General features: G+C 44.3%; 52 protein-coding genes (1 of these 52 running past the window's edge). 11 read left to right on the forward strand and 41 right to left on the reverse strand.

Annotated features, from left to right (window positions below; all coding sequences use genetic code 11):
• Window positions 1-440 precede the first annotated feature (440 nt).
• The 5 genes from ACTNEW_RS10520 (at window position 441) to ACTNEW_RS10540 (ending at window position 5,461) form a co-directional block, all read left to right on the forward strand.
• Window positions 441-1,262 (forward strand): hypothetical protein, encoded by an 822-nt coding sequence (locus ACTNEW_RS10520; protein ID WP_441060590.1) that lies wholly within the window; start codon window positions 441-443, stop codon window positions 1,260-1,262.
• A 279-nt stretch (window positions 1,263-1,541) separates the two neighbouring features.
• A complete protein-coding gene (locus ACTNEW_RS10525) occupies window positions 1,542-1,712 on the forward strand; it encodes a chorismate--pyruvate lyase (protein WP_441060592.1) in 171 nt (56 codons plus the stop codon).
• Window positions 1,713-1,745: 33 nt separating this feature from the next.
• On the forward strand, window positions 1,746-2,630 hold the full coding sequence (locus tag ACTNEW_RS10530) for a damage-control phosphatase ARMT1 family protein (RefSeq protein ID WP_441060594.1): 885 nt from the start codon (window positions 1,746-1,748) through the stop codon (window positions 2,628-2,630).
• 304 nt (window positions 2,631-2,934) lie between these two features.
• Entirely contained in the window at window positions 2,935-4,020 is a 1,086-nt protein-coding gene (locus tag ACTNEW_RS10535; protein ID WP_441060596.1) for an ABC transporter ATP-binding protein, read from the forward strand.
• Window positions 4,021-4,369: 349 nt separating this feature from the next.
• Entirely contained in the window at window positions 4,370-5,461 is a 1,092-nt protein-coding gene (locus ACTNEW_RS10540) for a PucR family transcriptional regulator (protein WP_441060598.1), read from the forward strand.
• A gap of 24 nt (window positions 5,462-5,485) precedes the next feature.
• Here ACTNEW_RS10540 and ACTNEW_RS10545 read toward each other — a convergent pair whose 3' ends face one another.
• The 3 genes from ACTNEW_RS10545 to ACTNEW_RS10555 form a co-directional block, all read right to left on the reverse strand.
• Window positions 5,486-6,535 (reverse strand): sulfate/molybdate ABC transporter ATP-binding protein, encoded by a 1,050-nt coding sequence (locus ACTNEW_RS10545; RefSeq protein ID WP_441060600.1) that lies wholly within the window; start codon window positions 6,533-6,535, stop codon window positions 5,486-5,488.
• A complete protein-coding gene (gene modB / locus ACTNEW_RS10550) occupies window positions 6,535-7,230 on the reverse strand; it encodes a molybdate ABC transporter permease subunit (RefSeq protein ID WP_441060602.1) in 696 nt (231 codons plus the stop codon). The genes ACTNEW_RS10545 and modB overlap by 1 nt, the downstream gene beginning before the upstream one ends.
• 417 nt (window positions 7,231-7,647) lie before the next feature.
• Window positions 7,648-8,406, reverse strand: a complete 759-nt coding sequence (locus ACTNEW_RS10555; RefSeq protein ID WP_441060743.1) for a GTP pyrophosphokinase — start codon at window positions 8,404-8,406, stop codon at window positions 7,648-7,650.
• A 595-nt stretch (window positions 8,407-9,001) separates the two neighbouring features.
• Here ACTNEW_RS10555 and adhE point away from each other — a divergent pair.
• Together adhE and ACTNEW_RS10565 are read left to right on the forward strand one after the other, a co-directional pair.
• On the forward strand, window positions 9,002-11,611 hold the full coding sequence (gene adhE, locus ACTNEW_RS10560; RefSeq protein WP_441060604.1) for a bifunctional acetaldehyde-CoA/alcohol dehydrogenase: 2,610 nt from the start codon (window positions 9,002-9,004) through the stop codon (window positions 11,609-11,611).
• A 53-nt stretch (window positions 11,612-11,664) separates the two neighbouring features.
• Window positions 11,665-12,423, forward strand: coding sequence for a phosphotransferase family protein (locus tag ACTNEW_RS10565; protein ID WP_441060606.1), 759 nt, complete (start codon window positions 11,665-11,667; stop codon window positions 12,421-12,423).
• Between the two features lie 261 nt (window positions 12,424-12,684).
• On the opposite strand, the gene ACTNEW_RS10570 is transcribed toward ACTNEW_RS10565, so the two are convergent.
• From ACTNEW_RS10570 to iorA, 3 genes are all read right to left on the reverse strand, one after another.
• On the reverse strand, window positions 12,685-13,875 hold the full coding sequence (locus tag ACTNEW_RS10570; RefSeq protein WP_441060608.1) for a pyridoxal phosphate-dependent aminotransferase: 1,191 nt from the start codon (window positions 13,873-13,875) through the stop codon (window positions 12,685-12,687).
• Between the two features lie 70 nt (window positions 13,876-13,945).
• The gene (locus tag ACTNEW_RS10575) at window positions 13,946-14,518 is read right to left on the reverse strand and encodes an indolepyruvate oxidoreductase subunit beta (RefSeq protein WP_441060610.1); all 573 of its coding nucleotides are present in this window, start codon (window positions 14,516-14,518) and stop codon (window positions 13,946-13,948) included.
• 4 nt (window positions 14,519-14,522) lie between these two features.
• Window positions 14,523-16,298 (reverse strand): indolepyruvate ferredoxin oxidoreductase subunit alpha, encoded by a 1,776-nt coding sequence (iorA, locus tag ACTNEW_RS10580; RefSeq protein ID WP_441060612.1) that lies wholly within the window; start codon window positions 16,296-16,298, stop codon window positions 14,523-14,525.
• 360 nt (window positions 16,299-16,658) lie between these two features.
• On the opposite strand from iorA, the gene ACTNEW_RS10585 reads away from it, so the two are divergent.
• Window positions 16,659-17,225, forward strand: a complete 567-nt coding sequence (locus tag ACTNEW_RS10585; RefSeq protein WP_441060745.1) for a Uma2 family endonuclease — start codon at window positions 16,659-16,661, stop codon at window positions 17,223-17,225.
• A 254-nt stretch (window positions 17,226-17,479) separates the two neighbouring features.
• On the opposite strand, the gene atpC is transcribed toward ACTNEW_RS10585, so the two are convergent.
• From atpC to ACTNEW_RS10655, 14 genes are all read right to left on the reverse strand, one after another.
• Window positions 17,480-17,881, reverse strand: coding sequence for an ATP synthase F1 subunit epsilon (gene atpC, locus ACTNEW_RS10590; RefSeq protein WP_441060614.1), 402 nt, complete (start codon window positions 17,879-17,881; stop codon window positions 17,480-17,482).
• A 12-nt stretch (window positions 17,882-17,893) separates the two neighbouring features.
• Window positions 17,894-19,288 carry a F0F1 ATP synthase subunit beta gene (atpD, locus tag ACTNEW_RS10595; RefSeq protein ID WP_441060616.1) on the reverse strand — a complete coding sequence of 465 codons (1,395 nt, stop codon included), beginning with the start codon at window positions 19,286-19,288 and terminating at the stop codon, window positions 17,894-17,896.
• A gap of 71 nt (window positions 19,289-19,359) precedes the next feature.
• Window positions 19,360-20,223, reverse strand: a complete 864-nt coding sequence (gene atpG / locus ACTNEW_RS10600; protein ID WP_441060618.1) for an ATP synthase F1 subunit gamma — start codon at window positions 20,221-20,223, stop codon at window positions 19,360-19,362.
• Between the two features lie 20 nt (window positions 20,224-20,243).
• A complete protein-coding gene (gene atpA, locus ACTNEW_RS10605; RefSeq protein ID WP_441060620.1) occupies window positions 20,244-21,773 on the reverse strand; it encodes a F0F1 ATP synthase subunit alpha in 1,530 nt (509 codons plus the stop codon).
• A 66-nt stretch (window positions 21,774-21,839) separates the two neighbouring features.
• Window positions 21,840-22,379 (reverse strand): ATP synthase F1 subunit delta, encoded by a 540-nt coding sequence (gene atpH, locus ACTNEW_RS10610; protein WP_441060622.1) that lies wholly within the window; start codon window positions 22,377-22,379, stop codon window positions 21,840-21,842.
• Window positions 22,376-22,879: a F0F1 ATP synthase subunit B gene (atpF, locus tag ACTNEW_RS10615; RefSeq protein WP_441060625.1), complete on the reverse strand. Its 504-nt coding sequence runs from the start codon at window positions 22,877-22,879 to the stop codon at window positions 22,376-22,378. Before atpF ends, atpH begins: the two co-directional genes overlap by 4 nt.
• Before the next feature lie 83 nt (window positions 22,880-22,962).
• Window positions 22,963-23,241: an ATP synthase F0 subunit C gene (atpE, locus tag ACTNEW_RS10620; protein ID WP_441060627.1), complete on the reverse strand. Its 279-nt coding sequence runs from the start codon at window positions 23,239-23,241 to the stop codon at window positions 22,963-22,965.
• A gap of 199 nt (window positions 23,242-23,440) precedes the next feature.
• The gene (locus tag ACTNEW_RS10625) at window positions 23,441-24,202 is read right to left on the reverse strand and encodes a F0F1 ATP synthase subunit A (protein ID WP_441060629.1); all 762 of its coding nucleotides are present in this window, start codon (window positions 24,200-24,202) and stop codon (window positions 23,441-23,443) included.
• Between the two features lie 41 nt (window positions 24,203-24,243).
• Window positions 24,244-24,657: an ATP synthase subunit I gene (locus ACTNEW_RS10630; RefSeq protein ID WP_441060631.1), complete on the reverse strand. Its 414-nt coding sequence runs from the start codon at window positions 24,655-24,657 to the stop codon at window positions 24,244-24,246.
• 25 nt (window positions 24,658-24,682) lie between these two features.
• Window positions 24,683-24,946: an AtpZ/AtpI family protein gene (locus tag ACTNEW_RS10635; RefSeq protein WP_441060633.1), complete on the reverse strand. Its 264-nt coding sequence runs from the start codon at window positions 24,944-24,946 to the stop codon at window positions 24,683-24,685.
• 572 nt (window positions 24,947-25,518) lie between these two features.
• Window positions 25,519-26,637 (reverse strand): substrate-binding domain-containing protein, encoded by a 1,119-nt coding sequence (locus ACTNEW_RS10640; RefSeq protein ID WP_441060635.1) that lies wholly within the window; start codon window positions 26,635-26,637, stop codon window positions 25,519-25,521.
• Between the two features lie 144 nt (window positions 26,638-26,781).
• Window positions 26,782-27,786 carry an AI-2E family transporter gene (locus tag ACTNEW_RS10645; protein WP_441060637.1) on the reverse strand — a complete coding sequence of 335 codons (1,005 nt, stop codon included), beginning with the start codon at window positions 27,784-27,786 and terminating at the stop codon, window positions 26,782-26,784.
• 150 nt (window positions 27,787-27,936) lie between these two features.
• Window positions 27,937-28,728 carry an RluA family pseudouridine synthase gene (locus ACTNEW_RS10650; protein WP_441060639.1) on the reverse strand — a complete coding sequence of 264 codons (792 nt, stop codon included), beginning with the start codon at window positions 28,726-28,728 and terminating at the stop codon, window positions 27,937-27,939.
• Between the two features lie 1,325 nt (window positions 28,729-30,053).
• Window positions 30,054-32,321: a hydratase gene (locus ACTNEW_RS10655; RefSeq protein WP_441060641.1), complete on the reverse strand. Its 2,268-nt coding sequence runs from the start codon at window positions 32,319-32,321 to the stop codon at window positions 30,054-30,056.
• Window positions 32,322-32,538: 217 nt separating this feature from the next.
• Here ACTNEW_RS10655 and ACTNEW_RS10660 point away from each other — a divergent pair, with 217 nt between their 5' ends.
• Window positions 32,539-32,805 (forward strand): hypothetical protein, encoded by a 267-nt coding sequence (locus ACTNEW_RS10660; RefSeq protein ID WP_441060643.1) that lies wholly within the window; start codon window positions 32,539-32,541, stop codon window positions 32,803-32,805.
• Window positions 32,806-32,854: 49 nt separating this feature from the next.
• Here the strand turns inward: ACTNEW_RS10660 and upp are convergent, their stop codons facing one another.
• From upp to ACTNEW_RS10695, 7 genes are all read right to left on the reverse strand, one after another.
• Window positions 32,855-33,484 (reverse strand): uracil phosphoribosyltransferase, encoded by a 630-nt coding sequence (gene upp / locus ACTNEW_RS10665; RefSeq protein WP_441060645.1) that lies wholly within the window; start codon window positions 33,482-33,484, stop codon window positions 32,855-32,857.
• A 241-nt stretch (window positions 33,485-33,725) separates the two neighbouring features.
• Complete coding sequence (locus ACTNEW_RS10670; protein ID WP_441060647.1) at window positions 33,726-34,691, reverse strand: D-2-hydroxyacid dehydrogenase; 966 nt, start codon at window positions 34,689-34,691, stop codon at window positions 33,726-33,728.
• A gap of 187 nt (window positions 34,692-34,878) precedes the next feature.
• A complete protein-coding gene (locus ACTNEW_RS10675; protein ID WP_441060649.1) occupies window positions 34,879-35,472 on the reverse strand; it encodes a hypothetical protein in 594 nt (197 codons plus the stop codon).
• A 194-nt stretch (window positions 35,473-35,666) separates the two neighbouring features.
• The gene (locus ACTNEW_RS10680) at window positions 35,667-37,037 is read right to left on the reverse strand and encodes a UDP-N-acetylmuramoyl-tripeptide--D-alanyl-D-alanine ligase (RefSeq protein ID WP_441060651.1); all 1,371 of its coding nucleotides are present in this window, start codon (window positions 37,035-37,037) and stop codon (window positions 35,667-35,669) included.
• 160 nt (window positions 37,038-37,197) lie between these two features.
• A complete protein-coding gene (locus ACTNEW_RS10685) occupies window positions 37,198-38,232 on the reverse strand; it encodes a D-alanine--D-alanine ligase family protein (protein WP_441060653.1) in 1,035 nt (344 codons plus the stop codon).
• A gap of 34 nt (window positions 38,233-38,266) precedes the next feature.
• On the reverse strand, window positions 38,267-39,658 hold the full coding sequence (locus tag ACTNEW_RS10690) for a L,D-transpeptidase family protein (protein ID WP_441060655.1): 1,392 nt from the start codon (window positions 39,656-39,658) through the stop codon (window positions 38,267-38,269).
• A gap of 54 nt (window positions 39,659-39,712) precedes the next feature.
• Window positions 39,713-40,996 (reverse strand): aminotransferase, encoded by a 1,284-nt coding sequence (locus ACTNEW_RS10695; RefSeq protein WP_441060657.1) that lies wholly within the window; start codon window positions 40,994-40,996, stop codon window positions 39,713-39,715.
• Window positions 40,997-41,415: 419 nt separating this feature from the next.
• On the opposite strand from ACTNEW_RS10695, the gene ACTNEW_RS10700 reads away from it, so the two are divergent.
• Window positions 41,416-42,276 carry a class I SAM-dependent methyltransferase gene (locus ACTNEW_RS10700; protein ID WP_441060659.1) on the forward strand — a complete coding sequence of 287 codons (861 nt, stop codon included), beginning with the start codon at window positions 41,416-41,418 and terminating at the stop codon, window positions 42,274-42,276.
• Between the two features lie 156 nt (window positions 42,277-42,432).
• On the forward strand, window positions 42,433-42,618 hold the full coding sequence (locus ACTNEW_RS10705) for a hypothetical protein (protein WP_441060661.1): 186 nt from the start codon (window positions 42,433-42,435) through the stop codon (window positions 42,616-42,618).
• A gap of 237 nt (window positions 42,619-42,855) precedes the next feature.
• On the opposite strand, the gene phoU is transcribed toward ACTNEW_RS10705, so the two are convergent.
• From phoU to ACTNEW_RS10775, 14 genes are all read right to left on the reverse strand, one after another.
• Window positions 42,856-43,515 (reverse strand): phosphate signaling complex protein PhoU, encoded by a 660-nt coding sequence (gene phoU, locus ACTNEW_RS10710; protein WP_441060663.1) that lies wholly within the window; start codon window positions 43,513-43,515, stop codon window positions 42,856-42,858.
• Window position 43,516: 1 nt separating this feature from the next.
• Complete coding sequence (gene pstB, locus ACTNEW_RS10715) at window positions 43,517-44,275, reverse strand: phosphate ABC transporter ATP-binding protein PstB (RefSeq protein WP_441060665.1); 759 nt, start codon at window positions 44,273-44,275, stop codon at window positions 43,517-43,519.
• 67 nt (window positions 44,276-44,342) lie between these two features.
• Entirely contained in the window at window positions 44,343-45,191 is an 849-nt protein-coding gene (gene pstA / locus ACTNEW_RS10720) for a phosphate ABC transporter permease PstA (RefSeq protein ID WP_441060747.1), read from the reverse strand.
• A 46-nt stretch (window positions 45,192-45,237) separates the two neighbouring features.
• Entirely contained in the window at window positions 45,238-46,095 is an 858-nt protein-coding gene (gene pstC, locus ACTNEW_RS10725; protein ID WP_441060667.1) for a phosphate ABC transporter permease subunit PstC, read from the reverse strand.
• A gap of 222 nt (window positions 46,096-46,317) precedes the next feature.
• Window positions 46,318-47,178 (reverse strand): substrate-binding domain-containing protein, encoded by an 861-nt coding sequence (locus tag ACTNEW_RS10730; RefSeq protein WP_441060669.1) that lies wholly within the window; start codon window positions 47,176-47,178, stop codon window positions 46,318-46,320.
• A gap of 223 nt (window positions 47,179-47,401) precedes the next feature.
• Window positions 47,402-49,867, reverse strand: a complete 2,466-nt coding sequence (locus ACTNEW_RS10735) for a transglutaminase domain-containing protein (protein ID WP_441060672.1) — start codon at window positions 49,865-49,867, stop codon at window positions 47,402-47,404.
• 30 nt (window positions 49,868-49,897) lie between these two features.
• The gene (locus tag ACTNEW_RS10740; RefSeq protein ID WP_441060674.1) at window positions 49,898-50,659 is read right to left on the reverse strand and encodes a DeoR/GlpR family DNA-binding transcription regulator; all 762 of its coding nucleotides are present in this window, start codon (window positions 50,657-50,659) and stop codon (window positions 49,898-49,900) included.
• 288 nt (window positions 50,660-50,947) lie between these two features.
• Window positions 50,948-51,142 carry a hypothetical protein gene (locus ACTNEW_RS10745; RefSeq protein ID WP_441060676.1) on the reverse strand — a complete coding sequence of 65 codons (195 nt, stop codon included), beginning with the start codon at window positions 51,140-51,142 and terminating at the stop codon, window positions 50,948-50,950.
• Window positions 51,143-51,381: 239 nt separating this feature from the next.
• Window positions 51,382-52,782, reverse strand: coding sequence for a hypothetical protein (locus tag ACTNEW_RS10750; RefSeq protein WP_441060678.1), 1,401 nt, complete (start codon window positions 52,780-52,782; stop codon window positions 51,382-51,384).
• Entirely contained in the window at window positions 52,779-53,348 is a 570-nt protein-coding gene (locus tag ACTNEW_RS10755; protein ID WP_441060680.1) for a hypothetical protein, read from the reverse strand. Before ACTNEW_RS10755 ends, ACTNEW_RS10750 begins: the two co-directional genes overlap by 4 nt.
• A gap of 424 nt (window positions 53,349-53,772) precedes the next feature.
• On the reverse strand, window positions 53,773-54,981 hold the full coding sequence (locus ACTNEW_RS10760) for a hypothetical protein (protein WP_441060682.1): 1,209 nt from the start codon (window positions 54,979-54,981) through the stop codon (window positions 53,773-53,775).
• 53 nt (window positions 54,982-55,034) lie between these two features.
• The gene (locus ACTNEW_RS10765; RefSeq protein WP_441060684.1) at window positions 55,035-56,678 is read right to left on the reverse strand and encodes a type IV secretory system conjugative DNA transfer family protein; all 1,644 of its coding nucleotides are present in this window, start codon (window positions 56,676-56,678) and stop codon (window positions 55,035-55,037) included.
• A gap of 197 nt (window positions 56,679-56,875) precedes the next feature.
• Window positions 56,876-57,424, reverse strand: a complete 549-nt coding sequence (locus ACTNEW_RS10770) for a hypothetical protein (protein ID WP_441060686.1) — start codon at window positions 57,422-57,424, stop codon at window positions 56,876-56,878.
• Window positions 57,424-57,671, reverse strand: the end of a protein-coding gene (locus ACTNEW_RS10775; protein ID WP_441060688.1) for a 4Fe-4S single cluster domain-containing protein. Its footprint extends 475 nt past the window's final position; the window shows 248 of its 723 coding nt (coding positions 476-723); its start codon lies off the right edge, out of view; it ends in the stop codon at window positions 57,424-57,426. The genes ACTNEW_RS10770 and ACTNEW_RS10775 overlap by 1 nt, the downstream gene beginning before the upstream one ends.

Below are 57,671 nucleotides of genomic sequence, written 5' to 3' on the forward strand. Positions count from 1 at the left end.
CGGTTTTTCACATCACACTTCACAGTGTTTCGCACTGAACCAAAGTTCCGGAGAAAACCATACGCATAGTAAAACTCGAAGAATTCTCACATACAGTTGCTGAACTAAAGCCTCCTTTAATTCACAAAGCCAAACTCAAATTCACTGATGTTGAAAACAAACAATAATTCTTTTATTTTTCGTAACAAACAACGCAATAATCTTGCATTGACATCCTTTTTCAAATAAAGTACACTATTTCCACAGACAACGGATGATACTATAAAAGAAACCATCCAATGTTTTTCTTAATCTATTTATTTTTATATTCTTACCTGTATTCCAGGAATTTTTCCCTTTATTTTATTTATGATCGTGGAAATCCATTGTCTGTTTTGATACTTTTTGCTATATTGATATTGGAGAGTTTCCTTTTATAGTATCCACAGAAAGGACACTATATGAAAGAAACCACCTCTGCAAAAGATAAAAAATCACATAGTGGTTCCAATGTTTCACAGCACGAAGCTGCAGCTCTGAAAGTCATGATGCAGTTTTTTGCCGATGAGATACTTCCATTTCTTGGAATCAGCGGAAAAGTCGTTTCCATTGCTCCCACAGAAAGTATCTATCTGGAACTAAAAAAACAATATGAAGACTTTAATCTCATCACGGAAGACGGCACATGGAAGCACTTCGAATTCCAAAGCACCAATGGAGGAGTCGAAGATCTGAAACGGTTCCGCTCCTATGAGTCCGTGGCCAGTTATACTTATGGTGTGGAGATTACGACGTATGTATTGTTTTCCGGAAAGATCCGGCATCCGGTAACCGAATTTTCAGAAGGGATCAATACATACCGCATCATTCCTGTTATCATGACCAATATCGATGCTGACCAGCTGCTCCAGACACTAAAAGATAAAGCAGATCAGGGAAACCCAATTACAAAAGAAGCATCGGAGATTACTCCGCAGGAAAAACAAAAGATTGAGGCGGTGATTTATACAATGGCAGATAAATTTTTAGATTCGGTTACTCTTGAAGAAGTGGAGGCGGCTGTTAAAATGACAAGACTTGGACAAATGTTGGTAAATGATGGATTTCATGATGGATTCAATAATGGATTCAATGATGGATTCTCAAAAGGTGAAAATAAAACAAAACTGGATATTGCCAGAAAACTTCTGAATATCATGGGTGTTCAGGAAGTTGCAGAAAACACCGGATTATCCATCGAAGCAGTTCAAAAAATTAAAGATGAAGGAAATGAAGCCTGTTAGACCATGTCATCAGTCCCGGAAAGTCAAAACTCTCCGGGACTGATTCTTGCACATGCCTTTTATATCCTTTATAATGATAAACGACTAATACATCGAAAAATCAAGCAAGTGATATAACTGGTTATTTATTATTTGATGTACTGCGATTTTCAAACACACTCTAATCCACAGTCTGCGTTTCTCAATATGCTTCCCCTCCAGAGAACCGCAGCAGCAAATACAGAAAGCCTGTAAAATCAATGATTTATAGCATGTTTGAATTATAGAAAGGAGCTTACCATGCTTACATGTGATTACAAAGTCATTTCCATAGACGGAGATTATGCCCACCTTCAGCGCATCGACCAGACGGATGAAGAAGACAAACTGGTCGCCCGTGCACTGCTTCCGGAAGAAATTTATGAAGGATGCCTGCTGCACTATGAATGGATGCAGTACTCTATGATGTGATGCAGAAAAAATTCAAAAGAAAAGAGGCCACTTATGCGAATGAATCCCTTCTGCATGTGCTGTGCAGTAAATAAACAGGAAAAACTGATTCGGAAATTTAACGATACAGACCGCAAAACCGAATATATGAAACAGGTCATGTCTCTGATTGCCAATGCCGGTCCCCAGGACTGTGCCCCCAGCATTTCTATAGATTTGAAGAAATTATATGCCGAATACTGGGGCGAAAAACCAGAGGACTACACTGCTGTCAAACATGACTTCAATCAACTGATGCTGAATATGGAAAAACGTCTGGAAGACAATATCCGAAATTCCAGCGACCCTCTGGAAACTGCTCTTCTTTATGCCAGAATCGGCAACTACATTGATTTTGCCGCCCTGTCCCATGTCGACAAGGACACGATGCTTTCCATGATTGAATCTGAAAATAAAGAACCGCTTGATTCCATAGAATATAAACATTTTCTCGAAGATTTGTCCAACGCCTCCAGCTTTGTCTATCTCACCGATAACTGTGGAGAAATCGTCATGGACAAACTGGTCATCCGCATTCTCAGAAAATTATACCCTTCTCTTGATATTACGGTCATTGTAAGAGGTATTCCGGTCATCAACGATGCTACTCTGGACGATGCAGAAGAAATTGGACTGACTTCTTTTGTAAAAGTCATCGGCAACGGCAGCGGAGTCGGCGGAACCTGGCTTCCCGATATCAGCGAAGAAGCACTGCATCTCCTTCATACAGCTGATGTCATTCTTGCCAAAGGACAGGGGAATTTTGAAACCCTGAATGACTGCGGACTGAATATCTATTACCTGTTTCTCTGTAAATGCGAATGGTTCCGGAAAATTTTCCACGCCCGTCCGCTCCAGGGTATGTTTGTCAATGAACGACGTATGATACCGGATCGTTGAAATTCAAACACCCTCCAATGCACCTTATAAACAGCAGTTTCATTTGTCATAAACTCTGATTTCCGTATGAGCAATTCCGCCAGTTTCTCATAATTTCCGTTTCACCATGAGCAGTTTCACCAACTGCCTTTCGCCCTCTTGACAATTTGACGAAATGATTTCAGCTTTTCGTCAAACTGTCAAGAAAGTACGAAAAACTTTGTATGATTCTGCCCTAGCCCCCGGCCTTGATTTTCGTTATACTGAGTACAGTTAAAAAAACGCACACAAATATAACTAAGTATCATTTATTGGAGGAAAAATCATGGCAAGCTTATCATTACAGCACATTTGCAAAAAATACCCAAATGGTTTTGAAGCAGTTAAAGACTTCAACCTTGAAATCGCTGACAAAGAATTTATCATCTTCGTAGGACCATCCGGATGTGGAAAATCCACTACTCTTCGTATGGTAGCCGGTCTGGAAGAAATCTCCAGCGGTACTCTTAAAATCGGTGACAAAGTTATGAACGATGTAGAGCCGAAAGACCGTGATATCGCAATGGTATTCCAGAACTACGCTCTGTATCCTCATATGACAGTTTATGATAACATGGCATTTGGTCTGAAACTTCGTAAAGTTCCGAAGGACGAGATCGACAAAGCAGTTCGTGAAGCTGCAAGAATCCTTGACCTTGAGAAACTTCTTGATCGTAAACCGAAGGCTCTTTCCGGTGGTCAGAGACAGCGTGTTGCTATGGGACGTGCTATCGTACGTAATCCTAAGGTATTCCTTATGGATGAGCCTCTTTCCAACCTGGATGCTAAACTTCGTGTACAGATGCGTATTGAGATTTCCAAGATCCATCAGAGACTGGGCGCTACTATCATCTACGTAACACATGACCAGACAGAGGCTATGACCCTTGGTACCAGAATCGTAGTTATGAAAGACGGCGTTGTTCAGCAGGTAGATACACCTCAGAACCTGTACCAGAAACCAGGCAACCTGTTCGTAGCTGGATTCATGGGATCCCCGCAGATGAACTTCCTGGATGCACAGATCGCAGAAAAAGGCGGCAACGTAGTTGCTAAAGTTGGCGAATATGAAATCGCTGTTCCTGCTGCAAAAGCTAAAGCTCTTAAAGATGGCGGCTATGTAGGCAAGACTGTTGTTATGGGTATCCGTCCGGAAGATATCAACGAAGAAGGCAGCATGACATCTGTTGTTAAAGTATACGAGCTTCTTGGTGCTGAAGTATTCCTGTACTTCGATGTAAATGGAACTCAGGTTACTGCACGAGTTGATCCACGTACCACAACCAAGACAGGCGATCCTGTTAAATTTGGTTTCGATATGGAAAAATCTCACTTCTTTGATAAAGAAACTGAACTCGTTATCTGCAACTAATTCTAAAATACATAACGGATTTTACCCCGGGGAGATGATCCCCGGGGATTTTTTATGTCCTTCTTAACTAGCACATCGAAAAATACGGTAACTGTTCTCTCCGTTCACAGTAATAGAGTCATATGAACAGTAACAAAATACGCTCCCAAGAGCTTGTTTGAAAAGTTTACAGATTGTCTTTATCGACTTTTTTTGCTATGATAAAAGAAAAATGATGAGTGACAATTTCTGCATGAGAAGGAATTTTATTTTAAAAGAATATCCCCTGAAAACACACAATCCACCTATGCTCTAAACGGAAATGTCTGCTATCCGGAACTTTTCTTGTAAATTTCGAAAGGAGTACTTCATGGCAATACAGCAAATATTAAAAAAATGTCTCAACGACTGGAAAGAGATCAGTCAACTGGATTTCTGCATGGTCAATTCCAACGATGAAATATATGTAACTACATGTGACAGGAAACTTCCATCCTCTGATACACTTCAGGAATTTCGCGACAGCGCCGCTCTCTGCAGAGCCAATTCCAGTCTCTGTCTGTACAAAATTCAGGATGGCAGCGAATTTCCTTATCTTCTCATTGTCTGGGGAAGCGGCGACTCTGTTTCTACCATCGGGGAACTTGCCGTATGTCAGATTCTCTCCCTGCTCACTGCCTACGCAGAAAAAAATGACAAAAATACTTTTATGCAAAATCTTCTGTTGGACACCTATTCCAAAGTCGATGCTTTCAACAGGGCCAAAAAACTTCATATTGCAACCTCCGTACGCCGTGCTGTTTTTCTTGTTGAAACTAAACAGAACAGCGATGAACACGCACTGGCCACGATCCGCAATATTTTCTCCGCACGCTCCAGAGATTTCATTACATCCATCGATGACACCGGCATCATAGTTGTTCGGGAACTGCAGTCTACCGACGATTACGAAAAGCTGAACGGACTTGCTTATATGCTTGTGGACATGCTGAACACCGAAGCCATGACACAAGCCTGGGTTGCCTACAGCAATATCGCAGACGACCTGAACGATCTGAGCAATGCATACCGTGAAGCCAGAACGGCCATGGAGGTAGGCAAAATATTCTACGCAGACAAAAATGTTTTCGGTTACAACCGGCTTGGAATCGGCAGACTGATCTACCAGCTTCCTGTGTCCGTATGTGAAATGTTCATGAATGAAATTTTCCAGGATGAGACCCTGGACTCTATAGACGAGGAAACACTGAACACCATCCGGACTTTTTTTGAAAACAATCTGAATCTTTCGGAGACTTCACGCCAGCTTTATGTTCACAGGAACACACTGGTCTACCGTTTTGAAAAACTCCAGAAGAAATTCGGATTGGATATCCGTACCTTTGAAGATGCACTGACGTTTAAAATGACCATGCTTGTGTCCGATTACATAAAGTATTCCAGACAGAATCCGCAATCATAAATAAAAACTCTTCTTTCAGACAATTTATTTCAGCAGCATCAGATGCTCCGGCGGCAAATACAAATATTGGGGGACTCCCTCATACGGGTCCTCCTCAAAACTTTCCTTGGCCTTCATCCACCAGATGACATTTCCTTCTTCAGAACGGGCATTTTTCACAAGATACTGATGCTCAAATGTGCCTTCCATATACTCTTCAATTCTCACCGGCAGGCAATTCTCTCCTTTTTTGGAAACAGGCTTCAGCCAGTGTCCGCGGATTCCGATATAGTTGTCCTCCCGGCTGACCTTCTGCATGGTACGGAGCTGCATGTCCCAGTCAAGCGCCCAGACATGATAATCGTCCAGCCGCTCAATTCTGGAAAAATTTTTACATCCCGTAAGCTGTGCCGCATCCAGAAGCTGCGGCTGCTCAAACAGTTCCCGTGTATTCCCGGAAATCAGTGTTCTTCCCTCCTTCAAAAGCATCAGTTCCCTGCAGAAACGAAACGCTTCATCACGGCTGTGTGTCACCATCATCATATCGCCGCTGTATTCCTCCAGGAATTCCTGCATGTCTTTCTGAAGTACGTCCTTCAGATATCCGTCAAGAGCCGAAAAAGGCTCATCCAGCAGTATCACTTCCGGTTCTCCGATCATCATCCTTGCCAGTGCCACTCTCTGCTGCTGCCCACCGGACAGCTGAGACGGATACCGTTTTTCAAGCCCGTCCAGGCGATAACGTTTGATAAAATCGTCAATTTTTACCGCTTTTTCTTTTTTTTCACCGCGAAAACCGCAGCCAATATTCTCACGTACCGTCATCGTGGGAAACAGGGCATAATTCTGAAAAAGATATCCCACATGTCGTTCCTGTGGTTTCAGATTAATCTTCTTTTCTGAATCAAACACAGTCTTTCCGTTAATGATAATTTTACCCCTGTCCGGAGTTTCGATACCGGCAATACTTCGCAGCGTCATGCTTTTGCCGCTTCCCGAAGCACCAAGAATTCCCATAGTCGGCGAACTGCTTTCAAATTTTGCCTTAAGGGAAAAACCACGGAAATTTTTCTCAATATCTACATATACAGCCATCAGATCCACCTTCTTGTCTTCATTCCCTTGCCGGAAATAATATTAATCAATGCCACAATTACAAATGAAATCGATACGATCACGCATACCCAGAAAGCCGCCGTACCATAATTTCCAGCTGCTGTTTCTGACGCAATTGCGACAGATACGGTTCTGGTTTTGCCCAGAATATTTCCGGCAAGCATGGACGTCGCACCATACTCACCAAGCGCTCTCGCAAAAGCCAGCACAGTGCCGGAAGCAATTCCCGGAGCTGCAGCGGGAACAATGATTCTCCAGAAAATACGACTTTCACTCATCCCCAGAGTCCGACCCGCATAAATCAGATTTACATCCACCTGTTCAAAAGCCGCTCTCGCATTCCTGTACATCAGCGGAAATGCAATTACCGCAGCGGCGATGATACATCCCTTCCATGTCTGCACAATTTTTATGTCAAAATTTTCCATAAGAAATGCACCAAACGGTCTCCTCAGGCTGAAAATCATCAAAAGAATAAATCCAGCAACCGTAGGCGGAAGCACCAGCGGCAGCGTCAATATTCCATCCAGCACCGCTTTGGCCCCGGCTTTCATTTTCATTGCCTGTCTTGCGCAGAAAATACCGAGAAAAAAAGCGATCACCGTTGCCACAACCCCGGTTTTCAGCGAAATCCACAAAGGACTCCAGTTTATCTCCTGCAAAAATTCTCTCATATCAACACCTCTCAATCAGTACATCGTATTGGTTTAAACTTATCAGATTTCTGTCAAAAGCTTCCAATTTCTTTTATTTTATCAAAAAAATCATAAAAGCGATAGCAATATCTAAAAAAAGAATCCTGCCCAAAGAGCCATTTTATATCAAAGGAAAGTGCTTTGCATTTTCCTTTGATACCAAAAAGGAGCTCGCCATTTTGGCGAGCTCCTTGACGTTATATCAATGTTCTGCTATCTCGTATTCTGCATCTTTGAGCAATTCAATGGTTTTCTTTACTCCATATCCACGGTTATTTCCGGTATGCATAACCGGAAGCGAATCCTGTTTGCAGTTCCAGCCGACTGACGATCAGCATTGATTCCATAAGGTGTGCAGGTTACCAGTGTACAGTAATCCTTTTCTTCTTTTCCTGTTCAGATATTATCGATTTTTTTCCTGATCTCCAGCATTTTCTGATCAAGATTTCCAATCACCTCGGCGCATTCACGAAGCTCCTCATCGATGAGTTCCGCTTCTTTTTTGCCTTTTTTGTAACGAAGCTGGTGATCCAGATTTGCCCAGTAATCCATTGCTGCGGTTCGAAGCTGCAGTTCAATTTTGATCCACTGTGTCCCGTTCTGGAACGCTATCGCAATTTCCAGAATCAGATGCAGACTCTGGTAGCCGGATTTTTTCGGCTCTTTGATGTAGTCCTTCACTTTGACGATCCGGATATCTTTCTGCTTTTCGATCAGTTCTGATACTTTGTAAATATCATCTACATAAGCACAGATTGCACGCACACCAATCAGGTCATTGATTCTCTCCACCGCAGTGTCAAAGTCCAGCTCCAGTCCCTTTTTCTGCAATTTCTTGCAGACACTGCTGTAGCTTTTCAGCCGCCCGGTTTTCATCTGAATCACATTTCTGTGCATATTCATCAGAAAAACGGTATTGATAATATCAAGCTTTGTCAACAGAAGATTGATGGCACACTGTCCTTTGATACTGAATTCACTGTCCACCAGTTTTTCTTTCAGATCAGAACCCTGCTCTTCGGCAGCCCCCTGCTGCGCTTCATTCTTCTGAATTCCTTCTTTCTTTGTGTTTTTTTCCTCCAGAAGTTCCTCATTCTTTTTCTCTTTTTGTTTCTTCTTCAATAAAATCTCACTTTCCTTCTTAAATTCATTCATCAAAATTGCATCAACACCTGCTTACTGATATTTTGCGAGTATCTGCTCAGTATTTTCCGATGTCCTGACTTTCCCCTTCTCATATAACATATTTTTATCATCAGCAGCTGGACAGTTACTCCGCATTTACTAATTTATGTGTCATGTTCTGTTTTTAGAACCTCTTTTCTGCAATTCCGCACGAATATGATACTTTCCAAATAAGAAATCTTTTCTTCATTTCTGTTAATTCCAGATTAAATATATACTCTTATCATACTGTTACATGTGACAAATGTCAAAATCTTTTTGTTTGTGTCCAATTTTTTTGTTTTCCCATTCCTCCAAAAAGATTAAGCCGTAACATCCCTTCTGCCCAACTCTTTTTCTTGAATTATACAATATGGAAAATTTTCATCTTTTTCCCCATTATTTTTTCGTTATTTTTTTATCAATCTAAAGATTGACAAATGATTAACAAAGAGCTATAATGGGCTCATCAAGTTTGATAAATAATTAACGTTAATTCATTAACAAAGCATGCCGTGGGATCATGACTCCGGCAGCGAAACTGACAAACCATTACCTATTTATCAAAAAAACAGGAGGATTCCAAATGGCAAAAACAGAAACACAGATTCCAGCCATCATTGACACCGCTGAAGCACTGGAAGCAAAAATGGCTGCGATGAAAGAAGCACAGAAACTTTTCGCCACATACACCCAGGAACAGGTAGACAAAATTTTCAAAGCTGCTGCTACTGCTGCAGACAAAGCCCGTATCCCGCTTGCAAAAATGGCTGTAGAAGAAACCGGAATGGGTATCGTAGAGGACAAAGTAATCAAGAACCACTACGCATCCGAATACATCTATAATGCTTATAAAAACACAAAAACCTGCGGCGTCATTGAAGAAGATCCCACTTACGGCATCAAAAAAATCGCTGAACCGATCGGTCTGATTGCTGCAGTTATCCCGACTACCAATCCTACCTCCACCGCTATTTTTAAAACTCTGATTTCCCTGAAGACCAGAAATGCGATCATCATCAGCCCGCATCCACGTGCAAAAGCCTCCACGATCGCAGCTGCAAAAATCGTTCTGGAAGCAGCTGTCAAAGCAGGTGCGCCAGAAGGCATCATCGGCTGGATCGATGTTCCAAGCCTGGAGCTGACCAATCTTGTTATGAAAGAGGCAGACATTATTCTCGCAACAGGCGGTCCCGGAATGGTCAAAGCCGCTTACTCCTCCGGCAAACCGGCTCTCGGCGTAGGCGCAGGCAATACTCCGGTCATCATTGATGAAACCGCTGACATCCGTCTGGCAGTCAACTCCATCATCCATTCCAAGACCTTTGACAATGGTATGATCTGTGCTTCCGAGCAGTCCGTAACTGTTCTGGACAGCATTTATGAAGAAGTGAAAAAAGAATTCATTTACAGAGGCTGCTACTTCCTGAAAGAGGACGAACTGGAAAAAGTCAGAAAAACCATTATCATCAACGGTGCCCTCAATGCAAAGATTGTTGGCCAGAAAGCTGCTGCAATCGCAGCAATGGCAGGTGTTACGGTTCCGGAAACTACCAAGATCCTGATCGGTGAAGTAGAGTCCGTAGATATCAGCGAAGAATTCGCTCACGAAAAACTTTCCCCTGTACTGGCAATGTACAGAGCAGCAACCTTTGACGAAGCCATTGCCAAAGCAGAACGTCTCGTAGCAGACGGCGGATACGGCCATACTTCTTCTCTTTATATCAACACCAGTGAAAAAGAGAAAATGGCAAAACATGCAGCTGCTATGAAAACCTGTCGTATCCTCATCAATACCCCGTCTTCCCAGGGAGGTATCGGTGATTTATACAACTTTAAACTGGCTCCATCCCTTACCCTTGGCTGCGGTTCCTGGGGCGGCAACTCCGTTTCCGAGAACGTAGGCGTAAAACATCTGATCAACATCAAAACCGTTGCCGAAAGGAGAGAGAACATGCTCTGGATGAGAACCCCTGAAAAAGTTTATTTCAAAAAAGGCTGCATGCCGGTTGCTCTGGATGAACTCGGCACTGTCATGGGAAAGAAACGCTGCTTTATCGTAACCGATTCCTTCCTTTACAAAAACGGATACACCAGACCGATTGAAGACAAACTGGACCAGATGGGCATTGTACATACCTGCTTCTCTGACGTAGAACCTGATCCGTCTCTTGCTTCCGCAAAAGCCGGTGCAGCTGCCATGACAGCCTTCCAGCCGGACTGCATCATCGCTCTGGGCGGCGGTTCCGCAATGGATGCCGGCAAAGTTATGTGGGTACTTTATGAAAATCCGGATGCGGATTTTGATGATATGGCTATGGACTTCATGGATATCCGCAAGCGAATCTACACCTTCCCGAAAATGGGCAAAAAAGCATACTTTGTGGCAATCCCCACATCCTCCGGTACAGGTTCCGAGGTGACTCCTTTTGCCATCATTACAGACAAAGAGACCGGAATCAAATGGCCGCTGGCTGATTATGAACTGATGCCGAATATGGCAATCGTAGATACCGACAATATGATGAGTGCACCAAAAGGTCTGACCTGCGCTTCCGGTATCGATGTTATGACTCACGCAATCGAAGCATATGTTTCTGTCATGGCTTCTGATTATACAGACAGTCTTGCTCTCAAAGCAATCAAACTGGTATTTGATTATCTGCCGCGTGCATACAAAGACGGCAATGATGTAGAAGCAAGAGATCACATGGCAAACGCATCCTGCATGGCCGGTATGGCATTTGCAAATGCTTTCCTCGGCGTAAACCACTCTCTGGCTCACAAACTCGGTGCTTTCCATCACCTGCCGCACGGTATCGCAAATGCACTGGTTCTCACAGATGTTATGCGCTATAACAGTGCGGAAGTACCAACCAAGATGGGAACTTTCCCGCAGTATCAGTATCCGCATACACTGGCCCGTTATGCAGAGATTGGACGTTTTGTAGGTCTCACCGGCAAAGATGATCAGGAAGTTTTTGAAAAACTCATTGATAAACTGGAAGAACTGAAGAAAGTCATCGAAATCAAACCGACCATCAAAGATTACGGCGTAGACGAGGCATATTTCCTGGAAACTCTGGATGAAATGACAGAACAGGCATTCAATGACCAGTGTACAGGTGCCAACCCGAGATATCCGCTGATGTCCGAGCTGAAAGAAATCTATCTGAAAGCATATTACGGAAAATAAACCAGCCCATCGGTTCGTAAATAACTATACCAATAACAGAAAGGATGTCCGCCATGAATTTAAAGAATAAAAAAGTTTTTCTGACCCGTCCGTATAAGGTCGTATACAGAGATGGTGACCGCATCATCAAAGTTTTTACTCATGAACACGGCAAAGCCAATGTTTTTAATGAAGCACTCTGCCAGGCCCGCGTAGAGGAAAGCGGCCTTGACATTCCCAATGTCCTGGAAGTCAGCCAGATTGATGGCGAATGGGCACTTGCCATTGAATATGTGGAAGGCAAAACCCTGGAACAGATCATGCAGGAAGACCCGGATAATCTTGAAAAATACATGGAGCAGTTCGTAGACCTGCAGCTTTCCATGCATGCAAAGAAAGCGCCCCGCCTGACACTTCAGAAAGATAAATTTGCCCGCAAGATTTCCAGCCTGAAAGATACAGTCGATGCTACAACCCGTTATGAACTTCATACCCGACTGGATTCCATGCCAAACCACACCAAACTCTGCCATGGTGATTTTAACCCGAGCAATGTCATCGTCAGAGAAGACGGCACCATGACAATCGTAGACTGGGCACATGCAACTCAGGGAAATGCCAGCGGTGATGCAGCCATTACCTACCTGGAATTTGCACTGAAAGACCAGAAAAAGGCAGATCTCTACCTGGATCTCTTCTGCAAAAAGAGCGATACTGCAAAACAGTATGTACAGAAATGGCTTCCCATTGCCGCAGCAGCACAGCTCACCAAGGAAATTGAGGAAGAAAAAGAATTCCTGACCCGCTGGATCGATATTATTGATTTCCAGTAATTCCTGATTTTTCATGAAATGTTTTACAATCATATTGCTTTTTAAACATATAATACAAGGTTCAAAAGTTCATGTGTTTCATACCTGCATGAAAAAACATGACTTTTGAACCCGCAAAAACATATCGTTTCATAAAAAAACACACCGGATATGAAATGTTCTATACAGAATTCTGTCGACATTTTCATCCCCGGTGTGTTTTATATTTTATATCTTTTGCGTTTTGTATTTTATATCTTTTGTGTTTTACCTGTTTCGTACTTATGACAATCCGTACTCAGCTGCCAGCTTCTTGAATTCCGGAAGCGAGTTCACAATGGTATCATAAGATACGCAGTATGCAAGTCTTACATATCCCGGACATGCGAAGGAGCTTCCGGGAACCATCAGGATATTGTATTTCTTACCGGCTTCGCAGAATTCCTTCTCATTTGGAACCGGAGATTTTACGAAAAGATAAAAAGCCCCCTGAGGTTTGATGCATTCAAAGCCGCATTCTTTCAGACCGTTATATAATGCAAGACGGTTTTTATCATAAGCAGCTACATCCACTTCCGCATCCACACACTTCATGATGACTTTCTGCATGAGGGACGGGGCGTTGACACTGCCGAGAATACGGTTGGCAATGGCTGCTGCGGTAATTACGGTCTCACTGTCTTCCAGTTCATCCGGGATGACCAGATAACCGATACGTTCACCCGGAAGAGACAGGGATTTGCTGTAGGAATAACCGACTACTGTATTTTTATAATATTTTGTCAGGTACGGTACTTCTACTCCATCATATGCCAGTTCTCTGTATGGCTCGTCAGAAATAAGATAAATCACACTTCCGAACTCCTGCTGTTTCTGCTCAAGAATTTCAGCCAGTTTCTTGATGGTTTCCTCAGAATATACGACTCCGGTAGGATTATGCGGGGTATTTACGATGACTGCTCTGGTATTGGCATTGATCTTCTGCTCCAGTTCTTCCAGATTTGGCTGGAAAGTTGCCGTATCCGGAGAGATTTCCACAAGCTTGCCGTCATAATTCTTCACATATGCACCATATTCCAGAAAGTACGGTGCAAAAACAATCACTTCTTCTCCGGGATTCAGGATTGTTTTGAGAATTACATTCAGACCGCTGGCTGCACCAACAGTCATGATCAGGTTTCTGGCTGCAAAGGAAGTGCCGAAACGGCGGTTCAGAGATTCCGCAATTGTCTGACGGACATCCTCAAATCCGGCATTACTCATATAGCCATGAAGAACGGTCGGTTCCTCTTCGTTTACCAGATCAATAATCGCCTGACGGACACAGTCCGGAGCCGGTACACTGGGATTTCCCAGACTGAAATCAAATACTTTATCCGCACCGTAAATCGAGCGGAGTCTGTTTCCTTCTTCAAACATCATTCGAATGGCAGAATTATTCTGCACAAAGGGTTTCATTTTTTCTGCAATCATTTTTGTCTCTCCTCGCTTGCTTTTATACTGCGGCATATGCACCTTATCCATCGTAGCTGCTGCATGATTTTTATGCGACTGCGTCCATGCCGACTTTCAGCGCTTTTTTATTCAGTTCCACGAACTGCGGCTTGATATTGGCCTCCAGAATAGAATCCCAGTCAATGTGCTCCAGACCCATGGCTTTGATAATGGTACCAAGAAGAATGATGTTGGCAGCTTTCTCATTGCCAAGTTCTCTGGCCAGACGGGTGGCATCCACTACCTTGGCTTTGACATGCTTTTCGATTTCTTCCAGCACATCGTCCGGATAGGTTTCCTCACCGGTAATGACGGACATGGAAGGAATTTCTTCATTATTTACAACCAGTGTGCCGTCTTCTTTGAGATAATCCAGAGATCGAAGGGCTTCCATCTTTTCAAAGGAAACGATAATGTCGGCTTTGCCTTTTTCGATAACCGGGGACATTACTTTTTCACCGTATCGAACCTGAGAGGAAACACTTCCGCCTCTCTGGGACATACCGTGAATCTCGCTCATTTTTACATCATAGCCTGCTTCCATCAGGCCATTGGTCAGAATTTTGCTGGCAAGGATGGTACCCTGACCGCCTACACCTACTAATAAAATGCTTTTTGTCATGGGATCAGTCCTCCTTTACGATAGCATCTTTCGGGCATACCTGTGTGCAGACATCACAGCCTACGCACTGAGCACGATTGATGGTAACTTTTTTGTTTGCTTTGTCATAGGACATGGCTGGACAGCCAGCTTTGAGACAAAGTCTGCAGCCTACACATTTCTCAGGATCCACTTTATTCTTTGTAGCAAAAAGATCGGTAAACTCACTCTTATCTTCTTTGGAGAATTTCTTCAGAACACATGGCCAGCGGGTAATGATCACAGACGGCTCATCAAGGGCCAGACATTTGTCAAGAGTATCGTCTACTTCCTGAAGATTATTCGGATTTACCACATAAACGTGTTTTACACCGATTGCTCTGACGAGATCTTCAATTTTAATCAGCGTTGTTTCCTCACCTTTGGCAGTGTAACCGGTTCCGGGATTGTTCTGGTGACCGGTCATACCTGTGATACGGTTATCCAGAATAATGTTCACCGTATTGCTCTTATTATAAACCGTATTGATCAGCGAATTGATTCCTGTATGGAAAAATGTGGAATCTCCCAGTACTGTTACGACACGGCGGCCATTTCCCTGGGCATTAAATGCTCTCTGAGCTCCATGACCGATGCTGATGCTGGCTCCCATACATACTGTGGAATCCATTGCCTGATATGGCTTTCCTGCTGCCAGAGTGTAACATCCGATATCGCCGCTGATCATAATATCCTTGCGCTTGCCAAGGCGATAGAACAGTCCCCTGTGAGGACATCCTGCACAGAAAGTCGGTGCACGGCCGATCAGCTTGGTTTTGTCAAATTCCATGGTTTTGTTCGGTGTTCCGGTCACGCATGCACGGATCACATCCGGAGTCAGTTCTCCGTAAGCCGGAAACAGGTCTTTGCCGGTACAGGTGCAGCCCTGCTGTTTTACAAACTCTTCAATATATGGATCATTTTCTTCCAGAACGTATACTTTGTCCACTTTGTAGCAGAAATCCTTGATCAGATTTGCCGGAAGAGGATTGGTAAATCCAAGTTTCAGATAAGAAGCATCTTCTCCGAATACTTCTTTTGCATAATAATAGCAGACACCGGAAGCGATAATACCGATTTTGGTGCTTCCCATTTCCACACGGTTAAACGGGCTGGTTTCGCTGTATTCTGCCAGTTTTTCCATACGGTCCTGCAGTTTTACGCGAAGATTTCTGGCAATTGCCGGAAGACATACGTATTTAGCCGGATTTTTGGTCCATTCTTTCGCCGGAACTTCTGCTCTGTCACTCAGTTCTACGATGGATTTTGAATGACAGACACGGGTAGTCATCCGGATTATAAACGGAGTGTCAAATTTCTCACCAAGTTCATAGGCTGCTTTGACCATATCAATGCACTCCTGGCTGTCAGATGGCTCAAGCATGGCAATTTTGGCTGCTTTGGCATAGTTGCGGTTATCCTGCTCGTTCTGAGAGGAAAACATCCCCGGTTCATCCGCTGTCACGATTACATTGCCGCCGTTGACACCCATATAAGCCCAGGTAAACATCGGGTCTGCTGCAACGTTCATGCCAACATGCTTCATGGATACCATACTGCGCTCTCCGGCTACGGATGCGCCAATGGCAGATTCCATGGCTACCTTCTCATTCGGCGCCCACTCTGCGTATATTTCTTTATATGTAGCAAGATTTTCCAGAATTTCTGTACTGGGGGTTCCGGGATATGCGGATGCATAAGTAACCCCGGCTTCATATGCGCCCCTGGCGATTGCTTCATCGCCGGTCATCAACTTCTTCATAGGTTTCCTCCTCAATATGTTTCTGCTAATACTTAATTGTACCCCTATTATACTTAGTGTGTCAACGCTTTTATGTAGTAAAGCGATCTGATTTTATGTGGCAAAACCATTTCATCTGCCATATTTTTACCGTAAAACTCTGCATTATCAGATAAATTTTTCTGTATTATCAGGTAAATTTCTTTCTTGCTTTTTCACTGACAGTGATGTATCATAAGATAATCATTTTTCAGGGCATTTCGCCGATTTTTCCCATATTATATTTTTTATAAGTTTTTGTATTCACTAATTGCCACTATTCACCAATTCATATATAATGAGAAAGGAGAAAATACTATTATGAAAGAAGTGTATGGAAGTATGGCATTAGAAACCAAAGAACTTTACACTACAAAAGATATCATGGCTCTGCCGGAAGGAGTGCGGGCAGAACTCATTGACGGAGAAATTTTTTATATGGCCACTCCGAATACGATTCACCAGGCATTACTTAGGGAACTCAGCTACACATTTGTCACTTATCAAAAACAAAATAAGGGACGGTGTCAAACTTTTTTTGCTCCCTACTCCGTATTCATTAACCGAGATGAATACAACTACCTGGAACCGGATCTTCTGATCATCTGTCCTCATGGTGAAGAAGATGACCGCCATCAGAAAGACGGATGCCACGGCGGACCTGATTTTGTCCTGGAAATTGTATCTCCTTCATCCAGGAAAATGGATTATCTCAAAAAACTGGATAAGTATGAAACTGCAGGTGTAAGAGAATACTGGATCGTTGATCCGCAGACAGAACGTGTTCTTGTCTATGATCTCGAAAAAGAACAGCCGCTTCTCACCCAGTATACCTTTGAAGATACGATTCCCGTAAGAATCTACGGTGATTTCTCCATCGACTTCAAAGAACTGGATTTCCGGATGTAGTATCTATCCATCCCACACAGGAAAAATATTCGTACAATCCACGATGAATAACCATATAACCGGTTATTTACGAAACGATGTACCAGACAAAATACAAAAGATAAATTACAGAAAACACATTTACAGAAGATACTTCCTTTTTTCTGTAGACAAAAAATGACACTGCAGACTCCAGAGCATGTTTGATAATTGCTCCAGGCAGGCAGTGCCATTTTTTTATTCATCCTTTAACTTTTCACACTTTAATTTTTACTCTAATTTTTCACACTCAAACGGACCAGGGCTCTGTGGAGCTTGGCTTCCGCAATTTTATATTCCCGGTCGGTAAGCCCGCCTTTGGAAAGCAGATCTTCTGCACGCGCTTTGGCTTTGGAAGCACGTTCCTCGTCGATATCTTCTTTCCATTCCCAGGTAGTTGCAAGCAGACTGCACTCTCCGTCCATCATGGAAAGCATTCCTCCGATACAGGCAGCCGTACGCGTGGTGCCGTCCGGCAGCACTACATGAGCTTCTCCCATTCCGAGAGCTGTACAGAAATTACAGTGTCCTGCAAGAATCGCCAGATCTCCCGTAATACTTCTGCATACGACGCGTTCCGCTTCTCCCTGAAACAAAAGACCGTCCGGTGTTCCGATTTGTAATGGGAAGGTCCTCATAGACAGCCTCCTTTACTGTTTTCCGGCTTTTTCAAAAACATCATCAATGGTTCCGGCAAACAGGAAATAGCTCTCCGGAATATCATCACATTCGCCGTTCAGAATCATCTTGAATCCACGGATGGTTTCCTTCAGAGGCACGTACTGTCCAGCCATACCGGTAAACTGCTCCGCAACAGAAAAGCTCTGTGACAGGAAACGCTGTACCTTACGTGCACGGTTAACTGTCTGCTTATCTTCCTCGGACAGCTCATCCATACCCATGATGGCGATAATGTCCTGCAGTTCTTTGTAACGCTGCAGTACACGCTGTACTGCACGGGCAACTTCATAATGCTCTGTACCTACCACCTCCGGTGAAAGGATACGGCTGGTGGAATCCAGCGGATCCACTGCCGGATAAATACCCTGGCTGGCAATTTCACGAGAAAGAACCGTGGTTGCATCCAGATGGGTAAATGTCGTAGCCGGAGCCGGATCGGTAAGGTCATCCGCAGGCACATAAACAGCCTGAACAGATGTAATGGAACCTTTTCTGGTGGAAGTAATACGTTCCTGAAGTGCACCCATCTCTGTAGCCAGCGTCGGCTGGTACCCTACTGCAGACGGCATACGTCCAAGCAGAGCGGAAACCTCGGAACCTGCCTGCGTAAAACGGAAAATATTATCAATAAACAGAAGCACGTCCTGATTCTTCACATCACGGAAATACTCTGCCATTGTCAGACCGGAAAGACCAACACGCATACGTGCTCCCGGCGGCTCATTCATCTGTCCATATACCAGCGCGGTCTTATCAATAACTCCGCTTTCTTTCATTTCATTATAAAGGTCATTTCCTTCACGGGTACGCTCTCCAACACCGGTAAATACAGAAAGTCCGCCATGGGCTGTCGCAACATTGTGGATCAGCTCCATGATCAGAACGGTCTTGCCTACTCCCGCACCACCGAACAGACCGATTTTACCTCCCTTTGCATAAGGACAGATCAGGTCTACGACTTTGATACCTGTCTCCAGGATCTCCGTAGCAGGTGTCTGCTCTTCATAGGAAGGTGCCGGACGATGGATAGACCAGCGTTCTTTTGTTTCCGGAGCCGGCTGATTATCTACCGGGTCACCCAGAAGGTTAAATACACGGCCCAGACATTCCTCTCCAACAGGAACGGAAATAGGTGCACCGGTATCTACAGCCTTAATGCCCCGAACCAGACCGTCCGTGGAATTCATGGCAATACAGCGCACTGTATTGTCACCGATCTGCTGAGCTACTTCGGCTGTCAGCTTTGCGCCATTATTATCGATTTCAATAGCATTGAGCAGTGCAGGCAGTTCATCGTGCGCAAAGCGGATGTCCAAAACAGGACCGGTGACCTGTACTACCTCGCCAATGTGTTTTTCGCTCATTCTTCGAATCTCCTTGTTATCATGTCATATGTGCCGACCCGTAATATCCGTATGCGGCACTGATCAGTCATTTAAAGACCTTCTGCACCTCCGACAATTTCTGTGATTTCCTGCGTTATGCTTGCCTGACGCGCTCTGTTGTAATACAGATTCAGTTTTTCGATCATTTCTTCTGCATTGCCGGTCGCTGCCTCCATGGCAGTTCTTCTGGCAGCAAGCTCACTGGCAAGTGCTTCGCAGACACCGCCATACACAATTCCCGCCAGATACTCCGGAACGATCGCATCAAACACTTCCATACTGTCCGGCTCATAGAGAATCAGATTACGGACAGGCTTTTTGCCTTCCGCATTCTCTTCTTCTGCCAGATCCGTCAGCGGCAGCATGGAAAAGACATCCGGCTGCTGAGACAGCATGGAAACAAATTTGGTATAACATAATTCAATATGACCGAAACTGCCTCTTTTGAACTCTTCACAAAGCAGATTTGCCATTTCGAAACAATCCGCCACCGAAACATCCGCAATTTCTGCAAACTGTTCTGTGATACATTCAATGCCCCTGCGGTGAAAATATTCTACTGCCTTTTTGCCAATGGGAAGCACCACATACTCTTTTCCTGCACTGGCAGCTTCCAGACATTTGAAAAGATTGGCATTGTATCCGCCTGCAAGACCTCTGTCACCGGCAATTACAATATAACAATATTTCTCACTTACAGCTTCTTTGGCATAAACAGAAGAAAAATCCGTGTTTCCTGCCGCGATTTCTCTCAGGGTTTCGTGAAGCGTTTCAAAATATGGGCGGCATGTTTCAGCCCGTTCCTTGGCTTTACGCAGTTTGGAGGATGCTACAAGTTCCATTGCCTTGGTAATCTGCATGGTGCTCTGGACACTCTTGATACGCAGCTTTACCGCTTTCATGTTTGCAGCCATAATGTACCCTCCTAATCACATCATTTCTCAGGTCTTGTATTCAGAAAATTCTCTGTATAAGATTCCAGTACCTGTTTCAGCTTCTCTTCCGTATCTGCTTCCAGCTTACCGGTCGTACGGATGCTCTGCATAACCTCTGCACCCTGTGCGTCTGTATCCAGATGAGTAAATAATCCGGCTTCATAAGCGCGGACATCTTCTACAGCTACTGCAGACAGGATACCTTTTGTAACAGCATAGAGAATCGCTACCTGTTTTTCAACAGGCACCGGTGCATTCTGGTTCTGTTTCAGAACCTCTACAATACGGGCACCCTGATCCAGACGTGCTTTTGTATCTGCATCCAGGTCTGAGCCGAACTGAGCAAAACTCTGCAGCTCACGGTACTGGGAATAAATCAGTTTCAAAGTTCCGGCAACCTTTTTCATTGCCTTGATCTGTGCATTACCTCCAACTCGGGATACGGAAATACCCGGGTTTACTGCAGGCATAACACCAGAATGGAACAATTCTGTTTCCAAGAAGATCTGACCATCTGTGATAGAAATAACGTTGGTCGGAATATATGCGGAAACATCTCCGGCCTGGGTTTCAATAACAGGCAGTGCTGTCAGAGAACCGCCGCCATGAGCATCATCCAGCTTTGCCGCACGTTCCAGCAGTCTGGAATGAAGGTAGAAAACGTCTCCCGGATAAGCCTCACGTCCCGGAGGACGACGGATCAGAAGAGAAAGTGCACGGTAAGCAACCGCATGCTTGCTCAGATCATCATAAATGATCAGCACATGTTTTCCCTTATACATAAAATATTCACCCATTGCACATCCGGAATATGGTGCAATGTACTGAAGCGGACTTGCTTCGGAAGCAGTTGCCGCAACAACAATGGTATAATCCATAGCACCGTTTCTGGTCAGAGTTTCTACCAGATTCGCTACAGTGGAACGCTTCTGTCCGATTGCTACATAGATACAGATGACATCCTGTCCCTTCTGGTTAATGATTGTATCCACAGCAAGAGTTGTTTTACCGGTCTGACGGTCACCGATGATCAGTTCACGCTGACCTCTTCCGATCGGTACCATGGAATCGATTGCTTTGATACCTGTCTGCAGCGGTTCGTGTACAGATTTTCTCTCACAGATTCCGGGTGCCGGGCTCTCAATTGCCCGGAATTCTTCCGTAACAATGGGACCTGCACCATCAATCGGCTGACCAAGGGCGTTTACAACACGTCCGATCATTGCCTCTCCTACCGGTACAGATACAACCTTGCCGGTCCGTTTTACGGTCTGTCCTTCACCGATGTTCTCATCGGAACCAAATAATACGATAGATACACTGTTTTCTTCCAGGTTCTGTGCCATACCAAAACTGCCGTCCTCAAACTCCAGCAGTTCTCCTGCCATACAGTTGATAAGACCGCTGGCTCTGGCAATACCGTCACCTACCATCAAAACCGTGCCTGTTTCATTCTGCTGAATTGCGTTATCGTAATATTTGATCTGGCTGCGGATGACCTTGGATATTTCTTCAGGTTTTAATTGCATGTTTTCCTCCAGCAGCGCATATACTGCGCAATTTTATAGTAATATCTGCTTTCGCAGATTTTTGCTTCAGACAATGATTTCATTAAGTTTTCTGGAAATGCCGGACAGACGGCTCTGAACTGTGCCGTCAAGCTGTTTGCCTTCCATTTCCACTCGCAGACCGGCCACTACGGACGGATCTCTCTTCTGAATCAGAGAAACCTGCTTACCGCTCATTTTCTCAAGTTTCGCCTTCAGAGCTTCCATCTGGCTTTCACTGAGTGCAACCGCACTGGTCACAACTGCTTCCGCAATATTATGGTCTGCATGATAACGCCGTGTAAATTCATCGCAGCATCCTGAGAATTCTCCCAGCAGATTCCGCTCACACAGCAATTTCAAAAAATTCACTAAATACCGCTCCGCCTGGGCACCAAATGCATCTTCCACGAGTTTCGTCCTCTCCTGTTTCGGAATGGACGGTTCTCCCAGAAGCCGCAGATAATCCGGATTCTCACAGAAAATCTGCCGCACTTCCGCCATCTGCTGCATCATGGTATCCGTAAGCTGTTCTTCGGCAGCCAGATCATAAAGGCTGCCGCCATACAGTCTGGCAGTCTGCGTCATGATGCCTCACCTACATTCGAAATAAACTCGTCAATCAGTTTCGTATGGTCTTCCTCGCAGATCTCACGCTCGATCACTTTTCCTGCGATCTCTACTGCCATGCCGCCAATCTCATCCTTGATCTCATTAACAGCTTTTCTCTTCTCCTGAGCAATATCACTTTCCGCTTTTGCCTTCATAGCGGCTGCCTGTTCAGAAGCTTCCCTCAGCATCTGTTCGCTCTGGACAGCAGCTGTTTTCTGAGCTGTCATCACGATTTCATTTGCTTTTGTCTTTGCTTCCTGCATATTCTGCTCATATTCAGATTTCATGGCATTCGCCTCATCTTTGGCCTTGATGGCATCCTGAATCTCGGCATCCGCCATAGCTTTGCGCTTCGCAAGCATTTCATTAATCGGCTTGAATAAAAAGCGCTTAATCAGATATACCTGGATAAAAAGGTTGCAGATCTGCGCAATGAATGTCCATGGTATAATACCAACTAATGACTGTACATCCATGCTTGTAACCTCCTGTTCTCTATTCCTTCAGCTTATTCTCAGGGCAGTGTCTGCAATATGAGACACTCCTGCTTCTATGGTGATCAGCCAAGGAAGTTCATGAACATACCCGGAGCTACGAAGATCAGCAGCAGACCGGTAACGAAACCGTAAATACCTGTGGTCTCTGCGATCGCACAACCAAGGAGCATGGTAGATGTTACATCACCTTTACATTCCGGCTGACGTCCGATAGCTTCCAGAGCCTTTGAAACTGCGTTACCTTCACCAATACCAGGGCCGATACCGGCGATCAGAGAGCATCCTGCTCCAATTGCACAACCAGCAAGCGCAATACCTTTAGCGAGTACTGTAAAATCCATAATATAATCCTCCTGTTTTTACTGTTTTCTGTTTTTACAATTTTTACTTTTACTATTCTTCTGTTTTAATAAATGTTTACTGTTCATTCCATTCAAAGGAACACGCTTCCAGTGAGCGTTAACCACTGGCTCACTGCCAATAGCCTTCTGCTGTGAATGAGAAAGCATACTGCAGTTCACTCTGTTTCCTACAGCGGAATCATCCCTCTTCTGCCGCATTGGCAATATACATGGTGGTCAGCATGCAGAAAATAAACGCCTGCATCACACCAGAGAACCAGTCAAAATAAACTGACAGAACTGCCGGAATACCTACATCCAGAATCGGTATCTGGGATAACAGATCCCCGACAATGCCCGGAATCAGGCCCAGCAGCGCGGAACTTGCCACTGCAAGTGCTCCGTAAAGCAATGCGTTGATAACAACGCCGGAAAGAATATTTCCGAAATGACGGCATGCCATACTGATCGGTGTTGCCAGCTCCGAAAGTATGTTAAACGGTGTCAGAATCGGAATCGGCTGTGTAAAGCCCTTCAGATATCCGCCAACACCTCCTGCTTTGATCTTCTGGTATGTGATCATGATAAAAACGATCACTGCCCATGCAGCTTCTGTTGAAAGGTCTGCAGTCGGACTTCTGAGTCCTATCAGACTGATCAGATTCGAAACCACACTGGTTACAAACAATGCTGCTACAAAAGGAATAAAATGCCGGAATTTTTCTCCCATATTTCCGATAACGAAATTATTTGCCTTCTCTACCAGAAGTTCTGCCAGCGCCTGGCGTTTGGAAATATTCTCTACTTTCAGGTCATGGGTCAGCCAGATGCAGAATCCTGTAATCAGAATCATGACAATCCAGCTCACTACAATTGTCTCACTGATCTGCAGTTTACCCAGAATCGGAAAATCAAACGGCAGTGTAAAAAAGACTCTTGCTCCTGAAATATCGACTTCCATCTATGTTTCCACCTCCCATCCGAAGATTTAAATTAAATCTTTTATTTTTTTATAATTCCCATTATCTTGATACCCATTCCCGGAAAAAGAAGCGGTGCGATCCCTGCCACAAAATGAAAACAGGGGGCTGCAATAGCCACAATAATCCACAGCATCTGAATCATCGTTCTCTGGGAATAACTTGCCTTCATCCGTGATCTGGCAGCATCTTCATCTGTGCTGGCAGCCACCTTCTGAACAGTAATTCCCATCAGGAAAAAATTCATCACTGCGATCAATCCGCCGCAGATTCCTCCAAGAAACACTGTGTAATCCAGCGGCACCTTATCCGGCATGACCATATGAAGCACTGCAAACACGCCCCACATGATCACTACTCCGACAGCGGTACTGACTGCCACATTTTTTGTTTCTTTTTTTACAGCTGGCTGAACATTGTCCCAAAAATTGCTCATGTTTCTTCCTTTCTGTCTCGCTGCTTTAAGAATGTTTGTTAAAAAAGACTTTTGGTTTTTTCCTGTCCTTCTTATCACGGGCAGTAACGGAAAGATAGAATTTATATGCCACCATTCCCGAACCTCCCATACCAAAGAAAAAACCAGGAATAAAGACCCAGCCGCCCACGCCCATATGAACGGACAGCCACCAGCAGACACCAAGACAAATAAAAAGAGGAGTGATAAAGGAAAGACCAAACTGCGTAAGCAACGTGATATTCTTCCAAATATCTGCCCAGTTCTTCATTTCCACCACCCCTTTCCTGCTCCGTCTTTCTGTCTTCCTGCGGTCTTGCAATATAGTCAGATTTTACCATAATGCAGAAAAAATTACAACACATTTGCACATATTGCTAATTTTTTTGTCTGTATGCAAATGTTTTTTGTTATTTTTTTACCATTTTCAGGACCATCGGCAAGAAACTAATTTTTCGTTATTCCATGGATTCTCCGGAATCATCCGGAATTTTCATCTGCAAAATCTGGAATTTAATGGAATTTCTTACCTGGAAAATCCGCATTTTCTATGATAAAACTTATTCTGTAATTATACTGAATACACTTTTAAATTCAATGGACATTTTCTGCCAGTTTGTCCAGTTATTGCCAGACTCTGTCGATACTGTTCCATTTTCTGAAGCAGAACTTCCGATATGTCAAAAATACATACCTCTTTTCATGAGATACGGTATACAAAAAAACACATACCTCCTGAGTACTGATTTCGAAGGTACGTGTTCTCTTTTCCGGAAACATAAGAAAAATTTCACATCAACACACAGCTGATTCCATATATTTCGCTGTCTTATTGTTCCGTTATCATTTGTTATAAATATAATTGCTGTAGTTCGGATCATCCAGATTATCCAAGTTCAGCCATACCGGTTTCAGGAGAATTTCTTTTTCTATTTCCAGTTCTGTCTCCTCTTCCGGATCGATACTTGCCTGCAGAGCTGCCCAGATCGTCTGATATCCCATCGTAAACGGATCCTGAGAAATCACTCCGATTTCCTCTCCATTCCTGATTGCCTCCTGCTGGCGTGTTGTGGCATCTACTCCCACCATGGCAATTGCACTGTCTTCTGCAGTATTTTCTTTCTCCATGTTCAGATACATTTCCGAAACATCCGCATTGGTACAGAAAACACCGTCAAGGGCCGGATATTTCTCAAGAATTTCCTGCATAGCAGTCTCCATATCCTCTACCTGATCCTGATAAATCACCTGAACTACATCGATATCTGAATAATTGGAGATAAAATCCAGAAATCCTTCTACGCGCTCCTTCGCACTCTGGGTTTTCTCCTGTGCGGAAAAGACTGCAACATTTCCCATTTTTCCAATTGTCCGGGCCAGACGATAAGCGGCCATACGGCCAACCTGCACATTATCTGTCGCCCTGAATGCGGACACCAGCTTCGTATTCGTCACGTTCGAATCAAATACTACCACCGGAATTCCATTCTCGCTGGCACTCTCCAGCTGAGCCTGGCAGGAATCCATATCTCCTACAGAAAGACAGAGCACATCCGGATTCTCAGCTATGACTGCATCAATAATATTGATCTGCTCTTCGACCTTCTGCTCGTCATCCGGGCCTTCAAACGTCATGGTCACCTTCTCATCTTTCGAAAAACCATATGCGTCATTTACCTCACTCACTGCGGATTCCATCCCTGAACGAACCAGATCCCAGAATTCTCCTTTGGTGCATTTGCTGACTACTGCAATTCTGGTGCCCGCCTGAATCGGAACGTTTGTATCAATTTCCGGAAGGACCTGCGGATCTTCCACCTGTTCTGCGGATTCTGTTTCTTCCCCTTCAAGCACATCTGCCACAAGCGGCTGTATCGCCTCTTCTACCTGTTCTTTACGACAGCCGGACAAAATCACAGAAACTGCAAATATGCCCGCAGCGGCAATTGCTGCTCTCTTCATCTTTATTCTCCTCTTTCCATTAAAATAGAATTAACATGAATTATACGACTTTTTTACATTATACACTTTTTCCGCGTTCCGTCCATAGATTTCATAATTTTTTCATTTTTTTCTCACGCATCCTATTATTTCCAAAATTACTCTTTAATCCCACACATCCCATTCTTTGCCGATCTCGTATACCGTAGAAAAAGAAAGCGGCCCCAGTATCACTCCCCACACGCCAAACAGAATCATGCCAAGGTATACAGAGATCAGAATCATAATGGGAGATACTCCAAGTTTTTCTCCCAAAAGCCGCGGTTCCAGAAATTCCCTCAGAAGACTGGTCACAAGATCCACCAGCACACATCCCAGGGCCATTTTGGACTGTCCCCGTATAAGAAATATCACTGCCGCAGGATAAAGGAACGTTCCCGTACCGATCAGAGGCACCGCATCCAATATCCCCAGTGCAGTTCCCAGCAAAAGATAATACGGACTTTTCATCATCCAGAAAGCAGCCGCGCAGACCGCTGATATTACAGCAATAATGACCACCTGTGCTTTTAGATAAGTCACTGTTGTCTTTTTCAGCCGCCGTATGACACGTCTGATTCCAACCATCCAGGAATAATCCCAGATTTTTTGACGGAAATTCTCCATATCTCCCATAAGCAGAACTGCAGATATAAATGTAACAACGATTCCGGACAGAAAAAACAGCAGCTTTCCTGTTCCACGCAGTACTGCACGGGAAATATTCGGACTCAAGGCAGCCAGGATCTGATCCTGAAGCATTCCTGCCTGCTGCAAAAAATACTCTCTGCTTTCGTCCGCACGGATTCCTGTGATTTCTTCAATCATCCTGCAGCATCTGTCAAGAAGGGAAAACAGCCACTTCTGAAGCACCTGATAATTGGAAAATGCTCTTTTCAGCTGGGATAAACTCTCCCCGATTCCCTGATACACAAGCACTGCCAGTACTCCAAAGAGCACTGCCAGCAGCACTGCACCGGCAAATGTTCTTTTTATTTTTGTTTTCTTTTCAATTTTTAAAGAAAGGGGATAAAGCCAGCATGCCAGAATCCAGGCTGCAATAAATGGCAGAAACACCGGCATCAAATATCGGTATCCAAGATATACCCCTGCCAGAATTCCAACGATCATTCCCCGTCTTTTCCATTCTATATGCAAAAAACCACCACACATTTCCATGTTTATAAATTACTGTATCAGCGTGTGTTTGAAAATTTATTCCCGGAATCTGCCGGAAAACACTTTCCAAACACACAATAGTATGGTGGATAATTCTCTCAATTATTCATGGAATCCTTCAAAAGCTTCCCCGCGCGGTGAAATCTCGAATTTCATCTTTTTCTTCTTCGACGGGTGGAGCAGTGTCAGTTCACAGGAACAAAGCCCCAGCGGCACATTGGATTTATCCGAAGGATTATATTTCCGGTCTCCAAGCAGCGGCATCCCTGCATGGGCCATCTGCACCCGGATCTGATGATGGCGGCCGGTATCCAGATGAATTTCCAGAAGAATTTTCCTTCCGCCTTCTATACGGCTGTCTTCTGCTTCCTGCAATATTTTATAAGATAAACGGGCCTCCTTACTTCCTGCGGTTCCCTTCGGAACGACAGTTGATGTATTGGTTCTTCCGTCTTTTTTCAAGTAATCAATCAGCAAATATTCTTTCCCTGCTTCCTGTCCGGAAACAACAGCTGTCTCAGCCAAATTCTTTTTATCCAAAACACAATCTGTCACTGCCGGATATTTTTTACCCTGAACATTCCCCGTTACAGCCAGATATTTCTTGCACATTTCTCCTGCTGCCATCTGGCGGCTGAGTTCCCGGGCCGCACCCGGAGTTTTTCCAAAAACCAGTACGCCTTCCACCGGCTGGTCCAGCCTGTGGATGACTGCAAGATATGGAATTTTCCTGCTGTTTTCCCCACTTCTGACAGCAAGATAATTTCTAAGAGCATTCTCCAGATCCAGTGCTCCCATTCTGGCATTCTGCACTGCGATCCCCGCAGGTTTATGGCATACCAGGATTTCTCCATCTTCATATATAATGGTATCTTCTACTCTGAAATTACGCATCAATCTTTTCTCTCCCGGACTAATGAAAATCGCAGTAAAAGACGGTCATCACTTTTTACTCTGCCTGATTTCAAAAATGATGACCGTCTTAACAATCTTCATTATTCAATTTTTTTATCCTCTTTATTTCTTTATAAGAAATGTCTTCGTGTTATAATGATTCTGAATTTTAATTTGTTTATAATATGCTTTATCTCTATTCAGTTTTTACTTATATTTACTTTTTATATGTATATTTACATATCTCGTCTTATTTCCTGCTCATAAACGATATGATTCATTTATCATTCGATTTATTTAGAAAGTTCATAGATTTTGAATTATAATTTCACGGCTTATAATTCAATGAATGAAGAAATACCGGATATACCTTTTCTTTCTCTTATTTTTACAAACAATTTCGAACTTAACTTCTTAAATTAAAAACCGCTCATTGGTATGATAGAAAAAGTTCCTTTTTATTTCTTCTCTGTTAATATCTTTTGTAAGAAGATATTCTTCTGATGCAAAGCTTCAATTCATATTCTGATGTTGCAATATGGATTTCAAAATATCTTTCTTATCTGTCCTGGAAGTACTTCAAATCTCTTCTTTTGAACGAACCTCTGAGATAAGCAGTTATATTCTTTCTGATTATGTTTCTTTACACATATCAAAAATCTTTGTATCAGGTTCGTGATAGTTATTCAATATGAGAAATCGTTTCTATACCTTGGATACATTTTCTGTTATTTTCCGGTTACTGATTTTTCCGGATAAATTCTTTTCCTTATTTATCTTGTATCAGGTCTTTCTTGCAGGAAATACGATTCCTATCACTGACTCATATTGATGATTGTCAGGTTATGTTCCCACTGGAATCACCTTTGCCTTTCTTATTCTTTCATCCTTTTCATGGAGCATTTATACTATGAATTGAATGATTTCTTATTTTGTCGTTCTTTGTTTTGATGGTTTTATCATACCACTGCTTTTTCTATTTGTCAATACATTTGTTTATTATTTTAAAAATAATTCGTTTTTATCTGTTATCTCCTATATTAATGCAGTTATTTGTTTATATAATATATTATTTTCAGATAATTATGCAAATTTATACAGTTATGGGAAAGAATCCTTCTCTGCAGGATTCTCCGCCTGCGGCGAATTGCTTTCGCAATAAAATTCCTCTCTGCCACAGTGTGAACCTGCCCGGAAAGCTTTTTATTAAAGTTAAAGGAAAACGCGAAGTACGCTCCTGTAACTCAAAAAGCTGCCGGCCTGTGATCTTCCATCACCTGCGCGGCAGCTTTTCAGACATATTTGCTGCGAATCAAAATTTTATCTTAATCTGCGTTCCGATTATTGTAATTAATCAGACATCCCTTCAGGATGATTTCACGTTCATCGTCTGTCAGCTCCCCAAGGGTTACCTCAAACTCTGCCAGGCTGCCGTCTTTTACCACGTAACCTTTGATCACATCTGCTTTTTCTGCCACTGCGGTGCGTACACCCGGGAAGAAAAGATAATCCCCATTCTCAAACGGAAGATCTCCTGCAGGAATCAGGAAGGGGAGCATACCCCAGTTGATCAGGTTGGAACGATAACGTTTGGTCGCATACTCATTGGCAATATTTGCCCAGCCTCCGAGAACCTTCTGACAGGATGCAGCCTGTTCACGTGCGGAACCGTCACCCGGTTTTACAGCGAAAATCGTACTTCCGACACCGACATTTCCTTTGTCTGCTTCCGGGAAACGGGTATGAATTGCTTCCATTACAGGCTTCAGTTCCGGAAGAACCTCTACCGGGCAGGTTCCTTCCTGAATCGCCAGCTGAGCTTTCTGTACTTCCTTCGCACGTCCCACATATGCCGGGTCTTTTCTGGAAAGAGTAAACTCTGCAAGCCCCAGAGGATTAGAACGGAAAGAAGAAGTCTCACCGGAAGGAATCAGTTCGTCTGTGGTAGTAACCGGATCATGAATCTCTGAAACAACCTTCAGCACCAGATTCTCTGCCAGCGGAGGCATTTTCGGCCAGTCTTTGATATTCGGTCCAAAGTGAATCTCCACATCCGAATCTGCCACTCCATGACTGTCAAAGATACGGTTTTCATATATCGTTTTGTCAAAGAAATATTTCTGATTGGTATAGGTTCCTGTGTATTCTTCTGCTGATGTCAGGAATCCTTTATTGGCTGCTGTTGCTGCAATGGAACGGGCATCCATCAATGCAACCGAAGAAATCTGGCCATTCTGCACCTTGGAACCTTCCCGGTTCGGGAAGTTTCTGGTGGTATGACGGATACTGAATGCATTGTGAGCCGGAGTATCTCCAGCACCGAAACATGGTCCGCAGAACGCAGTCTTCACAACAGCACCTGTCGCAAGAAGATCCGCCAGCACACCATTCTTCGCCAGTTCCATATAAATCGGCGTGCTTGCCGGATAAACACTCAGCGTAAACGCATCTGCTCCGATACTTGCACCTTTCAGAATGTCTGCTGCTGCACAGATATTTTCAAAACCGCCGCCTGCACATCCTGCGATAATTCCCTGATCCACATAAAGGTTTCCATCAACGACCTTATCTCTCAATGTGTACGGAATCTTTCCTCCAAGACTTACCTGGGCTCTCTTCTCCACATCTGCCAGAATGTCATCCAGGTTTGCTTTGAGTTCATCAATGGTATAGGTGTTGCTCGGATGGAACGGCATTGCGATCATCGGCTTGATCTCGCCAAGGTCAATCTCCACACATCCGTCGTAATATGCCACATTGCCCGGCTTCAGTTCTTTGTATTCTTCACTTCTGCCATGGATTTCATAAAATTCTTCAATCTTCTCATCTGTCTGCCAGATAGAGGAAAGACAGGTGGTTTCTGTTGTCATAACATCCACACCGATACGGAAATCCGCGCTCAGAGATGCCACACCAGGGCCGACAAATTCCATTACTTTATTCTTCACATAACCATTGCCAAATACTTTTCCGATAATGGCAAGAGCAACGTCCTGCGGTCCGACACCAGGACGCGGTTCACCTTTCAGATAGATAGCAACCACACCCGGCATATTGATATCATATGTCTGGGAAAGAAGCTGTTTCACCAGTTCTCCGCCGCCTTCTCCCATTGCCATGGTTCCAAGCGCTCCATAACGGGTATGGCTGTCAGAACCGAGAATCATTTTGCCGCCGCCTGCCAGCATTTCACGTGCATACTGATGAATAACTGCCTGATGAGGCGGTACATAAACACCACCGTATTTCTTGGCACAGGTAAGACCAAACATGTGGTCATCTTCATTGATTGTTCCGCCTACTGCACAAAGGGAGTTGTGGCAGTTGGTCAGCACATAGGGAATCGGGAATTTCTCAAGCCCGGATGCGCGTGCTGTCTGGATAATTCCTACGAAAGTAATATCATGAGAGGTAAGCTTGTCAAATTTAATCTGCAGTTTTTCCATGTTTCCGGAAGTATTATGTGCCTCAAGAATACCATAGGCAATGGTATTTCTGGCAGCTTCTGCTCTGGATACCGGCAGATCAGCATGAGCTTCTTCCACGATATCATGACCATTTACAAGGTAAATACCGCCGTCGTATAATTTCATAATAATCTCCTCCATTCTGTAACAGACGGAATAGTTCCATCCAGAAATAATATGCCCTTTATTATAGTAGATTTCTAAAGAATACGCAATGAGAAATATTGTATGAATAATAATACATTTTCTTTGTTTTTTTATTCCATAATCCTTTCTTTACTTTCCGTCTGAAATCCGCTATACTGAAAATCACTAAATTTCACTTTATGGGAGGTTGATTACAATGTTTCGTTTATGGGGAAAAATCTGGAAAGACAATCATCTGCTCCGGGATACGGTTATCTGTGATGAAACAGAAGATACCCGTACCCACAAGGTTTTTCATGCACTGGAGCAGATCTGTTATGAATTTGATCTTGGGAATCCGATCTGGCTTGACTCTACGGTCACAGAATTCAAGCGCCGTTCCAAAGCCCGGTTCCGACAGGATAATTTTATAGAACAAATTGATTTTGACTATCTGGAAATTCAGGTCCTTGAAGAAGATTAAAAAGAATAAGAGCAGTAAAACAACAGGTACTCATTAATTTCTTCTGAATCTATTTTGTACCGAAGATACGGTCTCCTGCGTCGCCAAGTCCCGGACAGATATAAGCATTCTCATTCAGTTCTCTGTCAAGATGGCCCACATAAATCTGTACATCCGGATGTGCCTCATGCAGGCGTTTCAGCCCTTCCGGAGCGGCAATGATAAACATGCATTTGATGTTTTTGCCGCCATGCTGTTTGATATAATCCACTGCTGCCACAGCCGAGCCTCCGGTAGCAAGCATCGGATCCACAAGTACGATCAGACGCTGCTCGATCGGATCCGGAAGTTTGCAGTAATACTCATGAGGTTCATGCGTAACCGGATCACGATAAAGACCAATATGTCCGATTTTTGCCGAAGGTACCAGTGTTGTAATTCCGTTTACCATACCAAGGCCTGCACGAAGCACCGGAACCACTGCAAGTTTTTTGCCTGCGATCATCGGTGTTTTACATGCTTCAATAGGTGTCTCGACTTCCACATCTTCCAGCGGAAGATCGCGAAGTGCTTCATATCCCATCAGGATTGCAATCTCCTCGATCATTTTACGAAACTCGTTCGTTCCGGTATTTTTATCTCGGATCAGGGAAATTTTGTGCTGGATCAGTGGATGATCCATAATAAAAACGTTCTCCATAACATACCCTCCAATGTTTTGTCTATTGTATCTTTTACACAGTCAGACATGACTGTTTCCTATATTCTTAGCATAACACAAAAAACGCTCAATAACAACTTTTCATGCATAAATGAATGGAAACCCTTTTATGCATAAAAATGAATGGAAATCTTTTTGTACATAAATGAATGGAAATCTTTTTGTACATAAATGAATGGAAACCTTTCACGGGATATTTCCGGAAAAATGATATTTCCACTCAGCACACCCTGTTTCTGTCCTCACTGTTCAAAAATGCCCGGATATTTTCCGCAACTTCATCCAGACATCTGGTTCGGGTTTCCACCGGCGCCCAGGCCATATGCGGTGTAATGATCAGCTTCCGGCTGTCCTGAATTTTTGCCAGAGGGTTATCCTCAGCCATGGGCTCCACTTTCAGCACATCCAGTCCTGCTGCAGCAATCAGGTTTTCTGTCAGCGCAGTATAAAGGTCTTCCTGATTGACGATAGGGCCACGCGCCACATTGATCAGAACTGCCTCTTTTTTCATTTTGCGGAAAGCCTCCAGGTTCATGAGATTTTCTGTATAGCTGTTAAGCGGTGCATGAATCGACAAAATATCCGATTCTGCCAACAGCGTATCAAAATCTGTCTGCTCATAATTTTTATCACGGAAATCATAGCGGCTTCCGGAGGCTGAATAGCAGAGAATACGGCAGCCAAACACAGAGGCGATTTCTGCCACCTTCTGTCCGATGGCGCCCATTCCAATGATGCCCCAGGTCTTGCCTTTCAATTCATAAAAGCGTTCCGGAAAGCAGGAAAATGAATTTCCGGCCGCATACTCACCGGACTTAACAAAATCATCATAAAATCTCAGTTTTTCCCACAAATAAAACAGCAGGGCAAATGTATGCTGCGCTACTGCATCTGTAGAGTAGCCGGCTACATTTCTTGCCTGAATTCCACGGGATTTCAGATATTCTGTATCCAGATTATTCGTTCCTGTTGCAGTCAGACAGACCAGTTTCAGATTTCCTGCCCCGGACAAGGTATGTTCATTCATGGGCAGCTTATTTGCCACCAGAATGTCTGCATCTTTCAGACGTTCCGGCATTTCCTCCGCCGTTGTTTTGGGATAGATCACAACTTCTCCAAACTCGTCAAACTGAGTGAAGACCATATCGTCTCCCACGCTTTTTCCTTCTAAAATCACAATTTTCATATTCTGCCTCTGCATTCCGGCACATGCATTTCCGTCTTACAGCCAGAGCGTGTTTGAAAATTCATTCCTGCCAGAAGCTTTCCTCCTTACGTTTCATGCGTGTAAGTATAACAAACTCTTCTGTTTTTGTGAAGCCTTCTTATTTTCACTGCATAAATTCCCATATTTTATGAAACTTTCCTGCCTTTCACTGCATAAATTCCCGTATAATTTCCCGCATGATTTCCTCTTCCTCCGGACTTAGCATTTTGCTGAAATGACTGCCGGTAGCTGCCGTCTGCCGGATACTGCTGGTGATTTTTTCCACGACTTCTTCCTGCAGGACCGGATCTGTTTTTCTGGGGGCCGGAATCTCCTCCACCCAGGTACGGACCTGTTCCACGTAATCCGACAGGGAACTCATCACCAGCTCCTCTTTATAGGCAAAATCCAACGCTGTGCGCAGAAGCAAAAGTCCCACCGGGACTGCGGTTCCCACATATAAATAACGAAGGGGCAGTCCCTCATTCAGGTCCAGTATTGTGACCAGAAACAGAGACAGCCCCAGTAAAACGGTACTTAAAAGCGACGGAATCCATACCAGCAGATTCATCCGGCGCAAAAGCCTGTCCCTTGTTTTCCACAGATTCAGCCATTTCTCTTTCAGGTTTTTGACACCGTTTGTTTTTCTTAAAATTCTTCGGTAAGTAAGGTTTGTGGCAAGCATGACAATAGCTCCGACAGCCCCCAGGGCCGTCATGCAGTAGAGCAGTATCTGCAGCCGCATGATGTTTTCCAGCATATGATCCTCCCTTTCTGTCCGCTTTCTGTCACTTATTATAACGCCGGCGCAATTATGATGAAACAAAAATCGTTCGTCAAATTCTCTTACATATTTACACAGAAATAGAGCGTGTTTGAAAATTGCTTTCCTAATGAATTTTCAAACACACTCAAGGAGTTCCACTTATCATAAACTGTTATTTTCCTGTAGAGCTACATCTCCTGCAGTGCTTTCACCACTTCTTCAAATTTCATGAAATGGGATGCTTTTACAAGAATCGTATCTCCCTCTTTCACATATTCCGGCAGATGGGAAAGAAGGCTTTCTCTGTCCGACTCATAGATTACTGTCAGCTGCGGATTTTCTGCGGCAGCTTTTTCCGCCATATGGCGGCAGAGATCACCGGTACAGATGCAGACATCGATTCTGCAGTGTGCCGCATGCATGCCCACTTCTTCATGAAGAGCAATCTCATTTTCTCCCAGTTCGCCCATATCTCCCAGAATGGCAACGCGCCTTCCCTCTCCATCCTGAAGAACATCCAGAGATGCTTTCATAGACATGGGATTGGCATTGTAACAGTCATCTACAATGAGAAATTTCTCTGTCTCGATCATTTTGAATCGTCCGCTGATTGCCTCCAGACTCTCGATTCCACGTTTGATTTCTTCATTTGTCAGACCGTAAATTCTACCAACTGCTGCTGCCGCAAGTGCATTATACACCATATGACGGCCCGGCATGGGAACCATCACCTCAAACGCCTCTCCGTACAGATGAATCCTGCAGGACATTCCTTTCAGGCCATGGCTGACAATCTCATCTGCATAAACCGGATAGCAGTCACTCATACCAAAGAATACCGGCTGAATTCCGTGCGCTTCTTTTACAGTACAAAGCTTATCGTCATCCCCGTTCAGAACAATGTGTCCGCCCGGTTTCAAAAAATCAAACACTTCTGTTTTTGCTTTCAGAACTCCGTCTCTGTCACCCAGATTCTCCAGATGGCAGGTCCCGATATTGGTGATTACAGAGGTTTCCGGTCTGGCGATTTTTGCCAGTCGGCTCATCTCTCCAAAATCGCTGATTCCCATCTCCAGAACGGCGATTTCATCTTCATCCCGCAGACGGAATACCGTAAGAGGAAGTCCCAGTTCATTGTTAAAATTTCCCTGTGTCTTCAAAGTCCGGTATTTCTCTTTCAGCACAGATGCGATTACTTCCTTGGTACTGGTCTTGCCCACACTTCCGGTAATTCCCACAACAGGAATCTGCAGCTGCTCCAGATAAAATTCTGCAATATCCTTCACAGCCTGCAGCGTAGATTCCACCAGAATATATGGAAAATCCGCATTCTCCAGAGTTCTTTCTGAAAGAGTGGCAAGAGCTCCTTTTGCCATCACATCCGGAATAAATTTGTGCGCATCCACCCGCTCGCCCACAATCGGGACAAACAGACACCCCTCTTCCACTTTGCGGCTGTCCGTAGTAATCGATGTCACTTCCCTGTATATGGCATCTGCTGCACCAAAATACACTCCGCCGCATACCTTCGTAATATTTTCCAATGTGAGATTTTTCATAATGATATCCTATTCCTTTTCTTTTTACATAAACAAATATATCCAAAAACAAATCACCGGGTGTTTATTTTTTGATATACAAGGGGCATCAAAAGATGCTGTCTGTAACCTTTGATGCCCTGAAAATCATTCCTATCTGCGTATTTTCCTCACAGATATTCTATTCATATTTTTTAAGTGAAACGCGGATCAGTTCTTCGCAGAGGCCCGGGTAATCCATTCCAAGCACCCGTGCTTCCTGAGGAATCAGACTGGTCGGTGTCATACCCGGAAGTGTATTAGCCTCCAGACAGTACATCTCTCCATTCTCAGTCATCATAAAATCCAGACGCGCATAGCCTTCCAGTCCAAGAGCATGGTAACCCTTCACTGCATAATCCTGCATCTTCTTCGTCAGTTCTTCCGAAATCGGAGCAGGACAGGTTTCTCTCGTCGCACCCGGCTTGTATTTGTTCTCATAATCGTAGAATCCCTCACACGGCACGATTTCCACGATCGGATATGCCTTCCCGTCCACAACAGCAACAGTATATTCGGTTCCGTTGATAAACTGTTCCACAACAACTTCATTTTCATAGGAAAACGCCTGATCCAGAGCATTTTCATACTCTTCCTGAGCATGCACAATATAAACTCCGATACTGGAACCGCCGCAGCAGGTCTTTACCACAACCGGAAATTCCAGGTTCAGTGTACTAAGATCATTGATGCGTGCTTTCTTTTTCATAGATACTCCTATGGGAGTGGGAACCTGATGCATCCGGAAAATTTCCTTGGTAACGCCCTTATCCATTGCCATAGCGCTGCTCAGATAGCCGGTACCCGTATATTTGATTCCAAACAGGTCAAATGCCGCCTGCACTTTGCCGTCTTCTCCATTGGCTCCGTGAAGTCCGAGAAAAACAATATCTGCTTTCTGGCAAAGTTCCAGAACATTCGGACCGAAAAAGCTTCTCCGGGTCTTTTTCATTTCTTCGATCTGATCATTAAACTTCTTCATATAGGCACATGCCCGGTCAACATCATATGTTTCCGGGAAAGGATCCGTCCAGTCCACAGACTCCACTCCGCCGAAAATATCCACCAGCACCGCCTGATGTCCTTTCTGACGCAGAGCCGTGCAGATTCCTGTTCCGGATACAATCGATACGTCGCGTTCTGTGCTGGTTCCGCCTGCTAAAACAACTATTTTCATGCTCCCATCTCCTTTATCGCATTTATCTTTCTGATTATTGATAAACAACAACCGGACATCCTACTTCCACCCTCTGGAAAATCTCCTGTGCCTTTTCATATGGTGTGTTGACACAGCCGTGAGAGCCTTCCAGAAGATAAAGATTTCCTCCGAACTGGGTTCTCCATGGAGCATCATGGATTCCAACATTTCCACAGAACGGCATCCAGTAAGTCACATTTGCCTCATAGCCCTCTCCGGTAAGAACTGCCGGAGATTCCTTTGCATCCAGAGCATAGCAGCCGACCGGGGTCTCCATTCCGGAAATATTCGGATTTCCGGTAACAACCGGGGAATCCACCGTTGGATAACCGTCCACATAAAGCACCATTCTCTGGTTCGTCAGATCAATTTCAATATATGTATAACCAATGTCATTCGTATCACGGCTCCAGCCTTCATATGCGTAAATAGGCTCTCTTACCTGCGTATTTCCACTCTCTACTGCTTCCATAAGCGCTTCGGTCTCTTTGGACTGATCAATCGCCCAGCCGTAATCACCGCCTGCAACTGTCACCGTTCTGCCATCATACGTTTCAAATTCTCTGGTACATCCCACTGTATCATATTTGCAGCCAAGTTCATAAACATAGGCAGCTACTTTTTCTTTATTCAGGACACAGTCTCCGTCTCTGATCACCAGCCAGTCTTTGATCACAGAGCGGTCCACTCTTTCTGTCCTGTCTGCAAAATCATAAGTGATGATCACAGAGGTCAGCTGATTGGCCTGTTCACACTGACGGATCAGATTCTCATCATCCCGGTAGACAGAAGGCGTTTTATAACAGCCTTCTTCCTCCAGATCAAGCACAGTCCTGCCGGAAAGCATCGCATATGCAGCCAGTTCCAGTACCTTATCTCTGTCCGGTTCAGAACCTTCCACTTCCGGCTCGATCACAAATTCAGAACCATTGTCGCTGATATAGGCATCCTGCGGGGAAACCGTGTTCTGCATACATTGCAGATTTCCCACTGCCTGATCGAGCATTTCTGCATGATAGGAAGAGGAGGACGTCAGCTCATAGATTTTCTGCTGTCCAAACACCAGGAACCATAGGAAACGATCCTGATTCCGGATGGTTTCCTGCACACTTCCATCCGACCGGTAAGTAAGACCGACCTGCTGTGCAGTGATACTTTCCTGACCGTTTCCGCGGGTACGGATTGCCAGAACATAGGACTCCACCTTTTTGGTAAGCAGGTCTTCTGCTTCCTGTGCTGTCATATAGGAACAATTAAAACCATTCACCTGAGAACCCGGCAAAAAATGTCTGGTAAAATAATATACACCTGCAAAATAAGCAGCAGCTGACAGAATCAGCAGCACACAGATCAGAACGATCACTGCCTTTTTGCCTGTGCTCATTTTTTCCTTTTCCTCAGTCATGAAAACCTCCTTATCTGTTCACCATTCACCCATTCCCGTCAGTCTGCACGCAGATTATTCTCCCAGCAGTTTCTCCACGCTTGCAAGTTTTACACAGAGAACAAACACGTTGGCTGCCTGCTCAAGTTCTTCAAGAGTCGGATAAGTAGGAGCGATACGGATATTGGAATCTTTTGGATCCTTTCCGTACGGATAGGTTGCACCGGCTCCGGTCATCACAACACCGGCTTCTTTTGCCTTGGCAACAATGTCCTTTGCACAGCCTTCCAGAGCATCAAAAGAAATAAAGTATCCGCCGTGCGGTTTGGTCCACTCGCCGATTCCAAGTCCTCCCAGTTCTCTCTCAAGAGTATCCAGTACCATTTCAAATTTCGGACGGATCAGGTCTGCATGTTTTCTCATATGAGCATGAAGACCATCCAGATCCTTGAAAAATCTTACATGACGAAGCTGGTTCAGTTTGTCATGACCGATGGTCTGGATCTGCATATATTTCCGGAAATCATCCAGATTGGCTTTGGATGCGGCTACTGCTGCAATACCGGAGCCCGGGAAGCTGACCTTGGATGTGGAAGTAAATTTATAAACAATATCCGGATTGCCTGCTTTTGCGCATTCTCCCAGAATTTCTACCAGAAAGTCCTGGTTGTCATCGTATAAATGATGGATGCTGTATGCATTATCCCAGTAGATACGGAAATCCGGTGCTGCAGGTTTCAGGCGGGCAAAGCGCTCTACTGTCTCTTTGGAATAGGTATATCCCTGAGGATTGGAGTATTTCGGCACGCACCAGATGCCCTTGATGGCGTCATCTTCGCTTACCAGTTTTTCTACCATATCCATATCCGGGCCTTCCGGAGACATGGGCACATTGATCATCTCGATGCCGAAGAATTCGGTGATTTTGAAATGACGGTCATAGCCAGGCACTGGACAGAGGAATTTCACTTTATCAAGCTTGCACCATGGGGTATGACCCATCACACCGTGAGTCATGGAACGTGCAATGGTGTCAAACATAACATTCAGACTGGAGTTTCCATAGATGATGATATGATCCGGATCTACTTCCGACATTTCGCCAAGAAGTCTCTTGGCTTCCGGAATTCCGTCGATCACACCGTAGTTACGGCAGTCTACGCCTGTTTCGCACTTCAGATCCGCTTCGCTTGACAGAACATCCATCATTCCCATGGAAATATCAAGCTGATCTGCGCTGGGTTTGCCTCGGGACATGTCAAGAGAAAGACCTTTGGCTTTGGTTTCGGCGTACTGCCTGGAAAGTTCCTCTTTGAGCGCGAGAAGTTCTTCTCTGCTCATTTCTGTGTATTTTTTCATAAATTTCCTCCTCGTCAGCTCCGTGGGGGCGGCGCTGAAATATTGTTATTGCTATTTTATATTTCCTCTGTATATCTTATACATTTTAGTATGCTAAATTCATGGTTGTCAAGTATTTTATATATCGGTCCATACATCCATATGCCCGGTTTTGCCATTCGTTCCTGTTCACTGCGTTCACAGCAACAACAGGTCTGCTATTTTTCTGTCGTAATCTCTTGCAGAATCCGTATTTTTCCCCTATACTAAAACGTGTTTGGAAATTCCCGACATCTGTCACAAACCAATTTTCAAACACACTCTGATCTAAAATCCGGAGAACCGTTTCTCCGATATTGCAGAATGAAACGTGCTGCTGACCCTGTCTGCAGCAACTCAAAAATATCTAAATTACAAATAACAGAAAGGTTTATACAAATATGTGGATTGCCGATGGTTGGAAAGAATATGAAGTCATTGATACTTCCTGCGGGGAGAAGCTGGAACGATGGGGCGATTATCTCCTGGTAAGACCTGATCCTCAGGTCATCTGGGATACGCCTAAAACTCATAAGGGATGGAAGCACATGAATGCTCACTATCACCGGAGCAAAAAAGGCGGAGGTGAATGGGAATTCTTTGATCTCCCCCAGCAGTGGGATATTCACTATAAAGATCTTACGTTTCATCTGAAGCCATTCAGTTTCAAGCATACCGGACTTTTCCCGGAACAGGCAGTCAACTGGGACTGGTTCGGAAATAAGATCCGCAATGCGGGAAGGCCTGTGAAAGTCCTGAATCTGTTCGCCTATACCGGCGGCGCGACCCTTGCTGCCGCAGCAGCAGGTGCTTCCGTTACCCACGTGGATGCATCCAAAGGTATGGTGACCTGGGCAAAAGAAAATGCCGCCGCGTCCGGACTCGGGGATGCACCTATCCGCTGGCTTGTAGACGACTGTGTAAAATTTGTGGAGCGGGAAATCCGCCGCGGAAATCATTATGACGGAATCATTATGGATCCGCCCTCCTACGGCCGCGGTCCCAAGGGTGAAATCTGGAAAATCGAAGATGCCATTCATCCACTGATCAAACTGTGTACACAGATCCTGAGCGATGAGCCACTGTTTTTCCTGATCAACTCCTATACGACAGGACTGGCTCCCGCCGTACTGACTTACATGCTCTCCACAGAGCTGAAAAAATATTCCGGCAAAGTGGATTCCCAGGAAATCGGCCTCCCGGTATCCTCCAACGGACTCATACTCCCCTGCGGAGCATCCGGACGCTGGGAAGCACTTTAATTGCTGTCCACTGAAATATTCTGCAAGGTGTTTTCATGCATTTACGCATAAAAATCCCGAAACAGTCAACGGATAAAATTATCTTCCAAATTCTTCACACAGCTCTTGAATACACTTTTTTTCGGGACTATAATGAGGGAAAAGGAGCGTGATTTCATGAGCAGTGAACATGAGAGCAAAGACCCTTATACCTGTACACTCGCCTACGACCGTAAGGCATGCGGCAATTGTGCCTGTGCCACCTGCTATCAGCAGGAATTCTGCGACCGCTGCAGCAGCTGCCGGGAACTTTCCCATAAGAAAGAACACTGCAGCCGTTACGAAGGCGCCTATAACTATTAAGCAACTGCGAAACACTGGTATTGGGGACACGAAAGGGATGCCGCATGGCATCCCTTTTCATCTGGATGGAAATTAAAAACAGCCAGAACAAACGTCCTGACTGTCTGCTTTTATGGTCTCTTATTCCCGGCTCAAAATTAACTTTTATCTTTTTTTATCCAACAAAGGCTGAATATTTCCATCACCTGTTTTCTGACATTTATTTTATGTTTTTCCTGCAACGACGGGATGCCTTCATCATCCCATCTGATGTTCATTATTTCTGTGAATTCCTGTAATGGAATACTCTACCCATTCTGCAATATTTACTGCATGATCCCCGATTCTTTCGATATATTTTGCAGTCATCAAAAGATCCAGACCGGCTTTTGCATCAAGGTTCTGCTTGTAAATAAGATCCGCAAGCATTTCTTTCACCTGATTAAATGCGGTATCGACCAGGTCGTCATCACGGATTACTTTCCGGCACAGTTCCAGATCAGATTTTACAAATGCTTCTACACTCTCTGTTACCATCTCTACAGTAACCTGTGCCATTTCGCTGATTGTATCCGGTATTCTGACTTTTGTTTTATCGATAAAAAGAGAAAGATCCGCGATGTCTGCCGCCTGATCTCCGATTCTTTCCATATCGGAAATCATCCCTAATGCCGCGGAAATTTCCCGCAGATCACCGGCTACCGGCTGCTGATGGAGAAGCAGATGCATACAGAGCGATTCCAGCTCTCTCTCCTTTTTTTCGATTTCATGATCTGTTTCAAAAACCATTTTTGCTGTCTTCTGTTCCGGCTTCTGAATAGAATCTGCAGACAGTATAATCGCTTTTTCGCAGAGATTACCAAGTGTGATCAGATGCTTATGAAGTTCTTCCAACTGACGTTCAAAATGTGTTGGCATATCAACCGAACCTCCCTGTAATATAATCTTCCGTCCTCTTATCCGACGGCATGGAAAACAGCTTATCCGTATTGTCAAATTCCACCACTTCTCCCAGAAGGAAAAATGCGGTTTTGTCAGAAATACGTGTTGCCTGCTGCATATTATGTGTTACCATAACGATGGTATAATCTTTTTTCAGCTCCAGAGCCAGTTCCTCAATCTTGGACGTGGAAATCGGGTCCAGTGCAGAGGTAGGCTCATCCATCAGAAGCACTTCCGGCTGTACTGCCAGAGCTCTTGCAATACAAAGACGCTGCTGCTGTCCGCCGGACATGCCAAGGGCGCTCTTTTTCAGACGGTCTTTGACTTCGTCCCAGATTGCCGCATCTCTTAATGATTTCTCTACGATATCATCCAGTTTTGCTTTGGAACGGATGCCATGTGTTCTCGGTCCATATGCGATGTTATCATAAATGCTCATAGGGAACGGGTTCGGTTTCTGGAATACCATTCCCACTCTTTTACGAAGAAGGTTCACATCCATATCCCCGTAAATATCTTCTCCGTCCAGTGTAATATTTCCGGTGATCACACATCCTTCCACAAGGTCATTCATACGGTTCAGGGATTTCAGAAGTGTGGATTTTCCGCATCCGCTTGGCCCGATAAACGCTGTGATCTCTTTTTCCGGAATCTGCATATTGATGTTTTTCAATGCATGAAACTTTCCGTAATGCAGATTCATATCTTCAATAGAAATTTTCGTTATCTCACTCATCTTTGTTATCCTTTCGCAATTCTGCTTTGGTTATCTCTTCGCAATTCGTTTTGCAATTCTGCTTTGATCATCCCTTTGCAATTCGTTTTGCAATCATACCGGACAATCCGTTAATTACCAGTACGAAAATCATGATCACTACTGCTGTAGCAGATGCCTGATTCATATGCAGACCTTCACTGGACAGAACATACATATGCAGTGCCAGTGTACGGCCGGAGCCCATCAGGTTGGAAGGAACAGCAGCAACTGTTCCTGCTGTATAAAGAAGTGCTGCAGTTTCTCCGATAATTCGTCCGATTGCCAGGATCACACCTGCCAGAATTCCCGGAACTGCAGAGGGAAGTACAATGGTAAAAATCGTACGCAGCTTTCCTGCTCCAAGTCCAAAACTTGCTTCTCTGTAGGAATCCGGAACTGCTTTCAGCGCTTCCTCAGAAGTACGCATAATTAGAGGAAGTACCATGATTACAAGGGTGCACGCACCAGCCAGAAGTGACATTCCCCACTTCAGAGTAGTTACAAAAAACAGCATACCGAACAGGCCATATACGATGGATGGAATACCGGAAAGCGTTTCTGCAGTAATACGGATCAGTCCCACAAATTTATTTCCTTTTCCTGCGTATTCCACAAGGAAAATTGCGGCAAAAATACCAAGCGGAGCAGCAATCGCCAGTGATACCACCGTCATAATAAAGGTATTGATCAGAGACGGCATCAGCGATACATTGTCCGAAGTATATTCCAGGCTGAACAGATCCGGAGTCAGATATGGAATCCCTTTTACCAGAATGTAAACAATCAGAAATAACAGCAATGCAAAGGTAGTAACAGCTGCAAATATGGTCAGAGCAGACAGGATCACAGAACCCGGATGTCTGACTTTTTTGTTTGCCCGTGCAGTAAGGGACATGTCATTTTTTCCATCTGTGCCGGCAGATGCGTTGGCAACTGCTGTATTATTGAGCATTGGAAGACCTCCTGTTCAACAGTGAAAGACTCAGGTTAATAATCAGAATAAATACAAACAGAACCACTGCAGTTGCGATCAGAGCTTCTCTGTGAAGTCCTGTTGCATAACCCATTTCTGTTACGATATTGGCAGTCATTGTGCGGACTCCTTTCAAAAGTCCCTGCGGCATTCTGGCCTGATTTCCGGCTACCATGATCACTGCCATTGTCTCACCGATCGCACGTCCGATACCAAGAACGACCGCTGCAAGAATTCCTGATTTTGCAGCCGGAAGCATAATACAGAAGATACTTCTTTCTTTGGTAGCTCCCAGTGCCAGCGAACCCTCATAATAACTTTCCGGTACGCTTCGGATCGCAGATTCCGCAGGTCCGATAATGGTAGGCAAAATCATCATTCCCAGAAGGAGAGAAGCTGCCAGCATACTGCTTCCCGTTCCTCCAAAAATCTGACGGATCAGAGGAACAAGAAGAACCAGTCCAAAGAATCCATATACGATAGATGGAATTCCGGCCATCAGTTCAATTCCTGATTTCAGCGGCCGGTAAATTTTTGCCGGGCAATAGCGTGCCATAAACACAGCTGTCAGAAGTGCAATGGGAACTCCTGTGATTACAGCGCCTGCAGTTACATAAATGCTGGCAACGATCATCGGAAAAATTCCGAACTTGTCGTTGGATGGTTTCCATGTGGTTCCAAAAAGAAATTTCAGTGGTCCGATTTTTGCGATTGCCGGAATTCCGTTTGCGAAAAGAAATACACAGATCAGAAATACTGCGATGACCGATGTACATGCGGCAATCATGAAAATACATTTCATTCCTTTTTCCTTTAAATGTGTCATACTTTTTCCTTTCTTTCTCTCTTTTTTTGATTGCTGAAACAGGATATGTACAGCAATCTTTTATAAATAACAACGCCTGCATAAACAGGCATTTCTTTGTCCTGTTTTTCCTCGAATAATCTCCCCCGGTCTGGCTTATTATTTTTCCTTCCAGACCGCGGGAGACAATTCGAGGCTGGTATACAGACCCAGCCCCGATTCTGTTCCAAAAGCCCGTCTGAATTATTCAGCAAGTGCTTCCCATTCTGTTGTCTCACCTGTAAAGATGGATTTTACCTGCTCACTTGTCAGATCTTCCAGTTCGTTTGTTGTGTTTACAACTACTGCAATACCATCGGATGCGATTACGGCAGCAGTCAGTCCAAGTTCAGATTCTTCATCTTTCAGATCACGGGATGCCATTCCGATATCACAGATACCTTCTGCTGCGGAATTTACACCTGTAGTGGAATCGCTCTGCTGTACTTCTACAGTTACATTGGAGTTTACACCTTCATAAGCCTCTTTTAATTTTTCCATAACCGGTGCTACAGAAGAAGAACCTGCAACTACTACTTTTCCGGATGCTTTGCCTGCTTCATACGGAGCTGCTTCTGTATCTACTTTGATGTATCCGTTGTCTTCGATAATCTGCTGTCCATCTGCGCTCATGATATAGTTAATGAAATCCTGAGCTGCATCACTGATTTCTTCTCCGGTTACGATATTGAACGGACGGGAAACTTTGTAAGTGCCGTCTGCAACATTTTCTGCTGTTGCCTCTGCTCCGTCAATTTTGAGTGCTTTTACAGTATCGTTCAGAGAGCCGAGAGAAATATATCCGATTGCGTTCTCATCACCTGCTACAGTTGTCATCATAACGGAAGTGCTGTTGGTAATGATTGCATCTTCTGTTGTCATATCTACTTTCTCATCGCCCTGTTTTTCTTCAATACCGAACAGTTCGATAAAAGCGCCTCTTGTACCAGAACCATCCTCACGTGATACTACGTTGATTGTGCCGCTTGCTGCAAATACGGTAGATGCAAATATAGTAGTGCCAAGTAATGCTGCTGTTAAAATACGAACAATTTTTTTCTTCATGATCAATGTTCTCCTCTTTTCTGTCATAGACAATTTATTTCTTATTGACAAGAGCCATTATAAAAACCAAAAGTAAAATGCAAAATCTTTTTTCTGTAAAATGTTCGTAAAAAAAGAGCTCTCCGCCGGAGAAATCATGTTCTGCTGTCAGCACCATGATTCACCGGGGAAAGCCCGTTTCTTTATTTGTTAGTCTTCTTCTTTATTCCCTGCGCTCCAGTCATCAGCTGTTCAAAATCCTCATCAGCATCGCTGCCATTCCCACCGAATATCCGCTTGCCGCAAAAATTCCGACTGCTTTTCCATCCGTCACAACCAGAAGAGGCAGTTTGCCCGGATCTACGTACATCTGACGCGCTGTCATTTCCTGGTCTTTGCCAAAGGTATCGTAATAGACCTCCACCTCCGGCAGTGCCTGACGGCAGCTGGACAGCGTGAGATCTGCCAAATCTTCCGGACCGCGTACAATAAATGCCAGCTGATTCTGACATTTCCGGAAATCCTCCTGCATTTCCATCAGTTCATTGAGGATGTGTTCCGTAGGCTCCCGGCTCACCTCCAGCCAGCAGAGAACTCTGCGGCCATTTCCGGGCTCAGCACCGCTTCGTGCCGGATCTGTAATTTCTCCGATCGTCCGTACATTGCCGTCCCTGTCTGTCAGTTCATAATCCGGTATATGGTGTCTGTCCAGCAGATCCGCAAGACATGCCTCCCGCATCTCCAACGCAATCTCACCGTGTCCTCCCTGTTCGATCTCAAAGTCATACCGTCCGGCAAAAATATTTCCCGTAGGCAGCCGGTTGGCAGTCAGAAGCCGGTATTCTCCAGGCTCCACAGCAAGTTCCAGTCTGCCGTTTTCCAGACGAAGCTCCCACAATTTCAGGGAGTGGTAACCATCCTCTTCCAGCTTTGCAAGAGACCAGTTCTGGAAATATGTCCAGTTCACCTCCGGATCTCCGCTCAGAAGTACCCTGGCATCTTTTTCCTGCTCTTTCACCACCCGAACAAACTGTCCGTCTCTCCAGTATTCCAGAGATCCATCCGCTGCATCCATCCGTGCAGGGATTCCCAGAGTTCTGGCGATTGCCACAAACAGGACTTTTCGGGAATTGCTTTCTGCAAAACCGAGTTTCAGGGCAGCCGCCGGCGTCGTGTAGATACTCAGGCGTTCTTTTTCGCTTCTGGAATGGATGGTTGTCTGAATCCAGTTCCAGATTTCTGCCGGATTCTTCCGGAACCTTTCCTGCTGTGCTTCCTCAAAATATTCCAGAATTGCTCTGCGCCATTTGGAAAGAATCTCAAAAGAAACTCTCGGATTCCATACATAAGATAAGAAAATTTCCCGCGGATACTGATTTTCATAAATCCTGGATTCTTCATAATGTTCCTTCAGTATTTCCGGATCCGCATCCTGACGGTCTTTTTCGGAAAGCACCGCCATATATTCTGCCGCTTTTTTTGGCTCATCCGGCAGAAAACCACCAACCCAGAGGGGCTTCCAGGCTTCTGTTTTCTTTTTGCGAAGGATGGCGGCTTCTTCCACACGGCGGCTGTTTTCTTCTTCCTGTTCACGGGAGGCGCGTCTTGACTCCACAATCGAATCAGAAGGAGCAATCATATCAAAATCAACCCACACATCCTCTGCTTTTTCTTCTGCGAGAACACAGAGACAGATATCTTCTTCTTTTGTATTAATCAGGCATTCGCCGATCTCTCCCTGGAAACATGCCGTAATATGAAGGCTTCCCAGACCGGTTTTCAAAACAGCCTTACCTTCCTTATCTGTGACCATCTTTGCCACAGGACTGAATTCCGAATAATTCAGAACCTCTGCAGTGACTGATGCCCCTTCCACCGGACAGCCATCCAGATCTTCCACACAAATCGTAATGGTTCTGGTATCCGCATAACGGGAAAGCTGATTCTGCAAAACGGTAATTCCCTCGCGTCCCACTTCCTGTTCCTGGCTCTCATTGCTTCCAAAGCAGCGGGAATGTACCATCATAGCCCGGGAAGCAGCATTGGTAAACCATCCTTTGTCCAGAATTGCCTCCGGCTCACAGGCACCAAGATAATGCCACTGTCCCTCACACCAGACTTCCACCCACGCATGGTTGTCATCACAATGAGCCCAGAACGGCGCATAAACCTGCCGTGCCGGAATGCCCACACTTCGCAGGGCACTTACTGTAAAAACGGATTCCTCCCCGCAGCGTCCATATCCTTTGCGGTACACATCCAGCGCAGAGCTTGTCCGTTCATCGGTTGACTGATAAGTCGCTTCCTGGGCACACCAGTAATTCACTTCCAGAATGGCATTTTTCATATCCATTCCTTCTATTCTTTCTTCCAGTTCCTTCCGGAAAAGCTTCCTGCACGGCTTGATTTCTTCCTCGTTGATCCGATGGAATAACACTTCTCCAAGGAACATTTCTTCTGTAATTTCTTTACAATAAGGTGAATTTTCCCAGAGCCAGACTCCCTGTTCGGCAAAATCCAGAAACGTATCAAACGAATAATTTCCAACATCGCTGTATGGCATATTTGCATACAGATATTTCATGGCAAGTGCTGTATCGTCATCCAGCAAATCTATTTTTTCCCGGATTTCTTCAGATGGACCGGGCAGATTCTGACAGAATTTCTCAAAATCCTGAACGATCCTGTTCCTGCTGTTTTCCAAAAACATGTGATTTCTCCTTTTCCTGTTTTTTCATTTTCAATACAACTGTACGCCTGCTGCCTCCAGTGTTCCCACTGCCGCAGGGTCCGGTCTTTCATCTGTAATGATTCCGTCGATATCATCAAAATGGGTAAATTTATAAGAATCATTGAAATAAAACTTATCTTTCTCCATCACTACATACGTATGCCGGCTGCTGGAGATTGCTGCCTTTTTGGTCAGTCCGTCCTCCACACCAAAGGTGGTCACAGAAAGGTCCGTCATATCCAGTCCGCATGTCCCGATAAACGCCCGGTCAAAGCTGTACTGCTTGATCACCTCAATAGCCGCAGATCCCATAAACCCATTCACAGTCCGATACATGATTCCTCCGGTTCCCACTGTGGTGATCATCGGAGAAGCGGCCAGAATCTGAAGAATATCGATCATATTGCTCACAACAACCAGTCGTCTCCCTGAATCTGCCAGCAATTTCGCAAGTTTGATATTGCTGGTGGAAATGTCGAGAAAAATCGTCTCATTATCTCTGATCAGGCTGAACGCTTTCTGTGCAATGATATCTTTTTTTTCTTCATTTACCGTCCTGCGGTCAATCACATCCCGATCCAGAGGATAATCTCCGGATAAAATAGCTCCGCCGTAAGTACGCTTCAGATGACCGGCTTTCTCCAGAGTCTTCAGATCCTTACGGATACAGTCTTCTGTCACATGAAATTCCTCACTGAGAGAGCGCACCTTGACCTTTCCGTATTCTCTCAGCTTCTGTAAAATAGCTTCCTGCCGTTCTTCTGTGAACATTTGCTCACCCCCATTCATTTATAAAAAAGCAATCTTTTTCTCTCTGATTTTAACCTAACATACATTCCACTTTTTGTCAATTTATGATATTATTTCGAATTATTTTTTATTATTTTGTATTATATTTCATATGAGAAAATGAGAGGCACGCTCCTGTAATAGAAAAAAGTCAGGATCAAATTTGTTTGACCCCGACACAATCCAGATAGAGCGTGTTTCAAAATGGTGGGAATGAATTTTCCACAAAGTGGGGCGTACAGATGACGGGAATGAATTTTCAAATACACGCTAAAACATGGACAAAATTAATGCAATGATTCCGCCGACAATCAGCAGGCATATTCCAATCAGATGAAAGTATGCGGAAAATGTATTACTGCAGACAGAAACCACGTTCGGCCAGTGCAATGCCAGGGACACTATACATAATCCCAGAAGAATCACAAGCCAGATTACCAGATATCGTTTCAAAATACGCAGCATAAACTTCACCCTCCCTGATTTTTACCAATACTCATTTCTCTTAATTTCTGTAAATACTCATCTTTCCCGATTTCTATAAATACTCGCATTCCTCGATTTCTATAACTACTCGTATTCCTCGATTTCCATAACTACTCGCATTCCTCGATTTCCATAACTACTCATATTCCTCGATTTCTATAAATGATCGTATTCTCCTGTGCCCTGTAAATGATCCTGTTTCTCAATTTTATAAATCATCATGTTTCTGAATTCTGCAAATCATCGTATTTCTCGATTTTATATGTGTAACTGCGATCCCCCAGAGCTTCGTATTCCTGTACCTCAGAGTTAAATACAAGAACCGGAAGAGCCTCCATCATCTTTCTGATTTCCTGAAAAACAGCTTCCCCGCCATCAAAATCGTCATTTACAAAAAACAGGAAAAACACTCCGCAGCTTTCCAGCATATTGTAAATCTGATAAATTTCATTCACAGTTTCTGCCGAGAGACCCATAGGAAAATCCCACAGTGCAATCCCCTTATACGGAAGTTTTCTCGTTGGATTTTCTCTGTTATATTCCCATACCGTATGATATCTGTTCTCCAGAACATTTGTCCGGATGTACATGCAGTACTCTTTGATTTCACGAATTTCCTCTTCCAGATTCTGCGGGGAAATCACACGGATATTTTCCCGGCAGTCAGATTCCCGGATATTCTCCCGGTTTCCAGATTTCCGGAAATTCTCTCGGCCTCCAGATTCCCGGATATTCTCCCGGTTTCCAGATTCCCGAATATCCGAAAGGAATTCTCTGTCATTTCTCCCATCCTCTCCATTCAGAACAGCGATCAGTTCATATTCAAAGCCTCTGTGCAGTACCAGCTGTCCCAGACACATTGTCTGAAAATGCTGCCAGGCAAGCTCTTTATTCTCTTCTTGATACAAAAACAGCTGATAGACCGCATGATTCCGGCTGAGAATATACGGTACCTCCAGCTGTCCTCCACGCACAGCATCCGGATACAGGGCACCCAGCATTCCGGCACCTTCCGGTGAACATTCATGATGGATTACTCCCAGCTGGCACTGACAGATATATTTTTCTCTATGTTTCAGCCTGCGAATGTGATAAAAATCCATAGCCTGCACAGCACTCCCAAACACAGGCGGAGGGATCTGTTCCATCAGTTCCGTCTGAATCTCCCGTATCTGCTGTCTCCTGCTTTTTCGGATATCTTCTGATTCTTTTTGTAATTCCGCAATTTCGTTTTCTTTTTCCTGTACAAAATTCCGGATTCGTTCTTCCATGTTAGAAAGATCACTCTCCAGAAGACGGATCTGCTGCTCTCGTTCATCTGAAGAAAAATGTCCGGAATTTTTCAGGTAAGTCTGGCGATTCAAGGTAAGGGAACGAAGCGTATCCAGCTTTTGTTCTTTTTCCCTGACATCCGCCTGAATACTCCGGATATCATCCTGAATATCCCGGAGTATCTGTTTCTCTTCATATTCTGCGCTATTTCCGCACAATTCCAAACAGCGCTGATCTGCCTTTGTCAGAATCTCCAGACATTTGCTCATAATCTGATCTTTGTTTTCGCTGTCCAAAAACCATTTTTTACTGATCACTCTTTTATCGTTTTTCGTCTGTCCAATCATCTCCACCACCTCCGTCTTCTTCGTCTTCTCCAGAAGAAACCGATAAACAACACACAAACGGCCACTCCCGCGATGATAATCACAAATTTCCCGACTGTTATCACACAATACGCAATTCCCGCAGCCAGAATCCATGTAATTGCTTCAAAGTTCAGAAAAATACATATCACACCGCCAATGGTAACAAGCAGAAGCACCGCTTCCAGAATTTTTTCTGCTGTGATTCCTGAGAAAAAACCGTTGAAGATGTTTCCCCGCCGTCCTCTGTTCGCTCCCGGTCTCTGAAGTATATCAGCCGCACTGCCATCCTGACGGGAGTTTCCGGTGTCCCAGGCATTGTTATCTTCCGCTTCTTCCCAATCATCCCAGGTCTCACTGTTTCCTGGGTTTTCCCAGTTATCACGATTTCTTCTATCTACAGAGTCTCCCCAGTTATCAAGACTTCTTCCATCTGCGGATTCTTCCCGGGTATTCTGACTTTTTCTGTTCTTTTTATCCGGCTTATTCTGCATGTTTTCCAGATTTCGGATTGCTTCATCCAGATCTCTGTCCAGTATATCTCTCATGTCCACATTACCTCTGTTGCTGAATCTAAATTTACACTTTCCCTGTTTCAACAACATCATAACGGACAAGAAATAAATTTTTTTATTTTTCGATGTACTTGTATACTCCATTTAAGGACTGTCGGAAAATGAATTGAATAAAAACAGGAAGAATGTGACTCAGAATGAATCGTATCCTCCCTGTCGAAATATAGACAAATTTGTATATATGAAAGTACACTTTATTGATTCTGGATGAGACAATTTTATAACTGGCATCGAAAAATAGTAAAAAACATATTTCCGACGCTTAGTTTATACATGAATCAGCAGAAAAAGCATCGGGAATATCAAAACTTGTTTTTCCGATGCTTCATGCATACAACATCGCCCGCTATACCTCCCTCATTTGAGTCAAATTTTCCACATTCGATAAACAGCCCCATCAGTACACCAGCTGTTTTGTCACAAACAGCAGCTCCACCCCTGAATGCCCGTACAGTATGGCATTCCGGTATCCAATTTCGCAGATCTCACCGGGCTCCAGCACCTCCATTTTTACTTTTGCTTTTCCCGGTGCTTTTGCAAACACAAACTGCCATGGTTTCTTTGGTGCTTTCACCTCCACCGTCTGCTCCATCATGTAACTGGCAAACAGATCACTGATCCGTGATGCAGCACGGGCATCTCTGTAGGATAAAATCATCCACTTTCCAATTCTGGCTCTGGCGATTGCGAAATACTCCACGGAATTTCCGCTGAACATCCCTGCCACTTCTGCAGAACAGATTCCAAGAGCGAATTTATTCTGCGTATTTCCCAGCAGCTCACCCAGTCCGTTTTTCTCATTGATTCCAATATCATACATAATCAGCAGAAATTCTTCCTGATTCAAAAGCATCAGTTCATCACGCAGGGCCATCAGCATCTGATTCGTATCCGCACTTCCAATGCAAAGAGACAGGACACGATTTCCCGTCCCCTGTTTCATAAAACGGCCAATATTGATCCATCCCTTTTCTCTTAAATTACAGATTTCCGAAAAGGATTTTTGCAGCCCTTTTATCATTTCCCGGACTTCCATTCCGGCGCCGGTATTCATCTGTATCCCGTTTCTCGTGATCTGATTCAGTCCTGCCCTCTCAGACAATTCTATGATTTCTTCATCCGATGCCTCACAAAGCTCCGAAATATAACAAAGCGCGTTACTGGTTTTATATTCTTCCAGAATACTGAGCAGGCTGTCCATATATTGCCCCACGGAAAGTTCGTTAATTCCACCAATATTTCTGCACTGATTTTTTATGCAGGAAACAACCGATCTTTTGCTCATTCCGTCAAAAGGCATGTAATTTTTGTGGATTCCTCCTACTCTGTCATAGTGCAGATCCGGAAATTGCAATAAAAGATTCTGCCGGAGAACTCCATCCAGATTCTGATTATTATGCAGAATCACTACAGGACGCTGCTTTCTTCGGATATAATCCTCCACAGCATGATAAAGTCCCCAGATCTGCTCATCTTCCTTTCCGCCGGTAATGATAAATCCCTCACTCGGTTCCGTGGTTTTCCAGAAATCTGACAGACGGTATCTGGCCTTTCTTACCACATGTCTTTCTTTATCATTCTTCGGATCTGCAAATTTAAACGACATAAATGTTACCTCCTGCTTACCTTTTGTATCAGTCATTGCATTTACAATGTACTTCATGATTCATTTTCGGAATCAAATCTTGAAAAACAGAACTTAAATGGCTGCTGCGGTTCTTTATCCCACAGGTCGATAATCGCCTCTCCCCTCGAAAGATTCTGCACATCCCACTGTTCTACCACGTTGCTGTCCCTCGGGATATGTCTCGGTTCAAAGCCCTCGTTCCACAGCTTAATATCTGTATAATTACATCCGAAATGCTCTGAAATAAATTTCCTGGTCTCCGCATCTCCTGTCCGGAAACAAAACATATTGGAAAAGCCGGAAAGAATTACTTTTCCCTTTGCTTCCCCGTAAATATCATAAATCTGGTTGACACTCTGAAGGCCGGCGACAATTTTCACACCCAGGCTGCGTCCGAAATTGAGACCGTCATCCTGATGACTTACGGCGCCAAGCAGTTTCAGTTCATCACAGATCATAAAAACGTTCCCCTGCGCTTCCTCACATTCCATATCGTTTCTTCCCAGTGCTTCTTTCAGTGCCTGATCATATAAAAGCTGGTAAATCGGTCCAAGAACTTCTCCTACACTGAGGTCATATTCCACAAATATCACTCTTTTATTTTTTTCTCTTACAAGATCCCGCATGGCAAACTCTCCGGCAAATTCACCCCCGTCATGCATCCCGTAGCGTTCCGTTCTGTATCTGTCTCCGGAATATGGCTTTTCATCTCCGAAAACACCCACAAAGCATTCAGACACCAGACTGTTGATATAAGCAAAAACAGCAAGTGCCTGCGGAGTCGTACCGTCCCCATAATACTGCTTTCCGCCTGCAAAATCCCGGTTTGAAGGATCACAGGTCAGCGCATCATAATCCTTTACCTGTGCAATTTTAAAAAATTCTTTTAATTTGTAAGTATGCATCTCCTCCAGATTTCCGCTGCGGAGAACGCTGATAATTTTCATGCTGATCAAATCGGCTGCAGCATCTGCGAAAAACGGCTGCGTGGAAGAGCGCCTGTTTTTAAACAGAGCTTTCATAATTTCTCTCGCATTCAGATCCCATTCTTTTTTATACTCATACCGTTCTCCCGGGCGGGGCATCCGGCCCATGACTTCACCGTAAATATTCCAGACACTGCTCTGTCTCCGATATCGTTTGCCGTTACCGATCACCACGTCTCCCGGTTTATAAAATTCTCTGTAAAAGTCACCTTTGGAATCCAGGATAAACATCACATCCAGCGTCGTCATCCTACTTCTCAGGGATTGAATAATATGATTAAAAACATTCGTTTTTCCGCATCCGATACCTCCAAGAAGCAGCAGATGTGTCGAATACTGTTCCATATTCATCGTGAAACAGCTTCCATCCGGAGAATAAAAAGTAGTCCTTGCATCATCTCCAACACGCGGTCGACCCTTGCTCAGATCGTTTCCCAGAAGAACCTCCGGTATAATTCCGGTATTCGCCTTGCTTCTCTGATTATTTCGGTATTCCCTGTGTTCTCTGTCTTCTGCGTTATGTTCCTCTCTGCTTTCCTCCCGGTTTTCTCTGCTGTATTTTTCCTGAACATAGTCATAATCATCTTCTTCATTTTCATGAAAAAGAATTCTTCTGTTCGACGGATTCCCGTCTTCAGAATACTGCTGATTTTTCTTATTTCGCGGTGTCCATCCGCTGATTGCGGCCATGTTTTCGTTCGCCTCCCTCTGTGTTTTTTTTCTTTCACATTTTATCACATTTTACCTGTCAATTTGAATATTTTTTACCTCTCTTATACGTCATGCTTTAAAATGAATTTTCAAACACGTTCTAATACATTGTGATACATCTGACTTGTCTATCTGGGGCCGATATTTATTTTCCGATATACTAACAATACTATGTTTTACATTCCTGCCCCTGCTCCAGCACCAGCTCCTGTTCCGGCACCAGTTCCTGCTCCGGAACCACCATGGCCTCCTGAGCCAGTTCCGCCATGTCCGCCTGAGCCAGAACTTCCCAGACCACCTGTCCCAACTCCTCCCTGACCGCCAGATCCAGTGCCTCCCAGACCACCTGCGCCATGTCCTCCCTGTCCGCCAAATCCAGTGCCTCCCAGACCACCTACGCCAAGTCCTCCCTGACCACCAAATCCAGTGCCTCCGTGTCCTGCTGCACCCTGACCATGGCCAATTGCACCATTCCCACTGCTCTGACCGCTGCTTTTTGCACCGCTTTCAGAATTTCCGGAATTCATATTACTCTGCGTTTTTCCGGAAAGACTACTGTTTTTTCCCGACAAACTGCTGTTTTTTCCCGACTGACCTGACGTTTCGCCGTTCTCCCGGCTGTTGTGGGTTTCTTTATCCATTTCAGGAAGATGTTTCTTTCTTTCAAGCATTTCTTCCTGTTCCCGTTCTCTCTGTGCTTCCAGATAGCGTTCCAGTAATCCCATTATTTTTCTCCTTTTTCTGCCTTACCATTCTCACGGATCATCCGTTTCCATTGCAATTCCATTTTTTTCGAAGGCACTCCTGCCAGAAATGACTGCGAATCACTCTGATACAATTCATTTTTCCTTCCTGATTCCGGATCATTATAAAGGTACAGATCATCCTGATATCTGTCTGTAAGAAGAATGGTTCTCTGATTTTCAGAGCCTTTCATTCCATAATCAAAATTATGCGCCTCTTCATACGGCC

This window comes from Blautia sp. HCP3S3_G3 (assembly GCF_052063365.1).
Classification (GTDB): Bacteria; Bacillota; Clostridia; order Lachnospirales; family Lachnospiraceae; genus Blautia_A.

Coding starts and splice junctions, on each gene's coding strand:
- ACTNEW_RS10520 (WP_441060590.1), top strand. CDS start 441: ATGAAAGAAACCACCTCTGCAAAAGATAAAAAATCACATAGTGGTTCC.
- ACTNEW_RS10525 (WP_441060592.1), top strand. CDS start 1,542: ATGCTTACATGTGATTACAAAGTCATTTCCATAGACGGAGATTATGCC.
- ACTNEW_RS10530 (WP_441060594.1), top strand. CDS start 1,746: ATGCGAATGAATCCCTTCTGCATGTGCTGTGCAGTAAATAAACAGGAA.
- ACTNEW_RS10535 (WP_441060596.1), top strand. CDS start 2,935: ATGGCAAGCTTATCATTACAGCACATTTGCAAAAAATACCCAAATGGT.
- ACTNEW_RS10540 (WP_441060598.1), top strand. CDS start 4,370: ATGGCAATACAGCAAATATTAAAAAAATGTCTCAACGACTGGAAAGAG.
- ACTNEW_RS10545 (WP_441060600.1), bottom strand. CDS start 6,535: ATGGCTGTATATGTAGATATTGAGAAAAATTTCCGTGGTTTTTCCCTT.
- modB (WP_441060602.1), bottom strand. CDS start 7,230: ATGAGAGAATTTTTGCAGGAGATAAACTGGAGTCCTTTGTGGATTTCG.
- ACTNEW_RS10555 (WP_441060743.1), bottom strand. CDS start 8,406: ATGAATGAATTTAAGAAGGAAAGTGAGATTTTATTGAAGAAGAAACAA.
- adhE (WP_441060604.1), top strand. CDS start 9,002: ATGGCAAAAACAGAAACACAGATTCCAGCCATCATTGACACCGCTGAA.
- ACTNEW_RS10565 (WP_441060606.1), top strand. CDS start 11,665: ATGAATTTAAAGAATAAAAAAGTTTTTCTGACCCGTCCGTATAAGGTC.
- ACTNEW_RS10570 (WP_441060608.1), bottom strand. CDS start 13,875: ATGATTGCAGAAAAAATGAAACCCTTTGTGCAGAATAATTCTGCCATT.
- ACTNEW_RS10575 (WP_441060610.1), bottom strand. CDS start 14,518: ATGACAAAAAGCATTTTATTAGTAGGTGTAGGCGGTCAGGGTACCATC.
- iorA (WP_441060612.1), bottom strand. CDS start 16,298: ATGAAGAAGTTGATGACCGGCGATGAAGCAATCGCCAGGGGCGCATAT.
- ACTNEW_RS10585 (WP_441060745.1), top strand. CDS start 16,659: ATGGCATTAGAAACCAAAGAACTTTACACTACAAAAGATATCATGGCT.
- atpC (WP_441060614.1), bottom strand. CDS start 17,881: ATGAGGACCTTCCCATTACAAATCGGAACACCGGACGGTCTTTTGTTT.
- atpD (WP_441060616.1), bottom strand. CDS start 19,288: ATGAGCGAAAAACACATTGGCGAGGTAGTACAGGTCACCGGTCCTGTT.
- atpG (WP_441060618.1), bottom strand. CDS start 20,223: ATGGCTGCAAACATGAAAGCGGTAAAGCTGCGTATCAAGAGTGTCCAG.
- atpA (WP_441060620.1), bottom strand. CDS start 21,773: ATGCAATTAAAACCTGAAGAAATATCCAAGGTCATCCGCAGCCAGATC.
- atpH (WP_441060622.1), bottom strand. CDS start 22,379: ATGACGCAGACTGCCAGACTGTATGGCGGCAGCCTTTATGATCTGGCT.
- atpF (WP_441060625.1), bottom strand. CDS start 22,879: ATGGATGTACAGTCATTAGTTGGTATTATACCATGGACATTCATTGCG.
- atpE (WP_441060627.1), bottom strand. CDS start 23,241: ATGGATTTTACAGTACTCGCTAAAGGTATTGCGCTTGCTGGTTGTGCA.
- ACTNEW_RS10625 (WP_441060629.1), bottom strand. CDS start 24,202: ATGGAAGTCGATATTTCAGGAGCAAGAGTCTTTTTTACACTGCCGTTT.
- ACTNEW_RS10630 (WP_441060631.1), bottom strand. CDS start 24,657: ATGAGCAATTTTTGGGACAATGTTCAGCCAGCTGTAAAAAAAGAAACA.
- ACTNEW_RS10635 (WP_441060633.1), bottom strand. CDS start 24,946: ATGAAGAACTGGGCAGATATTTGGAAGAATATCACGTTGCTTACGCAG.
- ACTNEW_RS10640 (WP_441060635.1), bottom strand. CDS start 26,637: ATGAAGAGAGCAGCAATTGCCGCTGCGGGCATATTTGCAGTTTCTGTG.
- ACTNEW_RS10645 (WP_441060637.1), bottom strand. CDS start 27,786: ATGATCGTTGGAATTCTGGCAGGGGTATATCTTGGATACCGATATTTG.
- ACTNEW_RS10650 (WP_441060639.1), bottom strand. CDS start 28,728: ATGCGTAATTTCAGAGTAGAAGATACCATTATATATGAAGATGGAGAA.
- ACTNEW_RS10655 (WP_441060641.1), bottom strand. CDS start 32,321: ATGAAATTATACGACGGCGGTATTTACCTTGTAAATGGTCATGATATC.
- ACTNEW_RS10660 (WP_441060643.1), top strand. CDS start 32,539: ATGTTTCGTTTATGGGGAAAAATCTGGAAAGACAATCATCTGCTCCGG.
- upp (WP_441060645.1), bottom strand. CDS start 33,484: ATGGAGAACGTTTTTATTATGGATCATCCACTGATCCAGCACAAAATT.
- ACTNEW_RS10670 (WP_441060647.1), bottom strand. CDS start 34,691: ATGAAAATTGTGATTTTAGAAGGAAAAAGCGTGGGAGACGATATGGTC.
- ACTNEW_RS10675 (WP_441060649.1), bottom strand. CDS start 35,472: ATGCTGGAAAACATCATGCGGCTGCAGATACTGCTCTACTGCATGACG.
- ACTNEW_RS10680 (WP_441060651.1), bottom strand. CDS start 37,037: ATGAAAAATCTCACATTGGAAAATATTACGAAGGTATGCGGCGGAGTG.
- ACTNEW_RS10685 (WP_441060653.1), bottom strand. CDS start 38,232: ATGAAAATAGTTGTTTTAGCAGGCGGAACCAGCACAGAACGCGACGTA.
- ACTNEW_RS10690 (WP_441060655.1), bottom strand. CDS start 39,658: ATGACTGAGGAAAAGGAAAAAATGAGCACAGGCAAAAAGGCAGTGATC.
- ACTNEW_RS10695 (WP_441060657.1), bottom strand. CDS start 40,996: ATGAAAAAATACACAGAAATGAGCAGAGAAGAACTTCTCGCGCTCAAA.
- ACTNEW_RS10700 (WP_441060659.1), top strand. CDS start 41,416: ATGTGGATTGCCGATGGTTGGAAAGAATATGAAGTCATTGATACTTCC.
- ACTNEW_RS10705 (WP_441060661.1), top strand. CDS start 42,433: ATGAGCAGTGAACATGAGAGCAAAGACCCTTATACCTGTACACTCGCC.
- phoU (WP_441060663.1), bottom strand. CDS start 43,515: ATGCCAACACATTTTGAACGTCAGTTGGAAGAACTTCATAAGCATCTG.
- pstB (WP_441060665.1), bottom strand. CDS start 44,275: ATGAGTGAGATAACGAAAATTTCTATTGAAGATATGAATCTGCATTAC.
- pstA (WP_441060747.1), bottom strand. CDS start 45,191: ATGTCCCTTACTGCACGGGCAAACAAAAAAGTCAGACATCCGGGTTCT.
- pstC (WP_441060667.1), bottom strand. CDS start 46,095: ATGACACATTTAAAGGAAAAAGGAATGAAATGTATTTTCATGATTGCC.
- ACTNEW_RS10730 (WP_441060669.1), bottom strand. CDS start 47,178: ATGAAGAAAAAAATTGTTCGTATTTTAACAGCAGCATTACTTGGCACT.
- ACTNEW_RS10735 (WP_441060672.1), bottom strand. CDS start 49,867: ATGTTTTTGGAAAACAGCAGGAACAGGATCGTTCAGGATTTTGAGAAA.
- ACTNEW_RS10740 (WP_441060674.1), bottom strand. CDS start 50,659: ATGTTCACAGAAGAACGGCAGGAAGCTATTTTACAGAAGCTGAGAGAA.
- ACTNEW_RS10745 (WP_441060676.1), bottom strand. CDS start 51,142: ATGCTGCGTATTTTGAAACGATATCTGGTAATCTGGCTTGTGATTCTT.
- ACTNEW_RS10750 (WP_441060678.1), bottom strand. CDS start 52,782: ATGATTGGACAGACGAAAAACGATAAAAGAGTGATCAGTAAAAAATGG.
- ACTNEW_RS10755 (WP_441060680.1), bottom strand. CDS start 53,348: ATGAGAGATATACTGGACAGAGATCTGGATGAAGCAATCCGAAATCTG.
- ACTNEW_RS10760 (WP_441060682.1), bottom strand. CDS start 54,981: ATGTCGTTTAAATTTGCAGATCCGAAGAATGATAAAGAAAGACATGTG.
- ACTNEW_RS10765 (WP_441060684.1), bottom strand. CDS start 56,678: ATGGCCGCAATCAGCGGATGGACACCGCGAAATAAGAAAAATCAGCAG.
- ACTNEW_RS10770 (WP_441060686.1), bottom strand. CDS start 57,424: ATGGGATTACTGGAACGCTATCTGGAAGCACAGAGAGAACGGGAACAG.